The following is a 57,671-nucleotide window of genomic DNA, read 5'->3' as shown; positions in this document are numbered from 1 at the left end:
AGCACAAATCACTATCGATCATTTTCCTTACCATACAGGAAAGTCACCCTTCATTTTAAACTAATAAATACAATAAATTACATTTAGCCGCTTAAGCAGAAATAACAAAAACGCCTAGTTTTCGAACTAGGCGTTTAAGATTAACATCTATTAAGGTACAAGTGTTCGCCGAATAGCTCAGCGTCGCCAACTTGGGATTTGTGATTCGTATTCGCTGATCTGCGTCCCGTGGGATAAGGTCAATCCAATGGCATCTAATCCATTCAGCAATTTATGTCGCGCCGACTCGGCCAGTGTAAAGCTAAACTCAGCGCCAGAAGGCGATGTCACCTTACAAGTGGTTAAGTCGACGGTGATTTGTGCGCCTTCTTCGCTCGCCACCTCATCCATTAACTGACGCACTTCACTCGCGCTAAGCTTCACCGGCAGTAAACCGTTATTGATGGAGTTTCCATAAAAAATATCGGCAAAGCTCGGGGCGATAATGGCGCGCAGGCCAAAATCCGCCAATGCCCACGGGGCGTGTTCACGGCTAGAACCACAGCCAAAGTTTTCCTGCGCCAGCAGAATCGAGGCGCCGCTATAGCGAGGTTTGTTTAGGGTGAACTCAGGGTTTGGCACATCTCCCGCATCATCGAAATAGCGCCAATCGTGAAATAAGTGCACGCCGAATCCATCGCGCGTCACCTTAGATAAAAATTGCTTCGGGATAATTTGATCGGTATCGATATTCGCGCTGTCGATCATCACCGCAAGCCCGGTATGGCAAGTAAAAGGTTGCATTAACTTCTCCTGTTGGGATTACGGTTAGTAAGGTTTGCGGATATCGACAAAATGGCCCGCGATCGCCGCCGCTGCCGCCATCGCCGGACTCACCAAGTGCGTACGACTACCACGTCCTTGGCGACCTTCGAAGTTACGGTTACTGGTCGAAGCGCAGCGATCACCCGCCTCTAATCTGTCATCGTTCATCGCCAAACACATAGAGCAGCCCGGTAAACGCCATTCGAATCCGGCCTCGATAAAGATTTTATCTAAGCCTTCGGCCTCGGCCTGCGCCTTCACTTGGCCAGAGCCAGGTACTACGATTGCCGTAACGCCCGCAGCCACTTTGCGCCCTTGCGCCTGTTTCGCCGCGCTGCGTAAATCTTCAATCCGCGAGTTAGTGCAAGATCCGATAAAGACCTTATTGATCGCCACAGCTGTCATTGGCGAACCAGCAGTTAAGCCGATATAGTCCAGTGCTTTTTCCATGCTAGCGCGAATTGTTGGATTCACCTCATCGGCAGGATTAGGCACTGGCGCATCGATAGCAACGACTTGTCCAGGGTTAGTACCCCACGTGAGCTGCGGCGCGATATCGACAGCATCCAACACCACGGTGGCATCAAACTCAGCGCCAACATCGGTTTTCAGTGTTTTCCATTCAGCGACGGCTTGCGCCCAATCTTCGCCCTTGGGTGCAAATTCACGCCCTTCTAAGTAATCGAAGGTAGTTTGATCCGGCGCAACCATGCCCGCCTTAGCGCCCATTTCAATCGCCATATTGCAGACTGTCATACGCCCTTCCATCGATAAGGCTTCAATGGCATCACCACAAAACTCAACCACATAGCCAGTGCCGCCATCCATACCTATCTTACCGATAATCGCCAGTACGATATCTTTGGCGGTCACGCCATCGGTGACCTGACCACGGACTTCGATTTTCATGGTCTTGGCTTTTAATTGGCGCAGAGTCTGGGTCGCCAACACATGCTCCACCTCGGAAGTGCCGATACCGAAGGCCAAGGCGCCAAAGGCGCCGTGGGTCGCGGTGTGAGAATCACCACAGACGATCACAGTGCCGGGTAAGGTAATCCCAAGCTCAGGCCCCATAACATGTACAATCCCTTGATTCGGATGGTGAATATCATATAAGCATACGCCGAAGTCTTTACAGTTTTGCGCCAAGGTCTCGACCTGAGTGCGCGCCATCGGACTTAAAGCATCTAGACTAGCGCTGCGGGTCGAGGTGTTGTGATCCATGGTCGCGAAAGTTTTCTCCGGGGCACGTAATTTACGCCCCGCCACTTTTAAGCCACTAAAGGCTTGAGGCGATGTCACTTCGTGAACCAAATGTCTGTCGACATAAATGATCGGTGCTTCACCCTCGGGAATTGCTACAACGTGGGCATCCCACACCTTTTGATACAGGGTTTTCGGAGCGCTTGATATTGAAGGATTAGTCATTACACACCTGCCTTAACTGCATCGGCGATAAAGTTGCCCATTTCGACCGTCGATTTAGCCTTATGGCGTTGGTCGCTACTTAATAGCTCACCGGTTAAATAGCCAGAATTCAGCGCCTTAGTCACAGCACGTTCAATCGCACTTGCCGCCTCTTCTTGCTTTAAGCTGTGGCGCAGCATCAGTGCTGCCGATAGAATTTGTGCAATCGGGTTAGCAATACCTTTACCTGCAATATCCGGCGCGCTGCCACCAGCGGGTTCAAACAAACCAAAGCCAGTACTATTCATACTCGCCGAAGACAACAAGCCCATAGAACCCGTCAGCATGGCGATTTCATCCGATAGAATGTCACCAAACAAGTTAGAACACAGCATGACGTCAAACTCATCGGGGCGACGCAGCAACTGCATGGTCGCGTTGTCGATATAGATATGTTCCAGCTCAACGTCGGGAAAATCGACCGCCACTTCTTCGACCACTTGACGCCACAATACCGAGCAAGCCAATACGTTTGCCTTATCGACCGAAGTGACTTTTTTACGGCGTCCGCGAGCGGCTTCAAAGGCAATGCGCGCAATACGGCTAATTTCACGGCGGCTGTAACGCATGGTATCGAAGGCTTCTTCGCTCTCACCTTCACCTTGGCGCCCCTTAGGCTTTCCGAAGTAGATCCCACCCGTTAACTCACGCACGCAGAGAACATCGAAACCTCTTGCAGAAATATCGCTGCGCAGCGGTGACATATGTTCTAAACCATCATGCAATTTAGCGGGGCGTAGGTTACAAAACAGTTCGAAGTGACCCCGTAGCGGTAACAATGCACCGCGCTCGGGCTGATCATTGGGCGGCAGTTTTTCCCACTTTGGGCCACCGACAGAGCCGAATAGAATGGCATCGGCCGCTTCACAGCCTTTCAGTGTTGCCTCTGGCAATGGACAGCCATGATTGTCGATGGCGATACCGCCAACATCATATTCAGTGTATTCAATATTAAGACCAAAACGTGCCTCAACCGCCTTTAACACCTTACGCGCCTCGGCCATCACTTCAGGCCCAATGCCATCCCCGGCTAATACTGCAATTTGATAACTCATACGCCCGCTCACTCCTTCAATGTGAAAACTTTATGCTCGATATTACCTTGGCTATACGCCGCCCAGCTCTTTGTTTTTATGCATATTCTGTTTGTAATCTGCAACCTTATCGGCGCGGCATGTCAGGTTCATCACGTGCACTAATGCACGGGCTGATGCCTCAACCACGTCGGTCGCTAACCCGACACCGTGGAAATTTTGCTCATGGTAAACCGCGGTAATATCAACTTGGCCGAGCGCATTTTGTCCTACGCCCTTAGCCCCCAATTTGTAGCTGATGATATCGATACGGCGGTCAGTCGCGCGGGCGATAGCATTATAGGCAGCATCAACAGGGCCATTACCTGTAGCGGCCTCAGTTTTAATCTCACCGCCGACATCAATACGCACCGTCGCCGTGGCCACGCCTTCGGTTGAGTCAGATTGCACCACTAACTGCTGTAATTGATAAAAGTTATCTTCTGCGGCTTGTGTCTCCATGAAGGCTAAGGCTTCTAAGTCATAATCGAAGACTTGGCCCTTTTTATCCGCCAATTTTAAAAACTGTTCGTACAGGGCATCCAAGTTGTAATCCTGCTCGCTGTAGCCCATTTCCTCCATGCGATGCTTAATCACATGACGGCCGGAGCGCGAGGTCATATTCAGATTGTTACGATTCAGGCCGATGCTCTCTGGCGTCATAATTTCATAAGTGTTTTGCGCTTTTAACATGCCATCTTGGTGAATCCCCGACGAATGGGTAAAGGCATTAGCGCCAACAATCGCCTTATTCGACTGGATTGGCATATTGCACAACTGGCTGACTAAATTTGAGGTGCGGTGAATTTCCTTCGCATTGATCCCCGTTTCAAACCCTAGCAGGTTCTTACGGGTTGCTAAGATCATGGCGATCTCTTCTAAAGAGCAGTTACCCGCACGCTCACCAATACCATTCATGGTACATTCGATTTGGCGCGCGCCATGCTGCACAGCAGTAATCGAATTGGCGACCGACAGACCTAAGTCATCGTGGCAGTGAACCGAAATAATGGCTTGGTCGATATTCGGTACGCGATTAAACAAGGTTTGAATAATGCCACCAAACTCGCTTGGCACTGTGTAGCCCACGGTATCTGGGATATTGATAGTGCGCGCCCCCGCATGAATCGCCGCTTCCACCATACGGCACAAATTATCAATCGGCGTACGTCCCGCATCTTCGCATGAAAATTCAACATCATCGGTAAAACGACGGGCATATTTCACTGCACCGACCGCCATTTCCAACACTTGCTCGAATGAACGTTTTAATTTGCTCTCAACATGGATGGTCGAGGTGGAGATAAACGTATGAATGCGGAACTGATCAGCCACCGATAATGCTTGAGCGGCGGCATCAATATCTTTTTCCAAGGCGCGGGATAATGCGCACACGCGGCTATTTTTAATGGTGCGAGCAATGGTTTGCACCGACTCAAAATCACCGGGGGAAGATACGGGAAAACCGACTTCCATCACATCGACACCGAGACGTTCCAACGCCATGGCGATCTGTAACTTTTCTTTGACCGACAAGCTTGCCGCTAACGCCTGCTCGCCATCACGTAACGTGGTATCAAATATAATGACTCTGTTAGACATCGGGTTTCTCCATGGAACGTCACCGTTCATTATTTAACTTTTGCTGTATTCAGATACAAAAAACCCCGCAACATCGGTGCGGGGTTTTTGAGTGTTTTGCCTATCTATCGAGCGAGCAACACTAAGACCTCCGCGTTTGTGGCGCGAGAGAGAGAAGGAGGAGGTCGAGTTTGCTGCTAATTCTATTCATTTAAATTAAATATTTATTCTGTTGATTGAATATTGCTTTGGTTAATATTTAACTCGCTTGGCTAAATGTGTCAACCCCAATTTTTTTCATGTTCCTTAATATATCTGCTGCAAAATGGCAGAAACAGATATGTTTGTCTCAAGGTTGTATTGTTAATCCCTTGCAATACAAGATAAATAAATTAAATGCTGCACCTCAAACTTTTAACAAAAAAATCATTTTTTATGCAAAAATAGCCTGAGACACGTTATAATCCTCGCCCGAAGTTACGGATACTAGAATAAATGCACGGTATGGAGCAAAAAATGGATTTTCGCGTCTTAGCGCTGAGCCTATTATTGTGGCTTGTGCCATTATGGGCTTGCGCTAATGAGCAGTTAGATAAATTGACATGGGAAGTTTATCAGTATCCAACCAAGGCTTTGGCACAAATTACCGCATTAGAAAAACTGCAATCCACTCAATCCACTGATAATAAAAACGATATCGATAGGCTCCGCCTCAGTATATTGAAGTGTCAAAACCTGTTACAACTCGGTGAAAATGAAGCGGCGATTAATCTTGCGCAAATGGGTGAAGCCCATGCTAAACAGCTTAAGTTAGATCAAGCACGCCCCTATTTTTTGAATTGTCAGGCCGATGCCTATCTAAATTACGACAATATTAAAGATGCATTACCCATACTGGACTCCGCAATCACTCTTGCTAGACGCTACCAGCAGCCCCAAGCCCTTATCGATGCACTCCGCTTGAGGGGGCAACTGGATACCAATACGGATAATTTTTCCTCCGCGATTGAAGATTTACGCATCGCTATTGATATCTATCCCGATATCCATACTCAAACGCAAAATTGGGTCTGGCCGCCAGAGGGATATGTCTATGCTGCGATGGGGAATTTACTCTATGCCACCGAAGATTTACCCCAAGCCATGTATTACGCCAAGCTTGCCCTAAAAAGCGCTGATGCCCAAGGAAAAGTCCGGCATATATTACTGCGAAATGCCGCGCGGATTGCACTAGATAATGGTGAGCGTGAATATAGTGATCAACTAGAAAAACAAGCCAAAACTTTACTACCAGAAATAGGCTCCCCACTTGAACTCGCCTACAGCTATGCCATTCTGGCTTCAATTTCCCTTGATAAAGGCAAAATTGATACAGCCGAAGAGTATATCTCCATTGCAATGAACACTTTTAAGCAGCAAAAGCAACAGGTTGCCATGATGCGTTCGACTCGTTTACTCGCTCAAGTACGATTTGCACAACATAGGGATGAAGCAGCGCTAACACTCATGCACTCTGCCATTGAACAAGGCGAAACGCTTAAGCAATATACTGATCTTAAATGGTTTTATGGTATATTGAGTGATTATTACCACACTCAAGATAACTACAAACTCGCCTACGAATTTTTACAAAAGCGCTTCGATGCCGCAGAACTGGCTAACGAATCAATAAACAACATGCGAATTTTGCAGTTTAAAGCCAGATTAAATCAGCAGGGATTACAGCAACTCAGCGCAGATGATCCACAGAGCAATCCCACCTTAATGGATGAGCTGAATGTAGATTGGGCCTTTAGTACCTTGTTTTTAGTGAGCATGACACTCTTAGGTGGCGCCATTTGGTACTTTATTGATAAGCAAAATAAACATGCCCCATCACCTGACACCAAATCCAAGCGCCTTGCACCTATTCAGCAGCTTGAGCTCACCCTGCATAGTGCCAAACAGGGCGCTTATCCACTGACATTATTACTTTTTAATGCTAGCCAAATTCGCCAAGTCGATCTGCCAACCTTGATCGATAAATTACAAGATAAACTCCGTGAGCAAGACATACTATTACGGTATTCGATGGATGAAATTGTGATAGTGCTACCTTACACCTCCGCCCGCGGCGCACAACGAGTCGTCAACCAATTAACGCCCACAATTCAAACATCACAAGGATCAAGCAAGGTCAATATCGGGATTGCAGTGATGCAACAGTTTGATACTTTGGATTCTTTAGTGAAACGTGCCAATATCAATCAACTCAGCAAACTCAAGGTGACCGATACACAAAGCGACTACTCCCCCGCTAAATAAGCCGCGATTTCATCAAGGAACTCACCGCCAAATCGACTGAGTTTACGTTCCCCCACGCCATTAACTGCCAGCATTTCCCCAGGGCTTGTCGGCATCATAGCCGCCATTTCCGCTAAAGTAGCATCGTTAAACACCAGATAAGGCGGCACATCCTGCTCTTCGGCAATGGTGCGGCGCAGTGTTTTAAGGCGGGCAAATAACTTGCGATCATAGTTAAGCGGCACTCTCGACTGTGTCGTTTTACGCTTTATGCTGGTGAGTTGGATACGCGGCTCAGCCAACATCAACGCCACCTCTCCCTTCAATATTGGCCTTGCAGAGGGATTTAAGGTGATGGATGAGCCACGAGTAATATCTTGACTCGCTAAGCCTAAATGGATCAGTTGGCGAATAACACTCAGCCAATACTCATGGCTCTTATCTTTACCAATCCCCCATGTACTGAGCTTATCGTGGCCACGGTCAACAATCGCGGCCCCCTTGGAGCCACGCAACACTTCAATCAAATGATTAATACCAAAGCGTTGCCCGAGACGATAGATGCAAGAAAGCACCTTCTGCGCATCTTCGGTGCCGTTATAACGCTTAGGCGGGTCAAGACAAATATCACAGTTACCACAGGGTTCTAATGCGCTTTCATCGAAGTAATGCAACAGCACTTGGCGCCGACAGGTTTGCGCCTCGGCAAAGGCGGCCATGGTATTGAGTTTATGGAAATCCACCTGCTGCTGCGGCCCTGGCTCCGATTGCTCGATAAGATGGCGCACTCGACCAATATCAGCGGGATCGAACAACATAAAGGCTTCGGCCTCGAGTCCATCACGGCCCGCTCGGCCAGTTTCTTGATAATAAGCTTCGATACTCTTCGGGATATCGTAATGCACCACAAAGCGCACGTTGGATTTGTTAATCCCCATACCAAAGGCGACGGTCGCAACGACAATATCAATTTGATCTTTAAGGAAGCTATCCTGCACTTCGCCGCGCTCTTCTGCCGTCATGCCCGCATGGTAAGCCTTAGCATGAAACCCTTGCAGGGTGAGCCTTTCTGCCACCTCATCCACGCGGCGTCGACTGCTACAGTAGACAATGCCGCTACTGCCATTTTGTTGCAGTAAAAACTGTCGTAATTGATTCGCGGCATTGAGTTTTTCGGCAACCGTATAGCGAATATTGGGCCGATCGAAACTCGATAGTAATTTAAAGGGATTAATCCCTAGGCGCTCGCAAATATTTTGTCGCGTCGCCTGATCCGCGGTGGCGGTGAGCGCCATCATAGGCACATGGGGAAAGAGCTGCTTTAACTGCCCAAGGGCTGCATATTCAGGTCGAAAATCATGCCCCCATTGACTGATGCAGTGCGCCTCGTCAATAGCAAACATCGACAGCGGCAAGGAGCGCATGCGCTCGATAAAATCAGCCGTCAGCAACCGCTCAGGGGACACATACAGCAGTTTTAGCTCGCCTCGATGCAACTGCCTAAGCACCTCGACACTCTGCTCCCGCGGCTGCGATGAGTTTAAATAGGCTGCATTGACCCCCGTCTGCAACAGGCTGTCGACCTGATCTTTCATCAATGAAATCAGCGGTGATACCACGATAGTGATGCCAGGCATCAGCAGTGCTGGCAACTGGTAACACAGACTCTTACCGCCGCCGGTGGGCATGATCACCAGGCAGTCCTCACCACTGCATACACGTTCGATAACCTCGCGCTGACCGTCCCTAAAGTCACGGTAACCAAACACCTGCGCCAGGCGTTGAGACAGCGGATCATCATGTATGTCGAGTAACTGAGTTTCCATGGATCTTCTAGCTAAAAAGTAAGGGCGCCTATTCTAAAGGACAGAATCGCTCCTGTCTTGTGCCATCTTGCCCAAACTGGCCCACGCCAACAATCAGATAATAGGTTTAGCCTACATCCACAGCTCATCACAACACCTAAGACGATTTGCCTGCACAGCGGCTTAAGTTGCATTAGACATAGGCTTAGCGGTAGATTAATTGCTCTAAGTCGAATGCCATTGCACACGCTTCGACCCTATTCTAAGAAGCCCTACAGCCTACAAGGACGAACAGCATGACAACCCCAATTCAAGCCGAAGTACTCAAACGAGTTGCCGAAGTGTTTGACCAGCACGTACCGTTTCATAATTTATTGGGTCTGGATATCAAGCGATACGACATAGATGGCGTTGAAGTGGTGATCAATATGAAGCCAGAGCTCATTGGCAATATTCATCAACAAATTCTCCACGGTGGTGTCACCGCCACAGTGCTTGATGTCGTAGGAGGGCTCACCGCCTTTGCAGGACTGGTCGCTAGCCGTGATGATTGGACGGTTGAAGAGTTACAGCAACGGCTGCAAACCTTAGGCACTATTGATATGCGTGTCGATTACCTGCGCCCCGGGCGTGGACAGATTTTCACTGGCACCGGCAGTGTGATCCGAGCTGGCAATCGCGTCTCGGTCTGCCGAATGGAGTTACACAATGAGCAAGGAACCCATATCGCCTTCGGCACTGGCACTTATATGGTGGGCTAGTCCCTTGTCACCCATCGTTTTTTCAAGATTAATTTACCGCATTCAACATCAATAAACTAAAGGGAAACACCTTGATTATTCAGCTGTTTCCCTCTTATTCATTTCGAGCACTCGTCATCAGAGACATCCTGTAACGAAAAAGGCGACTACACACATCTTGAGTCAATTCCCATAGCCTCCTACAATCGCCGTCCTGTTGTCCTTCGAAGATGTCTCATGCCTGATACCGAATACCGCAAAGGGATCCTACTTGCCGTCAGTGCTTACTGTATGTGGGGATTTGCGCCCTTATATTTCAAACTACTCCACCATGTTTCGGCGACCGAAATTTTACTGCATCGGGTGATCTGGTCATTTGTATTTATGGTGATCATCATGCTGTTTATCGGTGGCTTTGGAAAACTGCGCCAGCTGTTTAAACAGCCAAAACAGCTACTCGTACTCACCATCACCTCCCTATTAATTGCAGGTAACTGGTTGATTTTTATCTGGGCAGTGAATAATGATCATATGCTCGATGCTAGCCTAGGCTATTTTATTAACCCATTACTCAATGTGCTGCTCGGCATGCTGTTTTTAGGGGAAAGATTACGTAAGTTGCAATGGTTTGCTGTCGCGCTGGCGAGTACTGGCGTGCTGATCCAATTAGTCTCATTCGGCTCAATCCCCATTGTCTCCCTCGCCTTAGCGGGCACCTTCGGGGTATATGCGCTGCTACGTAAAAAGGTCAACGTGGATGCTAAATCGGGTCTGCTAGTCGAAACCGCCATTCTGCTACCGGTCGCATTGGTTTATCTGGTTGCGACCTTAGATAGCGCCACGGCGAATATGCTCACCAACGATTGGCACCTTAATTTATTGTTGATGGCAGCCGGGATTGTTACCACGATTCCACTATTGTGTTTTGCTGGTGCAGCGGTACGCATTCCATTGTCTATGCTCGGCTTTTTCCAATATATCGGCCCGAGTATTATGTTTATTCTCGCAGTAACCTTATTCAATGAACCCTTCGATGCAGAGAAGAGTATCACCTTTGGTTTTATCTGGAGCGCCCTGCTGGTGTTCACCTTCGATATGGCCTATAAACGCAAAACGGCGCGATAATATCGCGCTGTAGCCAATGGTTACAAAAGTAGTGGTAAGTGTACTGGACCTGCTACTTTTGTAGTTGGGCTAAAAATTTCTCGCCCTCGGGTACAGATAAGAGCAGATTGTAGCCTCGCGTCGTTGGCACTAACACTAGCTCGGATTTATCCGTCACTGCCACAAATGCCTTGCCCTTCCCCTTCAAATTAAACCAGCCGAGTTGAAACCCTGGCATACCGATACCATTGGTTTTAAAGCTGGGTACCAAATCCGCCTCCAGCTTCAAGTCGATAAGACGCGCCTGCTCGACTAACAGTTCGGAACGCGCTAATTGCACTTTATAGAAGGGAATATCGAGTTTTAGCTCGGTGTCGGTTAGCGCGATTTCAGCATTATGGGATTGATAAAACACCCAAGAAAATCCGCCAATCATTACTAACAAGATGCCTAAGCTCGCCGATTTAGCCACTTTCGGCATAGGTTTAACCCACAACATCCACAGTACGCCAGCTAAACCTAACAACAAGATAATAAAGCTTAAAATTGAAGTTTGAGTCAGAGGTGCGAGGGAGAAAAACTGAGTCACCATGGTGGGCAGTCCTTAAGGAAGAAAAGCTTAATCTGCCAACAAAGACATATTATGTCAACAAAAATGCCAGCGCTAGGCTGGCATCTTATCAAGCGTAAAAAGCTTACAGATCAAGGGCGAGAATTTTAGAGCGGCGCTGATAGTTATACAGCTGCTTTTTCTTCTGCGGCAATGCATCCACATCTTCAATCACAAAGCCATGCTCTAAGAACCAGTGAATGCTACGGGTAGTCAAGGCAAATAAACGGGAATAACCCCGATGACGCGCCTGACCTATGATGTTTTTCAGCAGCAGACTGCCCCTATCCGCATCGCGATAATCTGGATGTACCACCAAGCAGGCAAACTCACCGGCGTTATCCTCCTCGAACGGATACAGAGCCGCGCAGCCAATCACTAAGCCGTCTCGCTCAATCAACATAAACTGCTCGATCTCAATCTCAAGCTGCTCACGGCTTCGGCGCACTAAAATGCCTTGCTCTTCCAGAGGACGGATTAAATTCAATATGCCGCCAATATCGCTAATCGATGCGCGGCGCAGGCGCTCAGCGCTTTCTGTTACGATTTGCGTACCTATGCCTTCACGGGAGAACAACTCCTGCAGCAAGGCGCCGTCATCGAGGTAACTGACCAAATGACAACGTGGCACCCCATTGCGGCACGCATCAATACTCGCCTTGAGGAAGGCCATAGTGCCCACACAGGCAGAACCTTGCTCAGCGAGCTTATTAAGAATGTTTTGCGCGTCATTTGGCATTAATTCGGCAATCACATCGCCATTGCGATCGAGGATGCCATTTTGCGAACTAAAGCCAATCATCTTGTCGGCCTTCAGCTTGATAGCAACCTGAGTGGCAATCTCTTCGGCCGTGAGGTTAAAGCTTTCGCCAGTGACGGATGCAGCAATCGGCCCCATCAACACGATACAGTGGTTATCGAGCTGACGCTTAAGCCCTTGAGTATCGATACGGCGCACTTTGCCGCTTAGACAAAAATCCACACCATTATCGACGCCCAGTGGCTGAGCAATCACAAAGTTACCGCTGACTAAGTTAATTTGCGCACCTTGCATCGGCGTATTGCTTAAACTCATCGATAAACGCGCGGTAATATCAAACTGTAATGCACCCGCGACTTGCTTAATGACTTTGAGTGAGTCTTCATCCGTGATACGTACACCTTCGTGGTAGGCGGGTTCAATCCCATTGGCGGCTAACGCTGCATCGATTTGCGGCCTCGCGCCATACACCAACACCACTTTAATACCCAAACTGTGTAACAACGCCACGTCATTCAAAATGCCGCGAAATTGATTTTGTGCTAAAGCCTCGCCACCCAACATCACCACAAAGGTTTTCCCTCTATGGGCATTAACGTAAGGGGCAGAATGACGAAATCCATCAACCAGTTCAGTGGTACGCACGCGTTGTTTACACCTCATATTTAAGCTGGTAACCCCAAAATGGCTTACCAGGAGTGAATAACGAAAACCCGCGTATAGTATTGCATTTTAATTCACCAATAAAGAATTTATTCTCATTAAAATGCAGTTTTAATACAATAAAGTGCTTATATTTTCAAAAAATTGCACTTTTGATAAATGATCACATTTTTTTAACCAAATATGATTTAGTCGCGCTCGCCAAGTATGGGGCAGATTTATCTCATCTTGATGACGAAAAGCCAAAAAAAAAGCCCCTTAGATAAGGGGCTTTTCTCGAAACACTAAACAAGGATTACTTGATTTTTGCTTCTTTGTAGATAACGTGCTGACGAATAACTGGATCAAATTTTTTGATTTCCATTTTTTCTGGCATGTTACGCTTGTTTTTTTCAGTTGTGTAGAAGTGACCAGTTTTAGCTGTAGAAACTAATTTGATCTTCTCACGATTACCTTTAGCTTTAGCCATGATCTATTACACCTTCTCGCCACGGGCACGAAGTTCAGCAACAACAACTTCAATACCTTTCTTATCGATCAGACGGATACCTTTAGTAGATACACGTAACTGTACGAAACGTTTTTCTTCTTCTAACCAAAAACGGTGGTTTTGTAGGTTAGGTAAAAAACGACGACGGGTCGCGTTTTTTGCGTGCGAACGGTTGTTACCAACCATCGGCTTCTTGCCAGTAACTTGGCATACTCTTGACATGTCAATCTTCTCCAAAAACAATTTTAACGCTCGAGCATTAATGTGCCTCGTATGGCCGTCGCCCGAGGCACAAAGAGGGCGCATTTTATACACGATCACAGAGTGAAGATCAAGTGTTAGATTAATTAATCCAGCCTCGTTCCGCGAAGGAAACTATCTCTCGATCACCAACAACCATATGATCCAACAGGGATACATCTATGGTTGCCAACGCATTTTTTAATCGCTCAGTTATTCGTCTGTCAGCCTGACTGGGCTCGGCAATACCAGACGGATGATTGTGACACACTATGACGGCAGCAGCCTTTTTCTCCAGCACTAAGCTCACCACTTCACGTGGGTACACTGAGGCTGAATCTATTGTTCCGCGGAATAATTCGACGAACTGAATCACTCTATGCTGGCTATCCAGCAGCAAAATTGCGAACACTTCATAGGAGCGGTCAGCTAATTGTCTCATTAAATAATCCCGAGTTAAATCGGGATTTGTCAAAACCTGACCTCTCTGCAGGTTTTCTTGTGCCACACGCCTCGCTAATTCAGCCGCGGCTTGAAGCTGGGCGTATTTTACAGGTCCCACGCCAGGAAGTCGACACACCTGATGCTTTGGTGCGCAAAGTAAGCTTCTTAAGCCACCAAATTCTTGAATAAGTGAACGGGCAAGGTCTACGGCATTCAGCCCAGACAGGCCATTACGCAACAACACCGCCAGTAATTCGGCATCCGAGAGATGACTAGCGCCTTTTAGCAATAACTTATCCCGCGGCCCTTCTCCCTCTGGCCAATCCTTAATCGCCATGTGACCTCCTGTCGTCGCATATTTTTACTTTAGCAAGTATGGACGAGATTTTTTGAACTGGGACAGTCACGCCAATTCATCGCTTTGTGGTATGGTTGGCGACATTATTTCAATCTCGGATGATGTCTGTGAGCCTGATAACGAAAAACGTCCTACTGGGTATTGGTGGCGGCATTGCGGCCTACAAAAGTGCGGATTTAGTGCGCCGCTTAAAAGAACGCGGCTTTGATGTACGTGTGGTCATGAGCCAAAGTGCGATAGAATTTATTACCCCACTCACACTGCAAGCCTTATCAGGGCATCCGGTATCATCGAGCTTACTCGATCCCGCTGCCGAAGCTGCGATGGGGCATATTGAACTGGCGCGCTGGGCCGATTTAGTGATTATCGCCCCCGCTACAGCAAATCTTCTCGCCCGAATCAATGCAGGCATGGCAGATGAATTAATCACAACCACTTGTCTTGCCACTGAAGCGCCAATTGCGCTCTGCCCTGCGATGAATCAGCAGATGTATCGTAATCTCGCCACTCAAGCCAATTTAGCCAGTTTACAAAGCCGTGGTTACACCCTATGGGGACCGGCAAGTGGCAGTCAAGCTTGCGGTGAAGTGGGCCCTGGCCGCATGCTCGAACCGCTCGAAATTGTCGAACTCGCGAGTCGCTTTTTTGCAACAAAAGATGTCTATGCTGAACAGGAGTCACAACCGCTAGCAGGCCAATCGGTACTGATCACTGCAGGCCCAACCCGCGAAGCCATCGATCCTGTACGCTATATCTCTAATCACAGCTCAGGCAAGATGGGCTTTGCCTTAGCGAAGGCCGCGGCCGATATGGGCGCAGTTGTGACCTTGGTCGCAGGACCCGTAAATTTAGCCACGCCTGAAGGGGTGACACGAATCGATGTCGAATCGGCGCAAAACATGCTCGAGGCGGTGATGAACCATGTTGATAAAAAAGATATTTTTATCGGCTGTGCGGCGGTTGCTGACTATCGCGTCAGCGATATTGCCACCAGTAAAATCAAAAAGTCAGCGGAAGAAATGCAACTTGCGCTGGTGAGGAATCCTGATATCTTAGCGACGGTCGCAAGCTTGGCAAACCGTCCTTTTATGGTGGGATTTGCCGCAGAAACCCATGATGTAGAAGCCTACGCCCGCGATAAACTCAAACGTAAAAATTTGAATATGATCGCGGCAAACGATGTATCCGTTGCTGGTCTAGGCTTTAACGCCGATGCCAATGCCCTGCGCGTATTCTGGCCACAGGGTAGTCAAGATTTGCCTGCTACCGATAAACTCACGTTGGCTCGGCAATTACTTTCGTTGATAGTGAAAGAAAAACAACACAAATGAAAACACCGATTGAATTAAAGATCCTCGATTCCCGTATTGGCTCTGAATTCCCGCTGCCTGCCTATGCCACACCAGGCAGCGCAGGCATGGATCTTCGCGCCATGATAGATACCACCATGACGATAGCCCCAGGAGAAACTCAGTTAATCCCAACGGGTATCGCCATCCACGTAGCCGATCCAGGCCTTGCAGCAGTGATTTTACCGCGTTCAGGCCTTGGGCATAAGCACGGTATCGTCCTTGGAAATCTGGTTGGGCTTATCGATTCGGATTATCAGGGGCCCTTAATGGTCTCTTGTTGGAACCGCAGCGATACCCCATTTACCTTAGAAATCGGTGATCGTCTCGCACAACTGGTGTTTGTCCCTGTGGTACAAGCACAATTCAAACTCGTTGATGAGTTCGATAGCTCAGACCGTGGTGAAGGTGGATTTGGCCATTCTGGCACTAAATAACCTGAATCGTTATTGAGCGAAGGATACTGCAATGGCTGTAAGCCCAAAAATTAATCGTCGTGAACACATACTGCAATGCCTAGCACAAATGCTAGAAACCAGCCCAGGACAACGTATTACCACCGCTAAACTCGCCTCAGAAGTCGGCGTATCGGAAGCGGCACTCTATCGCCACTTCCCGAGTAAGGCACGGATGTTCGAAGGGTTAATTGAGTTTATTGAAGAGTCATTACTCTCTCGTATCAACATCATCATGGATGATGAAAAAGACACCATGAAACGCTGTCAACTGGTGCTGCAACTACTGCTGATTTTTGCCGAGCGTAATCCAGGGATCTCGCGCGTCCTCAATGGTGATGCGCTTTTAGGTGAAAATGAGCGTCTGCGTAGCCGCATTAGTACGCTATTTGCAAAAATAGAAACTCAACTTAAGCAAATTTTGCGGGAAAAGACCCTGCGAGAAGGCAAAGGCTTTAATTTAGATGAGGCTATTTTAGCTAATTTGCTGTTAGCCTTCGCAGAGGGGCGAATTGCTCAATTTGTCCGCAGTGAGTTTAAACTAAAACCCACACAACACTTCGATGAACAGTGGCGCTTTATTCAGCATCAGCTGTTGCAAAGCTAATGATTTATCAACATAAAGGACGGTAATCACCGTCCTTTCTTTTATCCCGACTCCTTGTATCAGTAGTGCTTTTGCTTTAATCTTGTTTACACATTGTTAAAACTAAAACCACAATAATATTACAAGGATGTCAGATGAAATCTTTGCCATTTGCTGCATTGGCCGTAATTTGCTTACCCATCATGCCAATCAACACATTCGCGGCTGAAACATCGGCCAAGAATGCATTATCACAATCACAATTATTCAGTCGCGGTGATGAGTACGCTGATGTGAAAATATCACCTACCGGCAAATACTTAAGTGCAATTACCAGTGTTGAGGGTAAAAATGTACTCATAGTATTAGATGCTCAAACCAAAAAACTGCTGAATGCGATTCGCTTCCCAAGCAACGCCCAGGTAGGCACCTATGAATGGGCCAATAGCGAGCGTATTGTACTGGCAAAAGAATACCTTAAGGGCTGGAGCGATGTGCCCCAATACTACGGCGAATTAATGGCGGTCAACGCCGATGGTTCTCGCCCTAAATATCTCTTTGGATATAACAGCGGTGAGCAACAGACAGGTTCAAATATCAAGAAAAACACCGCCATAAATGCCACAGCATTCATTCTGGATCCTCTTCCGGATGATGAACGCTATATGCTGGTCAATGCGCTCCCATGGACTGGTGCCCCTGACTTGAGTGAAACGCCTCAGGATGTCTACCGCGTTGACCTTTTTAGCGGGGTGCGTAAACGCATCACAGGCTCTCCCATAGGCCAAGCTCGCTTTATGACCGACCATGATGGTGAAGTCCGCTTTGTGGCAGGGAAAGACAGCAAAAACATCACTAAAGTGTTTTACCGCAAAGATGGCGAGTGGATAAATACCGATAAACTCAACCTTGGCTTAAGTGATTTTACACCGATCTCCTTCGCTGATAATAAAAATACCATCTATGCTGCGGGTCGAGTAGGCACTGAAACCTTAGGCGTCTATCGCATCAACCTCGAAACAGGCGAGAAGGCCGAGATCATTCAAGATGAGGTCGTTGATCCCAATAACTTCTGGATCAACGGTACCAATAAGCAGCTTTATGCCGTTGAGTTTGAAAATGGCTATCCAAGCTATGCCTTTGTGGATAACAACGACAGCCACGCCAAACTACTTAAGGATTTAATTGCTGCCCTACCTGGGCATCAAGTACGGATTGTCAGCGAAACCCGTAATGGTGAGCAATTGGTGGTGATTGCATTTAATGACCGCAATCCCGGTGATTACTATGTGTTTGATACGAAAAAGCTCAAGCTAGAGTATCTATCCGCCGCCCGTAAATGGCTCGACCCAGAGCAAATGGCGGAGGTCAAACCTATTAGCTTCACTAACCGCGATGGCCAGAAAATACATGGCTATTTAACCTTACCCTTCGGCAAAGAAGCCAAAAATTTACCCTTGGTCGTTAATCCCCATGGCGGTCCCCATGGCATTCGTGACTGGTGGGGATTTGATCCACAAAATCAATTACTTGCCCAAAACGGCATGGCGGTGTTGCAGGTTAACTTCCGCGGCTCAGGTGGTTATGGTGAGGCCTTCCAGCAAGCTGGCTATCGAAAATGGGGCTCCGATATTCAGCACGACATAATAGACGCAACTCAATACGCCATTGACCAAGGCTTTGCCGATAAGGAACGGGTATGTATCGCTGGCGGTAGCTTTGGCGGCTATAGCGCACTACAAAGCGCGGTATTGGCGCCCGATATGTTTAAATGCGCGGTAGGGGTTGCCGGTGTGTATGATCTGGAGTTGATGTTTAATGAAGGTGACATCGCCAGAACACGTTCAGGAACAAGCTATCTTAAGGACGTACTTGGCCAAGATAAAGCCACCCTAAAAGCCATGTCTCCCTCTGAAAACGTTGCTAAATTAAAAGCGAACCTCTTACTCGTTCACGGTGGTGAAGATGAGCGAGCGCCAATTGAACAGTTGGAATCACTCGAAAAAGCCCTCAAAGCCCATAATTATCCCTACCAAAAACTGGTGATGGATAGCGAAGGTCATGGTTTTTATAACGATACTCATAGAGCCAAGTATTACGATCAGATGCTGAGCTTCTTAAAAACTAACCTGAAACTTTAGTACTCACTAAAATAACTAGGGCGTGTTGACGTTTCGAGATTAAATTTTGTTCGTTCTGGCAAGCACGTGCTCGCGAAACGAGGAATGATGTGTAGTTTACTCAAATGACGAGCGGCTCTTATGACAGAAAGTAAGAGCAAGGGCTTGCCAGACGAACCCTTCGGGCAGCATTTGGCTGGCTTTTCTGCCGCGTTATCGTCCGTTTATGTAGAATAACTACACTGCTCGGACTTTGCCTTGCATAAAAGCCAGCCACATTGCTGCAAAAATAACCCTGAAACGTCAACACGCCCTTCTATCTTCATCAAGATAATGATGTTTTAGCGCCCCAAGGAGCCGATAATCGATAAGGACTATCGGCTTTTTCATCTTCAGCGTAAGCGTTTTTTGGTATGAATTATCCGCAATTCGCGCTATTCTGCCCCACCTTGTTCTTGTCCAAGTGACAACGAATCGATTTATACCCTAGCGCGCCTGATTGCTGATATTCAGCGACCAGTGCTAGGTTTTCAGTGATAGCCGCTACTGAAGTAGTGGAGGATAAAAATGTCATTAAGTGAAGCAGCAGTAAAAGTACAGGCCGCCCTACAAGAGCGCGGACTTGAAACCCCCATGCTCCCCAGTGTGTTTACTCCTGAAGAGCGTAAGGACAAGATTGAACACCATATGAAGGAAATTCTGACGCTTATGTCACTGGATCTTTCTGATGACAGTCTTGCCGATACCCCACGCCGCATCGCCAAAATGTATGTCGACGAAATCTTCTCCGGTCTAGATTATGCGAACTTCCCAAAGATCACTGTAATTGATAACAAAATGGGCTTTGATGAAATGGTGCGCGTACAGGATATTAGCCTGACCAGTACCTGTGAACATCATCTTGTCACTATTGATGGCACGGCAACCATTGCGTATCTTCCACGTAAAAAAATTATTGGTTTATCAAAGATTAACCGCATTGTACGTTTCTTTGCCCAACGTCCTCAGGTACAAGAGCGTTTGACTCAGCAAGTGTTAGTCGCGCTGCAGACCTTGCTCGAAACTAAAGATGTTGCGGTTAAAATGGATGCGGTGCATTACTGCGTAAAATCCCGCGGCGTGATGGACTCCACTAGCTCCACCACCACTACGGCCTTAGGTGGTATTTTTAAATCCAACCCCGCGACCCGCGCCGAGTTTTTACACCAGTCGAAGTAAGACCTTACTTTGTGCGAGGCATAAAAAACGCTGCGACAGGATCGCAGCGTTTCTGTTTTAGCGGTTTATAACACGCTTAAGCCTTATTAGGCCTCGATGCCATACTGCTCACGGTACTGGCTTACCGCTGCTAGTTGCGCTTCCATACCTGGTTTTTCAGATAAATAGCGGATCAGATCCGCAAGCTTGATAATCGCCACAATACCACAGCCAAAATCACGCTCGACCTCTTGGATGGCTGACAATTCGCCCTTGCCCTTTTCTTGCCTATCCAGCGCGATTAATACGCCTGCCAGCTGCGCTTGATGAGCTTCGATGATTTCCATCGACTCACGGATCGCCGTCCCCGCAGTGATTACATCGTCCACCAGCATTACCCGACCTTTAAGCTCGCTACCGACTAAGCTACCGCCCTCACCGTGATCTTTTTTCTCTTTACGGTTAAAGCAGTAGGGAATATCGATATCGTGATGTTCGCACAAAGCCACCGCTGTCGTGGTCGCAATCGGAATACCTTTGTAAGCTGGGCCAAACAACAGATCGTACTCTATGCCAGAATCCACTAACGCCGCCGCATAAAAACGCCCTAAACGGGCTAAATCACGGCCAGTATTGAATAGGCCTGCATTAAAGAAGTAAGGACTGATACGGCCCGATTTAAGGGTAAACTCGCCGAATCGCAACACCTGACGCTCTAGGGCAAATTCAATAAACTCACGTTGATAGGCTTTCACAATCTCTCCTTACGACTTTAACGTTCTATTTTTATTGGGTTATAGCAATATTGATTTAATAAAAAGCCCCATAACGGGGCTTTTTATCAATAACAATTAATTTAATGCGGCTTTCTGCACATCGACGATTTCGCGAATACTGTTCTTCGCTAAACCAAGTAGCTCAATCAACTCTTCGTGAGTAAACGGCTCACCTTCGGCAGTGCCTTGAATTTCGATAATCTTACCGGTTTCTGTCATTACCACGTTCATATCGGTTTCGGCTGCGCTGTCTTCAACATACTCTAGGTCGCTTATCGCTTCACCGTTGTAGATACCCACGCTGACCGCAGCGATTAAGAACTTAAGCGGGTTAGATTTAATAATGCCTTTACCACGAGCCCAGTTAAGCGCATCCACTAAGGCGACACAAGCACCAGTGATTGACGCGGTGCGAGTACCACCATCAGCTTGGATCACATCACAATCGATGACAATGGTGTTTTCACCCAGCGCTTTCATATCCACACAGGCACGCAACGCACGGCCGATAAGACGTTGAATTTCTTGCGTGCGGCCAGATTGCTTGCCACGAGCGGCTTCACGGTCCATACGACTATGGGTTGAGCGTGGCAACATGCCGTATTCCGCCGTTACCCAGCCTTGGCCCTGACCTTTAAGGAAACGCGGTACACCCTCAGTAAAACTGGCGGTACAAAGCACTTTAGTTTCGCCAAATTCGACTAACACAGAACCTTCGGCATGGGCCGTAAATTGGCGAGTGATAGTAATGGGGCGTGTTTGTGCTGGCGTTCTGTTACTTGGACGCATGCGAAATTCCTGTATTCTGAGTCATTGACCGATTTTGGCTGCATATTATAGGGTTTTGTGCCTATAGATGCCATGCTTAGGGTGATTCTCTAGCAAACTCGTCACACAAACACCTAATCCTCCTCGCGAGTAGTGGTATGCCTTTAATCCTAAAGCCATTGACTCTATAATCGCCTCTCATTATGACGATTAAACCACTAGGACAACCCATGATCCAAAGCATGACAGCCTACGCTCGCATTGAGCACAAAGCACAATGGGGCACTGCCTCTTGGGAAATTCGCTCAGTCAACCAGCGTTATCTCGAAACTTACCTACGTCTGCCAGAACAATTCCGCAGCTTCGAGCCCGTTTTGCGCGACCGCCTGCGTAAACGCTTAAGCCGCGGTAAAGTCGAGGTCAATTTACGCTACGAATTAGCCGATAACAGCAATAACGAACTTAAATTAAACCAAGGGTTAGCCAAACAGCTACTCGACGCCGCCAGTTGGCTCAAACAAGAAGCAGGACAAGGCGAAGTCAACCTCACCGATATTTTGCGCTGGCCAGGAGTACTTTCTAGTGCTGAGCAGGATATGGACGCGGTTGGTGCCGATTTAATGACCGCCTTCGACTTAGCTATCGACCAATTCATTGAAGCCCGTGGCCGTGAAGGCGCAGCCATCAAAGACATGCTCTTAAGCCGTTTAGACGGCGTCAGCGAGCAAATCGCCGTTGTGCGCGAGCATATGCCTAAAGTCATGGAATATCAGCGGGATAAACTCACCAATCGCCTCGCCGAAATCAAAGGTGAACTCGATCCCGCCCGCATCGAGCAGGAGATGATCTTATTAGCGCAAAAACAAGATGTGGCAGAGGAAATGGACAGGCTCGAAGCCCATGTTAACGAAGCCCGCCGCATCCTCAAAAAAGGTGGCAGCGAAGGTCGCCGTTTAGATTTTATGATGCAAGAATTTAACCGCGAATCGAACACCCTCGCCTCTAAGTCCATCAGCACTGAAATCACCGCCGCCGCAGTCGAGCTCAAAGTGCTCATCGAACAAATGCGCGAGCAGATCCAAAACATAGAGTAACCTTCACCAGTGGTCAAAGACGGACTTAAAACCATTGTAAATCATTAAATTATGAAAAAATGACACTCATAACATCCATTGCAAACCTACTAAGTTTGGGTAGTTATGGGTAGTAGATTGGGGAGTATTTTCTCGCTATAGTTAGTTAAGCGAGACTGTACTCCCCAATTTTTTGAGGTCGAGAAATGGGCAATTTGCATGACAAAACCGTTAAAAAACTGATTAAGGAAAAATCATCCGTCCGACACTCCGATGGCGATGGACTGTATTTGATGACTCCCAAACGCGGGGATGCCTACTGGATGCTGCGCTACACCACACCAGCAACTAAGCTTCGGCGCGAGTACACTATCGGTAAAGTTGATGACTGGTCACTGGCCGATGCTCGTGATGAGGCCGCCAAGCTGAGGTTAGCGATCAAACGTGAAGGAGTTGATCCCGTCCAAGAACGCAAGAAAGTTAATCAGAATCCCTTTAAAACACTGAATGATTTGTATGCTGACTATCATCAGCTCCGCCAGCGACAAATTGCTACCCACGAAAAAGAAAAGAGCCTTTACGAACGAGAGGTGGCTTGGCGTATCGGTAAAGTCGAGCTAGATAAAATAAGACCACTCGACATCAGTGAAATCCTACGGGATATCGCTAATGGTTATGGTGATAAACCACCAAGACCAACCATATCTAACGACGTAATGCGTATGCTCAAGCGCATTTTTGATCATGGCATCAAGCTCGATGTTACTCAGTTCAACCCTGCAAGCCCTTTTCGACCCAAAGATGCAGGTGGGGAGGAACAAGCTGCAAACGACCCTATGACCGAAACCGAAGTCGTTGAGTTCTTTACCAAGCTCAGAGCGATCCCTGCGCAATTCAGTCGAGAGAACTATTTGGCTTGTGCTTTGTTGATTGCGACTTGTACTCGGAAAATGGAGTTATTGGCCGCACCATGGCATGAGTTTGATTTGCCAAATCGAGTGTGGCATCTGCCGAAAAAACGCACCAAGAAACGTCGCGCAATCGACATTCCTCTCAGTGATGCAGCCCTGTTGTGGTTGGAAGAGCTGAAGATCCGCAGTTGTGGTAGCGAATGGGTATTCCCAGCCAGACGAATAAGCAAAAAGGCACGTACCCCACATGTCTGCGAGAATACCTTAAACCATGCACTGAAGAAGTTGTTTGAACAGAACTTTTTCTCGTTTGAAAAGCGCCGGGTGCATGACCTAAGAGGCACTGCCAGAACCCGAATGGGTAAGATGAATATTCCTGACAATATAGCTCAACGATGCCTTAACCAAATTCCAGGTAACCGAACTGATGGTATCTATAACAAAGATGCTTATTTTGAGGAGCGCAAAGTGGCTCACAACATGCTTGGTGAGTGGCTGGCTCCAATTGTTAATGGCGATGGGGAAAATAAGATTGTCAATTTTGACACGGTTTTTAAATCACAATTTTCACGGCAATAATTGACGTGAAATTACAAACTTACAAACCCAAAATTCAAATTAGTTTGAAAAGTCTGAAAATCACGCCGATAATCAACGTGTATTTTCTTTTTTATAAACCAAAATGGGATCAGTTATGCTGAACACTGAAGCCAGACAGCAACTACAGAAACTGCTGCCGTTGGATATGATCGCCACCAAATCATGGCTGGAGACGCAAGGACTCAACCTGCATTTTCTGGACAATGCAGTCCGGAGCCAAACGCTGATCCCTGTCGCAGCCGGTGTTTACACTAGGCAAGAAGCGAAGCTATCCTGGAAAGGAATCGTTGCTTCGTTGCAACGCATGGCCGATGTCCCTGTCCATGTTGGAGGTCTGACAGCATTAGAGCTGGAAGGACTTGGCCATTACCTGTCCAAAGGAAACAAACCCAAGATTCACCTCTATTCTACTGAGATGCTGCCTAGATGGCTGGCTAGAATCGATGCGCCAGCACAATTTAAGTGGCATGGCACTCGTCGCCTATGGCCAGAGACGCTAATGCAAGACAACCAGTACCTGAGGCAAGATAGCTGGCAAGCATCTCTTCCTTCATTACATTATTCCTGTCCAGAGAAAGCCATTTTGGAGCTTTTAGCTATAGTGCCCAATACCATCAGCTTTGAACACGCTGACCAACTTATGCAAGGATTACACAACCTATCGCCTCGTAAGCTGAATTCCTTGCTGAAAGCCTGTAGCAGTATCAAAGCAAAGCGACTCTTTCTCTGGCTGGCAGGAAGACATCAACACGCTTGGCTTAAATACCTCACACCAGAACAGTATGCACTGGGCACTGGTAAACGACTGATCGCTAAAGGCGGCAAACTAGAGCCAACCTGGCAAATAACAGTGCCTAAGGATATGTGAAAACATGAATAGACAAAGCCACTACTACCGACAAGTGCAGCTACTGCTCAGGATTATTCCTTTTGTTGCGCAGCACGACTGTTTCGCTCTCAAAGGTGGAACCGCTATCAATTTGTTCGTTCGTGACTTTCCTCGACTTTCGGTTGATATCGACTTAGTTTTTCTGCCCATGATGGAACGGAATGAAGCCCTGCAGACCATCAAGAGCAACCTAGATACCCTGGCCTCCACGATAACGGCTAACATCGACAATACTCGTGTTGTCCGCTCCTTCCTGGATAAATCAGATGCTCTGCGTTTATTGGTGGAGCGAGATAACGTTCAAATCAAAATTGAACTCTCCCCTGTACTACGCGGTACGGTTTACGACCCCCAAGTCATGCCAGTAAGTGGGGCTGTTGAAGATGAGTTTGGTTTTGCAGAGATGCCAGTGGTGAATTTTGCCGATTTATACGCGGGGAAAATCTGTGCAGCACTGGATCGTCAACACCCGAGGGATCTTTTCGACGTCAAGCAACTACTTGATAACGAAGGACTCACCGATGAGCTTCGCAAAGCCTTATTGGTTTATATTATTAGCCACCCACGTCCTATTGCCGAACTACTTAGACCAAACTTCAAGGACATTTCAGGTGTTTATGAAGGAGAGTTTCGGAATATGGCCGATCAAGACATTCCCCAAGCGGAACTCGAAGCAACTCGCGAGCAGCTGGTGAGGCTCATAAACTCGTCTTTGACGCCTCAAGAGAGATCATTTTTACTATCTTTCAAAAATCGTTCCCCCGACTGGTCTCTTTTGGAGCTTTCAGGAATCGACCATTTACCTGCTGTTCGTTGGAAAATGCAAAACCTGGCCAAAATGAACCCAGAGAAACATTCAGAAGCTTACCATCGGCTTCAACAAATATTGACGATATAAAAGCCCCACCCTACACAGGACAGGGCTCTAACTTTACTCAAGCGGCTTTTCTCTGCTCAATCCACCACAGCAGATCTGAAAGCCGCCAAGCCACACAATGGGCGCTCAGCCTGACCCGTTGGGGGGCTAAGCCTTGCCGTTCCATCATCCACCACTTAGTGCGACTGACGCCAGTGATCATCTTACGGTCAGGCTCTCTGACCAGTCGCTCACACTGACCTGATTGACTGAGCACTTGAGTACGAACTTCTTCACTAGGCAAAACGAAGGTTTGTTCACTCATTACATTTTCCTCCGAAGGCTAACTGGGAAAAGTGGGAAACTGGGATATAAGCTGTGCTAGTCATCAATTTCTAACTCCTGTATCCCTGCAAAAATTCGGTCTGGCAAGAGTGCAAAAAAACGTCTCGATCTGCCATTTACCATAAGCTTTAACGTTGCACGTTCGGGCTCATTGGTAGTGAGCCATCCTCGTTGGAGTAAAGGCATTACCTCGCGCATATACTGCCCAGGCATTTCCAACTGGCGCAAAAACTGGCTTTTATCAATGAGCCATTGCCGCTCGCCATTAACATCTCTGGAATATCCGAGCAACGAAGCAGTATTCTGCTGCCCCATAGGAGATAGAGCCTTTTCCCATTTTGGCAGCAAGACTTTTAAGCGGGCCAAGACCTGATGTTCCTCTGTGTTCATGACGTGGCCACGAGCTGCTAACCACTGACCCAAGACTTGCTTCACAGAATCAATAGACTCTTCCTCATCCCAAGGCACCAAATAATTGCGCGAAGCTAAAGCAAGCGCAGTAGCGACCAGAGCAAAGCGTTGCAATACCCGAATCACTTGGGAAGACATACTACTGGTACGCCATTGATCAACCAGCCGCTGAATCTCTGATTTGGTATAATGAGCAAGCTCATAGGTTGATGTCAGAAGATTCATCCATTCGGGAAATAAGCTTCCGTAGTATCGGCTGGTCTGAGACTTCACATGATCGACAAACAATTGCGGGCGTTGAAAGCGATGCAATACATCAAAAGCTCCGAACTGACCAAATACCGGGATTTCAACTAAACGAATCTGTTGCCCAGCCTTAGGCCGTTTGCCAAGCGATTCAAATACCTCTGACAACCATACTTCACCAGTACTCAACGCCAACGTTCGCCAGTGGGATGGTTTTGCTAATCCCCCACTCTCTGTAGCCCGCAATTTACTGGTACCGGCGACAATATGATAAGTTGCAATATCAACATCCTCAGGACGCGCTAAGCCAATTTCATCAAGTCCCAGCATCATATCGTGTTGTTCAGCGGCAACAGCAGCCAAGCCATTGGCCGTCGAAATCCAACTGCGGACGAAAGATCTATCACTATAGACAGATGCTGCCAGTTCAAGCAGCGATGTCTTGCCAGTCGACGAAGGCCCTACCAAATGAAAAATACCATTCTCTACTGCGGCGGGATGCAGTAGCGGTGCAGACAGTGCCACGCCCACCACAAAAATCATCAGCGGATTTCCAACACACAAAGCCCCAACCTGAGACTGCCAATGTGATAAAGTACCGGCGCGTTTAAGCATCGACTCATTGAGCTGACCCGCGTAATAGTATGGTTCTGAGTTTGTACCAACGCACCAATCCTGAGTGACATAAACACTGTCATGCCATCCTGTTGAATCGACACAAATTCCCGCAGGGGCTTTTAGAATCTCTTGCAGCAAATAGCGCTGCAAACGCGACCAGCTTTGTGGATAGGGCTCTAACCAATAGCCAGAATCAATCAGGGCGTCCCTAATCAAGCGAGACTGGTCACCATGTAATACCCGGTTGAATACTATGTCCTGTAGCAAAACGCCATCCATGTTGCGCCACTGGATTAACGCACCAAACCCATGCTTCTTGGATTGCTTTCGAGTTCTGGCGATTACTTTTATCCACCCACCTACAACTTGGCGTTCTTCTTTTTCCAGACATTCAAGGTGAGTCTCTGTAAGATGAAATCCCATTCTTACCTCCCGCCAATTAGAGCTCAGCCATCCAGCGACGAACATCACTCGCTCTAAATCTGACGGCCTTACCTTCTGGATTGGGCTTGATGGGCTGCGGAAACTTGCCTGCTTTGACATAACGGCGCAAAGTGGGCTGGGACAGTTTGGTTAGTGAACACACTTCTTCATACGTGAGTAGATTGTTCAGTAATGCGATATTCATATGCTGGTATCTCCCATAACATCTTGATTTGTCATGAGCGATCATACCGTTCACCGAGTACAATCCTCGCCGCTAGAATTGTCCATTTTGGGCACATTGAGCGATATTTATCGGTGCTGCAAATACAGGAATGAGAACAAAGAATTAAAACTATCGACTCACAAACCAGAATATAACAAATTGAATTTTAATGACTAAACCTAAACCGTTACATGTCACGTTGTTCAGTCGTGACATGTAACGCCAGAATTTTTATTCTAAACACTCACAGAACTGTTCAGAACATTTATGGAGAGCGCTATGGCTAAAACACTGAAACAAATGCTGGAAGAACAGCCTGAGCATATTGTTGCGGCGGCGGGAGAAAAGGCATCATTGATACTGGCAGAGCTGGATAAGGGAAAACAGCCCGAAGAAACAGGGAAAATGGATGGAAGTGATGAAAGTTAATCGTCACTAAAGGTCCGGAAGTCATAATCATAGCTTCCCAAAAGGCATTGTCTCTGTTGCCGACGCTTCGCTGGCGTTTCCCGAGCAATGCTATGCCGCTGCTTGAACATCAACACGATAATCACTGAAGCGCTCAATCCTAACGCTGCTGGCCATTGAAAACACAGCAGAACAAACCATGCGAACGCCATAAGCCTTGGAAAGCGCACGCACCAACCAAGCACATGCCCGAACCACACGACTAAGGGCAAACAAAGCAGAAACCAAGCAAAACTAGTATTGCCATACGCTGCTAATCCGATGACAAAAACCAGCATAAAGAGAATATTACTCAGGTGTTTCATCATCAGACCCTCTCTAAAACTTTCACATGTGAAAGTCAGCACGTTTAAATGAGTGTTACTACAGACTAACACCACATTGAAAAATGCAAGTTCCAGCCACTAATCGCCACCCTTGGAGTTCATCTTGTTGGCTCTGTAACTGTATAAACTCCAGACGAACACCAGCGTGAAAAACACCCAGAGCCCAAACATACCCCATTCAAAAGCTGTCATCCTTTTTCCTCTCACAGTTAGTTCTCAATAAATCATGGTCCCGACACAGAGAAAAAACAATAACCAAATGAAAAATAATAACTTTGTTCCGTTAGAACATTTTACGAAAACACAAAGGACAACATTCCACACTGGAAAGTATCTGATTATTCCCGCCCAATACCTAGCCAATAACTTTCCACATAACTATCTATCTGGAATGTTGATCATCAAATTCCACATAAGTGGAATATCACGGCTAAATCATCGGCTGGAATAAATCGGCAGGGTTTCCTATCTATCTGGAATCTTAGTGCCAACATTCCCCTTTGGATTACTGTCACTGATATTCCAAAGTAGAGTGACTTTATTCTTGCTATGGAATGATCTTGAAAAGCTTCCTATCTATCTGGAATTTCAGGGAAGAAATGATGACTCCAGCACTCATAGCTCATAAACCTAAAATCCGTTCACAAGGCTGAGCCTCATATGGGTCATCAAAAAGCCACCGAAAAGCCATCTCTCAGTGATAGGTGTTAACGAACGCAGGGCCATGGCCCCCGCCTTCCATCAAAAAGCGATCTGTTGGTAGCTTTTGAGTGCTATATCGAACTGACGCACAGCTTGGGAAACTGCTGACCAATTGCTGGATAACGACATGGCCATCTGATAGTGCAAATCTTGTCGATTTGAATCGACTGCGTCGATGGTGACAGCTGACCTCTAGCAGTTTAGGTCTAATCCAACTCAATATCCTGTTACTGCAGATATGGTTCTAAGGCTTCACAAATTGCTGTTTGGACAACAATATTTAACTTCAGCTCGCAAAACACTATGCAAGTAGTGGTACTATCCAGTCCAGTTTCTAAGACCAGATAGTTAGTCCAAGTGTACGCTCATGAGTCACTGCCATCTCGCCCGCATGATGGGTGAACACAAGATGCGTATTGCAGACGTTGCCAGAGAAACAGGACTTAGCCGCGCCACAATTATTATCCTCTACAGAGAAACAGCTCAAACGGTGGATTTATAGTTACGATAGAAAAACTCTGTCTCTTGTTCGATTGTGGCATTGATGATCTACTGAAACTTCAAGCGTCAACTTCACCAGCATAGAATGAAAATCCAAGAAAGGAATTCCCGAATGCCGATAACTGAGTACCATGCAAAATATTTTGCTCACGAACTGAGTAAGCGAGGTTCACCCACTTCTATAGAGAAGCTGGCAGGAACGTTGATGGATGCAAGGGTCGATCTCAACCCCCATCAAGTAGAGGCAGCGCTATTTGCTTTCAAATCACCGTTGTCCAATGGTGCGATTTTGGCTGATGAGGTAGGTCTAGGGAAGACCATTGAAGCTGGTCTTGTTCTGTCGCAAAAGTGGGCAGAAGGCAAGAAACGCATGTTAATTATCGTACCCGCTAGCTTACGCAAGCAATGGAGCCAAGAACTTGCAGAGAAGTTCTTTCTTCCATCACAAATTTTGGAAGCAAAATCATTCAATGCAGCCATCAAAGCTGGCAACTTAAACCCGTTCGAAGCAAACGAAATTCTAATTTGTTCTTACCCTTTTGCAGCCAGACATGCAGAAAAGCTCATGTTGGTGCGCTGGGACTTGGTAGTTCTCGATGAAGCCCACCGCCTGCGCAATGTCTACAAGACACAGAATAAGACTGCGCGGGCCTTGCGCACAGCATTGACCAATGTGCCCAAAGTATTATTGACAGCCACCCCGTTACAAAACAGCCTGATGGAGCTTTATGGCCTTGTTAGCTTCATCGATGAATATGCTTTTGGTGATGAAAAATCCTTCCGCAGCCAATATTCTCGGATGACTTCTCCGGAACAATTCGGTGAGCTGAAAGGTCGATTACAGCCATTTTGTCACCGCACTTTGCGTCGTCAAGTGATGGAATACGTCAAGTACACAAACCGGCAACCCATCACGCAAGAATTCTGGCCCAGTGACGACGAGCAAGCCCTGTATGATATGGTCTCAGATTATTTACAGCGTCCTTCCCTTTTTGCACTGCCAAACGCTCAGCGAAAACTGATGACGCTAGTGCTTCGCAAGCTGCTCGCATCTTCGACCTTTGCAATTGCAGGGGCACTGGATTCGTTAGCGAATAAGTTACAACGCCAATTGAAAGACAATGAGCAATTGATCAATCGACTCGAAGGGCTGGAAGCAGACTTTGAAACGCTAGAAGAATATGAAGACGAGCTAGAGATAGAAGAGGAACAACAGCCTCTGTCTGCCGACGACATTGCTGCGATTGAAGAAGAAATCGCAGATCTGGCCGCATTTCGTGAGCTAGCCGTTTCTATATCCGAGAACGCAAAAGGAATGGCATTAATTGACGGCCTAAAGGCTGGGTTTGATAAAGCAACCGACCTCGGTGCCGAGCAAAAAGCCATTATTTTTACAGAGTCTCGCCGCACACAAGATTACTTAGTTCGATTGCTCAGCGAAAACGGATACGCCGATAAGCTGGTGTTGTTTAACGGTTCTAATACCGATGAGCAATCAAAGGCGATCTATAAGGCGTGGATAGAACGGAATCAAGGTTCAGACAAGATAACAGGTTCTCGAACAGCCGATATGAGAGCCGCATTGGTTGAGCACTTTCGCAATACCGCGCAAATCATGATTGCCACTGAAGCCGCAGCAGAAGGTATTAACTTACAGTTCTGCTCATTGTTAGTGAACTACGATATGCCGTGGAATCCCCAGCGAATTGAACAGCGAATTGGCCGTTGTCACCGCTATGGACAAAAACATGATGTGGTGGTGATTAATTTCCTCAACAAAGCCAATGCAGCCGATCAACGTGTTTATGAACTACTCGATGAGAAATTTAATTTGTTTAGCGGTGTCTTTGGCGCTAGCGACGATGTATTGGGGGCCATTGAGTCCGGGATAGATTTCGAACAGCGCATTGTTGAAATTTATCAAACCTGTCGCGAGCCAGAGCAGATCGCCTTCCAATTCGAAGAGTTGCGCAAAGAACTGGATGAGCAGATCAACCAAGCGATGGATGATACAAGACAAAAACTGCTGGAAAACTTTGATGCTGAGGTACATGACAAGCTCAAAGTTAACCTTCAGGAGAGTAAGGCTTATCTCGATAAATACAGCCAATGGCTATGGGAAATAACTCGCTTTGTACTTGCCGAACATGCAGATTTCAGTCTGGCAGAGCAAAGTAAAAATTATCGATTTGAATTAACCCAACTTCCAAATGGCGCGAATCCAGCGATTCCCCTTGGAATTTATGAGATTGGCAAAGATATTGAAGAGGCCCACGTCTATCGATTAGGTCACCCTCTTGCCAAGCAGGTAGTTCAACAACTCACTGAAGTAAATGCCCCAGCGGCGTCTTTGCAATTCGACCTAACAAATCATCCACAGCAAGTAAACGCCTTACAAGCAATGGTTGGACAGACTGGCATACTGTCTTTACACAAGCTGGCTATTACTGGCGCAGATACCGAAGAGCATTTGGTCTTCGTCGGCGTCACCGATGAAGGTGAAATGCTTAATGCAGATCAAATGCGCCGGTTGTTTAGTCTCAATGCAATTAATTTGGGGCCAGCAGAAATTGCCGATACGTCTGAACAATACGAAGCGCAAAAACAACAGATTCTAGGGGATGTTGAAGGTCGTTATGCTGCTTATTTCGAACAAGAGATGGAAAAACTCGACCACTGGGCTGACGATAAGCGCAAGGGTTTGAAATTCAACCTAAAAGACTTGGACACACAGATAAAAGATTTGAAGCGGCAGATCAGGGGTTCAAAAAATTTACCAGAAAAGCTGGCGTTTCAGCGCAAAGCGCAAAAGCTGGAAAAACAGCGGGACGAAGCGTGGCGAGAGTACGATGAACAAGCTCGTGAGGTTGAACAGAAAAAAGATAGCCTGCTCGACATTATCGAGCAGAAGCTGCAAATGAACACAACTGAACAACATGTGTTCAGTATAAGATGGAGCTTGATCTAATATGAAAGCCACCGAAGCGAAACTATTAGAGTTTCTTAAAAAATCGCCTCAATTTGTTATTCCAATCTACCAGCGAACATACTCGTGGAAAGAAAAAGAGTGCCAACAATTGTGGGATGACATCATTCGCAGCGGCAACAATGACGACATTAATGCTCATTTTATGGGATCTGTTGTCTATGTTGAAAAAGGTCTGTATTCCGTCTCATCACAAACACCGCTTTTGGTGATTGACGGTCAGCAACGCTTAACAACAATAACCCTTTTAATTGCTGCATTAACCGAAGTCATTGGTGATCAAGAACCATTGGAAGATTTCAGCCAAGCAAAATTAAAAGGCTATTACTTAACTAACCCACTTGAAAGCGGCGAGAAATTTTACAAGCTGGTATTGTCACAAACCGACGATCTGTCGTTAAAAGCCATCATCAAAGGGCTGGAGCAGCCGAACGAGAGATCAATACGAGTAGTTGAAAATTTTGAGTTTTTTAAATTAAAACTGCAAAAGATGGGCGATTTAAAACCGGTATGCAGCGGCTTAGCCAAACTGATGGTGGTCGATATTTCATTAAATCGCGAACAAGATAACCCTCAGCTCATTTTTGAGAGCATGAACTCAACGGGCAAAGAACTGAGCCAAGCAGATCTGATCCGTAACTACATACTGATGGGCCTAGAGCCAGAGCGTCAGACACACCTGTATGAACAATACTGGCGACCAATGGAGTTAGCGTTTGGGCAACAGGCATATAGTGACTACTTTGACAGCTTTATGCGTCATTTCCTTACGGTTAAAACACGTGAGATCCCCAAAATTGGCGATGTGTATGACGTGTTTAAGGAATATTCAAGACGACCAGTAGTTGCAAGCAAAGGTGTAGATGAACTAGTTAAAGGAATCAGAAACTATGCGGTGTATTTCTGCGCTTTCGCCTTAGGCAAAGAGAAGGACGAACAGTTAAAGCTGGCATTTAAAGACTTACGAGAACTGAAAGTTGATGTGGCTTATCCACTTTTGCTTGAGTTGTATTCAGACTACTCGTCTGAACTCTTAAGCCGCAGCGAATTTTTGTCTGCTGTGCGTATAATCGAAAGCTATGTTTTCAGACGCGCCATTTGCGAGATCCCAACCAACTCCATGAACAAAACCTTTGCTCGGATGGGGATGGGCCTTAAAAAGGATCGCTACCTCGAAAGCATACAAGCTTCCTTCCTGTTATTACCATCCTACCGCCGTTTTCCAAACGATGAGGAGTTCCATAGGAAAATTCAAACCAAAGATATCTACAACTTCCGCAACAAAAGCTACTGGTTACGGCGGATGGAAAACTTTGGCCGTAAAGAACGCGTTTTGGTCGATGATTACACCATTGAGCACATCATGCCGCAAGCAGACAATAACCCAGAAAAATTGCCACAGGTGTGGCGAGCAGAGCTAGGCGATGACTGGCAACGCATTTGGGAGACTTACCGTCATACCCTCGGAAACTTAACCTTAACGGGGTATAATTCGGAATACAGCAACAGTGCGTTTATCGCCAAGTGTGAACATGAATTTGGATTCAAATTCAGCCCTCTCAAGATGAACGAGGGGATTGCGGTCGAGCCTATATGGAACGAAGATGCAATCACAAAACGCGCTAACAGACTGGCCGACAAGGCAACTAAGGTATGGGTAGATGTCGCATTACCCAATGATATTATCGACGCCTACAGACCAACAAATGACCAAACAAGTGAATACAGTTTGGCAGATCATCCACATTTGATGACGGGTAAAATGGCTGAAATTTATCAGGTTTTCCGTAAAGCGGTGTTGGATCTGGACCCATGCGTAACAGAAGAAGTGAAAAAACTCTATGTCGCCTTTAAAGCCGAGACCAATTTTGTCGATGTGGTGCCACAGGCGAAACGCCTACGTTTATCATTGAATATGCCGTTTGCCGAGATAGATGACCCCCGTGGCCTCTGTAAAGATGTAACCAATCTAGGGCGTTGGGGTAACGGTGATGTTGAGGTAGGCCTCGATAATCTAGACGATCTATCTCATGTCATGGCTTTGGTTACTCAAGCATTCGAACGCCAAATGGGATCAGACACTATCTGACGCCAGTCTAAGCTACAAATTTTTGAATTTATAAGAGATATAACAAGATGACAGAAAAACCTGAAGTAATGAGTGGCGAAAGCTTAGATATTGCCGCTCAGCGTCGTGATGAACTAAAACAACTCTTCCCCGGTGTGTTTACCGAAACGAAGGATGCTGACGGCAATGTCGTGTCATCCATTGACTTTGAACGCCTTAAGGCCGAATTAGGGACCTTCTCTGATATCTACGAGGGAAGACGCGAGCGTTATGGTATGGAATGGCCAGGTAAACGCGACTGTATGAAAGTGATTCAGGAGCCAAGCCGGGCAACCTTAAAACCATGTCCGGACGAGTCTGTAGACTGGGATACCACCAAGAACCTGTTTATCGAAGGTGACAACCTTGAAGTACTAAAGCTTTTGCAAAAGAGCTATTACGGCAAGGTGAAAATGATCTATATCGACCCGCCGTATAACACAGGTAAAGAATTTATTTATCCAGATAATTATCAAGAAACACTTGATACTTACTTATCATACGCTGGATTATTAGACGATGACGGGAAAAAATTTAGTACGAATACTACCGCAGAAGGCCGCTATCATACGAAGTGGCTGAATATGATGTACCCCCGTTTATTTTTGGCTCGCAACTTACTGAGTGAAGATGGAATTATCTTTATATCTATAGATGATAATGAGTTTGATAATCTTCTAAAGCTTTGTTTTGAAATTTTTGGGGAAGAAAATAAGCTTGCAGTCTTCGCTTGGAAAACCGACGGAAATTTTGACAATCAAGCTAAAGTTAAAGGCTGTCATGAATATATTCTTGCTTTCGCCAGAGAAGTTAAAAAATTCCCACATCCACCTGTCGTTGATCCTAATACTAATGAGGGTAGCAAGCTTTTCAATAGTGAAATTAGGAACACGGTTGTAAAGAATGGACCTAAAAACCCTGTGTCTTCCGTAACTCTGCCCATAGGATTTCCATCATCATTTTCTAAAGGAGTGATTAAAGCTAGAAATGATGTTTGGCCGCACTACAAAACTGAAGCTTTATTTGAGAATGGATCTTTAATTTCGCCAGTAGAGGTATCTAGTGGTTGGAGTTCAAAGAACTTATTGCTCGATTTCATAAATAATAATTTTTCCCCGGTTTTTGACAGCAAAGGACAGGTAACTCGATTTGAGGTTATTGCATCAGGGGCAATTGAGTGCATAAAAGAGCGTTCAAGTACCCAAAGCCATGTAATTTCTACGCTCGCAGGATTCGGCGGCTCACAAAAAGCGAGTTCTGAAATTGAAGAACTCGGCGTCATTTTCGATGATTACCCCAAGCCTACTAGTCTGATTGAATATTTGATTAGTATGAATGATTGTGACGAATTCACAGTTCTTGATTTTTTTGCAGGGTCAGGGACTACTGCCCATGCAGTAGCAAACGTAAATGCAAAATTTGCTAATAAAAACGTATCTTGTATCAGTGTTCAACTGCCAGAACCTTGCAAAGAAGAAACCAAAGCTCATTCATTGGGATACACAAGCATATCTAAGATAGCTATTGCGCGGATTAGTAAAGCTCTTGAGAAGAATAGAGCTATTTGCAATTCGCACTCTAAAGACTTCGGTCTGAAAGTCTTCAAATTAGATCGTTCTTGCTTTAAAGCTTGGTCAAATGAAGTCGAAGATGTAAACCAATTACAACAAAATTTGCTGAATGCTATCGAAAACGTGCACGACGATATTCAGAATCTGGATATGCTCTTTGAGATTTTACTTAAAGCGGGATTTGAGCCAACTGAATCTATTGTTATTAAAGAGTTTAATGGCAATATCGTATATTCAATAGCGAATGATGCCTTGCTAATCTGTCTTGAAGAAAAGATTACAGACGAACTAATTGAACAAATCATCGCTTTAGAACCGATGCAATTTATCTGCCTAGATAAAGGCTTCCAAGGTAATGACCAGTTAAAAGCTAACACTGCTCAAGCGTTTAAAGCTCGCTCACAAAACAGCGAGGCCGAGATGGTCTTTAAAGTTGTTTAAGGAGCGATGATGTCATTATTAAAACTTAAATTTAACGCCTCGCTTGACTATCAAAAACATGCTGTTAAGGCAGTTGTTGATCTTTTTGAAGAGCAGCCTATGGCGCAAGACGCATTTAGCGTTTCTGTACGTCAAAGCGCTGGCGGCAGCCAGTTATCACTGAACGGCGATGCATTTACTGGAATTTCTGCCGTTTCAAATAAGCTTATATTGTCTCAAGCACAGCTATTGCGAAACCTGCGCAAGGTGCAAGAAACTAACAATATTGTGCTTGCTGATAAGTTAGAGCAGACAGATTTTGACCTTGAACAGGAAGATGAGAAGGGTACTTACAAGTTAAAAAAACATGTGCCGCATTTTTCGGTAGAGATGGAAACCGGCACGGGTAAAACCTACGTTTACCTGCGCACTTTATTTGAACTCAATAAGATCTATGGTTTTACTAAGTTTATTATCGTAGTGCCGAGTGTGCCGATCCGCGAAGGTGTACTGAAAAGCATTCAGATTATGCGAGACCACTTTCGTGAGCTTTACGACCATGTTCCATTCGACCATTTTGTTTATGATCCATCCAAACTAGGACAGGTGCGCCAGTTCGGTTCCAGCAACAAAATTCAGATAATGGTGATTAATATTCAGGCTTTTGAGAAAGAGCAAAATATTATCAACCGTGAGCAAGATAAGCTGAGTGGCAACAAACCCATCGACTTTATTCGTGCAGCTAATCCGATAGTCGTTATCGACGAACCTCAGTCGGTTGAAGGCGATACTAGAAAAGACCAAACCAAGCGTTCTGAAGCGCTACATAACCTGAATCCACTTTGTACCTTGCGTTATTCTGCAACGCACAAGAACCCTTATAACTTACTGTATAGCTTGGGGCCGATAGAAGCCTATGATCTTAAGTTGGTGAAACGGATTGAAGTCGCCAGCATGGTTGAAGAGCAAAGCTTCAACAATACATTCGTCGCTTTAAAAGAAGTGGATAACAAAAACGGCATTAAAGCTAAGCTACAAATTAATGTGCAAGATAAAACCGGACCAAAGAAAAAGCTGGTTACCGTTAAGCAAGGTGCTGACTTATATACCTCGTCGAAAGAGCGGCAGGAATACCAACATGGCTGGATTGTCGCCAATATCAGTTGTGAACCGGGTATCGAGCATGTTGAGTTCGCCAATGGTCAAGTGTTGCGGTTAGGTGAGCAACTCGGTGGCTTAGACGGCGAGTTGATGCGAGCGCAGATTTATGAAACCGTAGAGCAGCATCTGAAGAAAGAACTCGCCGTTAAAGGCAAAGGGATCAAAGTCCTTTCACTGTTTTTTATCGATAAAGTCTCAAACTACCGCGAATACAATGACGACGGCACCACCAGTTTAGGTAAGCTGGGGCTTTGGTTTGAAGAAGCATACAACGAACTAACACAAAAACCCTTGTATCGTGGACTGTTAAGTTTTCCTGTGGCAGAGGTTCACAACGGCTATTTTTCGCAAGACAAAAAAGGCATAGCTAAGGACACCACAGGCAAAACTAAAGACGATGAAGATACCTATTCATTGATCATGCGCGATAAGGAACGCTTGCTGTCTCTTGACGAGCCTCTGCGTTTTATCTTCTCCCACACCGCATTGCGAGAAGGTTGGGATAACCCCAATGTGTTCCAAATTTGTACCTTAAACGAAACCAAAAGCGCTGATAGAAAACGTCAGGAAATTGGCCGAGGCTTACGTTTGCCTGTAAACCAAAACGGGGAACGTGTTCATGATGCTTCGGTGAACAGACTAACCGTGATTGCCAACGAGTCATACGATGACTTCGCCAAGCAACTGCAGACTGAGTATGAGGAAGACTACGGCATAGGTTTTGGTAAATTGGGGATCAACGCCTTTGCTAAGTTGGCTAATCCTGACGCTCGTCAATATGTGAATATTGGACAAGAAGCTTCAGAAGTGATTTTTAGCTCGCTACAAAAAAGTGGCTACCTGGATGCAGAAGGTAAAGTGACGGATAAATTTGATCCTAAGAATCCTCACTTCATTCTCGACCTCCCACCAGAATGGGTGCACATGCGACCACAGGTCACGGATGAGATAAATAAATACGTGTTTAAGAATAGAATTGTTAATGCGCGGGACAAACGAACACTAACTCTTCGTAAAAACGTTACGCTAGACCCGACATTCAGAGAACTCTGGGAACGCATCAGCCAGCGAACTCGATTCCGCGTGACCTTTGATACCGATGAGCTGGTTAAAGCGGCAGCTAAAGCCATTGCGGAGATGCCGCCAATTCACCGCTCACGGATAACAACTGAAGTCTATCGATTAGATACCAACAAGGCCGGGATCGAAGGGGAGCAAATTTCTGGCGGCGTGCGAGAAATAAGCCAGTCACCGGATTTGCCCGATCTATTGGCTTATCTGCAAAACAGTACTGAGCTGACTCGCCACACTTTAGTAGAGATACTCAAAAGCAGTGGCAGGTTAAAGGACTTTCTTGAGAATCCGCAAGTGTTTATTAACCAAGTTACCCAGTGTATTCAGGATGTTTTGCATCATGTGACAGTGCAAGGTATCGAGTATGAAAAGGTCGGTGGTAGTGTTTATGAAATGCACAACATCGAACAAGAGGCCGAACGCGGGATAACCCGCTACTTGAATAATCTGTACGAAGTGCAAAACCATGATAAGACACTATTTGATTTCGTTGAGTACGATTCAGAAGTTGAACGTGAGTTTGCCAAAGCTTGTGATAATGACGAGCGGATCAAGTTTTACTGCAAACTACCCGCCAGCTTTAAGATAGATACCCCCGTTGGCCCCTATAACCCTGACTGGGCGTTAGTGACAGAAGGTGAAGAAAAACTGTATCTGGTACGAGAAACCAAAAGTACACGTAACCGCAAAGAACTACGTGAGTCCGAGCAAGATAAAATTGCCTGCGGCGAAAAGCATTTTGCTGCAATCGGCGTGAATTACGATGTGGTCACGAATTTAGCAGAAGCATTGCATGGCTAATTAACTTTACAATGAAGGTGGGTTATTTTGTTTCCCACTTTCCCAGCTTTCCCACCTTAATGGGTATGAGGAGGGAAAGCTCAATGTTCTTTCTGCACAAACCAATTAAACAGCTCTCTTATGGGTAGTAAATTGGGTAGCAAATATAGAAAAATCACCTTATTAAAACTTAAATAATTGTTTTTATTTAACAAATTTTTTAAGTTTACAAGCAGATCCAGAACGTCGAATAATCTCCTCATTCCTTCAACAATTTGCTTTTAATGCCCTACTCTTAGGGCGTTGAAAGCACCTTTGTAGTTTCATTTATCATCAGATACTTAATATTGGATGAGCCTTAGATGATACGCAAAGAATGGTAAATTCAATACGCTACAAAGTTCCAAAAAATACTAATTAGATAAAACGTCGACTTATCTTTATCAGCCTCTACACCCTACTCCTTTAGGAATAATTCAGACAATTTAATGTGACAGCCGCAGCAAATCCTGACTAAATTAGTCAGGATTTATTGCATCACAACAAAGCTGCAAATAATATGCATGTAAATTATTTGTGCTTTGGAGTGTTGCAATGTCATCAACTAGCTTTTCGTCAGCGTCTCACGTTGAACAACCATCCACCCCTTTATCACCATGGCTTGAGCGTAAAGTAGGCGAGCTGGTCGCGGAGGATTTTCGCCGCGCCCATGTGTTTAGCCAATTTGGTATCGATTTCTGCTGTGGCGGTGGTCGAGCACTGATCAGTGCCTGTAAGCGAGCGCAAGCCGACCCAAATAAAGTCATCGCCGCATTAGAGTACATGACACATTCAGGTGCTAAAGAAGATGAACTTAATCAACTACCACTTGAGCAACTAATTGATTATATTGAGCGTACTCACCACCAATATGTCCGTGCTAAAGCACCGTTATTGCTGGAATACTCAGAAAAGATGGTACGCGCTCATGGCGAGCATTATGCCGAAATTGTTCCATTTGCAGGTTGGGTTCGTGCGTTGATAGAAGATTTAATGCCGCATTTGATGAAGGAAGAAAATATCCTCTTTCCTGCGATTCGGGCGATGAGTCAAGGCGAGCAAGTGCAGGGTTGTTTTGGTCATATAGGTAACCCTATCAATGCAATGCAACACGAGCACGAAGAAGCAGGATTGATTTTACAAAAGCTACATGAGTTAACCAACGACTTTACGCCTCCCGAATATGCGTGTACTACTTGGCGGGTTTGTTATGCAACGCTCGCAGAATTTGAGGCGGACCTGCATAGGCACATTCATTTAGAAAACAACATTCTCTTCCCTAAGGCGCTGCAACTCGCCTAATAAACAAGATTGATTAACCACCAAGGTCAGCATAACTGCTGGCCTTTGTGATTTTGGCGTGTTACAAAAAGTGGTGTGCCTTGCAAGGATAAGCCGCCATGACATACCCAACATTCGCACTCGATGATATTGCTTCTCTACACGAATCAGCCCAAGTAGAATTTAAACTCGCAAGAGGCCGTGATGGTCAAGGTCAATTACCTGAAGATATTTGGGCAACCTATAGCTCCTTCGCCAACACCTTAGGCGGAGAGATTATTCTTGGGGTACGCGAAGATCGTGGCCATTTCACCATTGAAGGCATCCCTAATCCGCTACCCGTATTACAGGAGTTTTGGGAAATCCTCGATGACCCTAGCCGGATAAGCTGTAATATTTTAGCGATATCTGATGTGCAGCTGATTGAAATTATGAATAAAAAGCTGATAAGGATTCGCGTGCCACTCGCGCCAGAGCACCTAAAGCCAGTATTTATAGGCACCGATGCTTATACAGGGACTTATTTTCGGGTTGGAGATGCCGACATGCATGCCAGCCGGAGACAGGTTACACAAATGCTACGCCGCGCCCATCACTGCAATAAGCTGATAAAGGCGCGGTAGTGCTTTTTCTAAAAACCAGCGAGTAAATAGCCACCCATGGCGGCAATTGCCACGCCAGATACGCGCATTAAGCTGCGTTGCCCAGTGACGCGCTGCATGCCTAGCCCTAGCATAACGCCACCTAAATGGATAACCGCAGTACCAAATAAGAAACCAAAGGCGTAAAGAACTGGGCTGGCAAGTTCAGGCATTTCCATGCCGTGGGCATGACCGTGGAAAATCGCAAACACGCCGACAAATGCCATCGCAAATAAGAGCGGTAATTGGCGGTCAAAGGCAATCGCTAACCCAAGCAACAGTACTGACAAAGCAATGCCAATTTCAACAAAGGGCACCGGAATGGCATAAAGCCCCAGTATTCCACCAACCAACATAAAACACACAAAGGCTAAGGGCACAGTCCAAATCGCGCGACCACCGAGCTGCGTACTGAGCATGCCCACACTTAACATGGCAAGGAGATGGTCAAACCCTAAAACGGGATGATTAAAGCCCGCCATAAAACCACCACCTGAGTGGATTTCGTGTGCCGAGGCAGGGGCTATAAACGATAGACTCAAGAGGAGCAACAGACTTAAACGCACCATAGCAGTTCCTTGTTAGTGAAGACGTAACAACTGAGTTAAACAAATGCTAATACTCTACGGCAAAACGATATGCCAATCCTTGATCCCTATCACTTTAAATAGGCTGCTATTCTTTTTAAGGCAATAACATTTCCTGTAATGAATCGAGAGTGGCAATTTCCATATGGGGTAAGAGTGCAGCAATCGGTAACGATGCCACACGGCCAAAACTGGGATTTAACCAGACAGACTGACATCCCGCTAAACGCGCACCGCGAACATCGGCATTCATACTATCGCCAACGTGCAGCAGTTGATCTAAGCCGATATCTAACCTTTCACAGGCCTGTGAAAACATATCTTTAGCAGGCTTCATCCTTACACCACTACCAGGATGCAGCACAAATTCAAACACATTACTTAAGCCGATACGCTGTGCGTCCACATTACCATTAGTGATGCCAATCAGCCTAAAATGGACCGATAAACGCGTGAGCAGCGCCAAGACGTCGTCTGAAACCTGAAAATGGCTTCGATGAAAATAAAAACAAGCTAAACCTTCCTGCGCGCCCCGTTTTGCCTCAGGCTCACTATAACCGAGCAGTAAAAGGCCTTTATGCAGAGTTGCAATTCGCGCCGCCGAGGTGTCATGAGCAAGGGCCGGATTTTGCTGTAGTAGTTGTAACTTGAGCATTCGCCATTGCTGCGGTTGCCAGGCCTGTGTCAGTGGAAAAGCCTGATGCAAAAACTGTATTAACTCAGCTTCGGCATTGAGAATGTGGGGTTCGTTATCGTATAGGGTATCGTCGAGATCGAAGCTAATCGCACGAATATTCTGGGGTCTAAGATAACAACGCATTATTTATCCTGTTGTTTTTTCGCTCTAGGATGGGCGTTATCATACACCTTAGCTAAGTGTTGGAAATCTAAACTGGTATAAATTTGCGTGGTAGACAGGTTTTCGTGACCTAATAATTCCTGCACCGCCCGTAAATCGGCACTGGATTCCAGCATGTGCGTCGCAAAGGAATGGCGTAACTTGTGAGGATGAACCCGCATAGAAAGCGCCTGCTCCTGCCCCCATTTGCTCATGCGCGCCTGAATGCTGCGATGGGATAAACGCTTACCCTTTTCGGTGACAAACAATGCGTTATCTTCACAGGGAATTTGCCTGCGGCACTCAATCCACGCGCCTAAGGCATTAATAGCATAACGCCCAACGGGGACGATACGCTCCTTGTTGCCCTTACCTAATACCCGCACTTCACGCTGATCATATTGCACACTGGATAAATCGAGCGCTGCGAGTTCTGCTAAACGTAACCCGCTGGAATAGCATAGCTCCATAATGGCTTTATCACGCAGTGTTAGCGGATCATTGCCTTCAATCTCAAGCAAATGAGTGAGGGAATCGACATCGATATTTTTCGGTAAAGGCTTAGCTTGCTTGGGCGCACTCAGCCCCTTGGCAGGATTGAGTTCTATCACGCCTGCGCGCAGTAAAAACCCTCCCCACTGTTTTACTGCCGATAACCATAATGACAGCGAGCGCGGACTCAGTCCCTTGCGGTGTAACTTAGCAAGCACTTGTTGCCAATGCTCACGCCCGACATTGAGCAGGTCAACACCTTCGGGCAGTAACTCGCTTCCCCGCTGCAACTCGTACATATAATTGCGAACCGTATGCGCCGATAACTGACGTTCAGACTGCATATAGGTTTCAAATTGCTGTAAATAGGAGTGACAACGCGCGGGCATATCATTAGCTGGCGAGTTCATATTGGACTCCTCATCGGGGCTTAAAGTTTGGCGAGCATATGTGCCAGCAATCGCCGAAGTTGCTCGAGCAGCATATTGTCCATATCGGGATGAAAATGGGTGGCATCGTGGCTGGCAACTGCAAAAATGACAGGAATATCATCAGCTAGTTTAACTAATGCCACCGAGCCGACCTCACTGCCAAATAAGCGTTTCGCCTCTTGTTGTGTCAGACGACCAAAATAGTAATTATTGCGTAAACGCTGCGCCCAAATCGCCTTCATCTCAATATCGGCCTCTAACACACTGATAAGACGCACATGGGTAAAATTAAACTGCGCCTTTAAATTATCAGCCAGCACTTCTTTAAGGGATTCTAAGTTAACGCAATTGAGTAGCTTAAAAGACAGTTCAGTATTAAATCGGAATATCTTTTCATTACGTGCAGCCATGGCCAGTAAACTGGTGATTTCTTCTTCGAGTTGCCCAACCCGCAGGCGCAACAACTCTTGACGTCGTTCGACTAAGGAAATCGCACCGCGCTCCAAATGGGGCAAACGCATCGCCAATAACAGCTCGGGATACCGATTAAAAAAGTCAGGATTATCGAGTAGATATTCGCGAATAATCAACTCATCAAAGGGAAGATTGGTCTGCGGCATCAAAGGCTCGGTCATAACTGAATTTGTCCATCATAAACGTGCTGCGCAGGGCCTGTCATCCACAGCGGTTTGCCTTCACCTTCCCAATTGATGGTTAAGCTGCCGCCCGGTAAATCCACTTGTACTTGTTGATCGAGTTTACCTTGAATTTGTCCGACTACTACGGCAGCACAAGCACCTGTGCCGCAGGCTAAAGTCTCAGCCGCACCACGTTCGTAAACTCTAAGCTTGATATGACCCGAGTTCACCACCTGCATAAAACCAACGTTTACTCCGCGCGGGAATCGCTCATGCTTGGTGAGTAACGCACCGATTTCGGCGACATTCGCGCTGGTAACATCTTCCACATCGAGCACGCAATGGGGATTGCCCATGGAGGCCGCACCACACAAAAAGGTTTGTTGCGGCGTTTGCAGCAGATAGGTTTTTTCGGCCTTTTTGGCTTTAAAGGGGATTTGGCTAGGTTCGAGCACGGGCACGCCCATATTCACAGTGACAGTACCATCGCGCTCAAGGCGCAGTGTCATCTTACCCGCAGAGGTACTTACACGAATTTTATTCTTATTCGTCAGCCCCTTATTACGGACAAACCGCGCAAAGCAACGGGCGCCATTGCCGCAGTTTTCGACCTCACCACCGTCGGCATTAAAGATGCGATAATGAAAGTCGAGGTCGGGATCATAGGGTGGCTCAACCAGCAAGAGTTGGTCGAAACCGATGCCAAAGTTACGGTCAGCTAAACGGCGGATCTGCTCAGGCGAAAAGAACACGTTCTGCGTGACACCATCGACCACCATAAAATCGTTGCCAAGTCCGTGCATCTTAGTGAATTGGATCAAGATACTTATCCTTTAAGCCTAGGCGCCGCCATAACTAGCCAAGCGCCTGAATCAATATAATTTTCTAGTTTACGGCAGGAGCTGCTCACCTTGCCAGAGCTGCGCTAATTTTTCTCGCTCACGCACCAAATAAGCCTTATTGCCATCCACCATGACCTCGGCCGCACGCGGACGGGTGTTATAGTTTGAGGCCATGGCAAAACCGTAGGCACCGCTTGAGCGCACAACCAGTAAATCCCCCGCCGCAATCGCGAGTTGTCTGTCCTTCCCTAAAAAGTCACCGGTTTCGCACACTGGCCCTACAATATCAAATACTTGCGTATCTTCATCCCGTGGATTCACCGGAATGATATTTTGCCATGCACTATAGAGTGCGGGCCGAATTAAGTCGTTCATGGCACCATCAACAATCGCAAAACGTTTGTCACTGTTTTCTTTGAGGTACAGCACCTCAGTCACAAAAATCCCCGCATTGGCAGCAATCGCACGGCCCGGTTCGAAAATCAGTTTGAGCTTGCGATGACCTAAACGCTTGAGCAGTGCAGCGGCGTACACATCAGGATGCGGTGGCGTTTCATCATCATAGGTCACCCCTAAACCGCCACCCACATCAAAGTGCTCAATCACTATCCCTTGCTCGGCTAGGCGGTCAATGAGCGATAGCATTCTGTCCATTGCATCGAGAAACGGCTGAATTTCAGTGAGCTGTGAGCCGATATGGCAATCAACCCCTTTTACCTGCAAATGCGGCAGCGCATGGGCGCGAGCAAATACAACTTCGGCCTCATCCATGGCGATACCGAATTTATTTTCTTTAAGACCCGTCGAAATATAAGGATGCGTACCGGCATCGACATCGGGATTCACCCGCAGTGACACTGGAGCAACTTTACCTAAGCGGCCGGCAACATCGTTAAGTTGTTCAAGCTCAGCACTCGATTCAACGTTAAAGCAGTAGATACCAAGATTTAATGCCTGCTCCATTTCGGCAACGGTTTTACCCACGCCAGAAAACACCACTTTGGCAGGGTCACCACCGGCTTCAATCACCCGCGCTAACTCGCCGCCCGAGACAATATCAAAACCACTACCTAAACGAGCCAATACGTTCAGTACGGCTAAGTTCGAGTTGGCTTTCACCGCGTAACACACTAAATGTGGATGGTCGGCCACCGCATTATTAAAGGCATGCCAGTGACGTTCGAGCGTCGCACGGGAATAGATATACAGTGGCGTGCCATACTGCTGGGCTAAATCATTGACCCGACAGCCTTCTGCGTACAGGGTATTATCTTGGTAGAGAAAGTGATCCAATGTCCGATTCCTTACTGCGCTTTGTAGTAATTATGCTGATTATTATTGTGTTTTTTCAGTTTCAGCTTGAGGCTCCGCGGCTTGTACAGGCGTAGCATCACGCTTAGCTGGCTTATTTTTTTTAGACTGAGTCGCCTCTACTGGAGAGGATTTATACAGGGGGCCCTTTTGACCACAGGCTGTAATGAATAGGCTACCAATCAATAACAATAAAAACAGTCTCATTTTTCTCAACATCTGTGCATCTAGTGACTAATCATCTTATAATCGCACCCATCTTGACGAAAGCAAAGGACAGAAATGCATGGCCATGACAGATACAGAATTTCACCAGCTCGCCGATGACATGTTCCAAGCGATAGAGACCGCTATCGAAACCGCAATTGATGAACAAGATGCCGATGTGGATATTGATGCCAGTGGTAACGTGTTACAGCTAGAATTTGTCGATGGTTCGAAAATCGTAATCAACAAACAGGAACCTTTGCATGAAATTTGGGTAGCAACGCGTTTCGGTGGCTATCACTTTGGCTATGTAGAGGGAAAATGGCTTGATGGTCGTAATGGCGGCGAGTTTATGCCCTTTGTGCAGGACTCGATTCTACGCCAAAGCGGTATCGAACTCAGCCTCTCCTAAGCCGCGGCTTTATTCCTAAGCGGGAGGTCGCTCCCGCTTAAAACTCCACATTGGCGTTATTGATATCCACCCCAAAGGGCATCACGGTTAGCTCACCCGCCACCCGTACTAAATGGAAAAACTGCGGAATATTAAACCGTGCTTTTGATGCATAAAATTCATCAAAAACATAGTGATGACTCACTTTGTTGACCAATTCGCTCATATCTGAACCAGACTGCACATAATGACTCAGCTGATTTTCCTCATCGAGAATAAACACATCTAAGCTATCGGTGCGTTGCCGCAGAAAGTACTGGATCGCTCCCTTGGCGGCAAAGTTTTGAATGATTTTCGGCATGCTCGAAAAAGGGTCATCCCCCAACTCTGGCCGAGGCAATTGTACTAAATGACTACGAGCAAGTTGCTGATAAAAAGATTTGGCATCACTCAAGTCCTGATAGGCCATCCCCAAAGGATTAAAAAAGATCCCGTAACGGGTATGACTAATCTGCAGCGGCTGCACTAAGGTGCTCGATTGTTGCACCTGTTGACAGAGTCGCACCGTTTGTTTAAGCAAGTTTTTCACCGCTAACTTAAGTTGTGGCCTGAGCTTTTGCGAACAGCTAATCACATCCATATCCACGGGATGAGTCGCTCGCCTTAGCCCTGGTGTGACAAATGCGAGTGCCTGCAATACTGCGGTTTCGCCCTCAAAACGATGACACTGCCACTCCCCCCAACTATTAAGGCAAATAGCATCGAGGGCGCCGAGCATATTTTCCTGCTTACGACCCAATGAAAACACGTTGGCATTCATGACATCGACCATCATCTCTTGCCCTTGCCAATGGATCGTAGGATCACAGTCGAGGTTTAAGATAAAAATGAGTTTTCTAAAATGCCAAGGCTGACATAGGTCAAGCTTTGAGACCCGCCAATCATGATCGATAAAATTAAGTAATCGTTTTGAAGCGTCGGTCAACCTTCGGGATTTAATCTTACTCTGGCCAAACTCATACCATTTGGTTTCTGGCGTCGATACCCCATTTAAGCAAGCCCAAATCATCAGCGCTGACGGGCTTTTCCCTTTGCAAATAGCAGATTCACCTAACAGATTCTGCGGCTTTGGCCCCTGGCGGTAGAGGTAATATTGATTTTCCTTGTTACTGGACACCATGGTTACTTCAGATTCAGCAACCGAGTGGCTCCAGAGCAAATTCAGCTTAGCGATTTGGTCTTCATCTTGGCTAAAGTAAGTATGTAGTTTGCGAGTGAGCATCCCCAACTCTTCAATCCTGAGTCCTTCGTTTAACTCATGGGTGGAGGCGAAACGCAGCAAGGTTTGATAACTCGCCAGCAGCAATTCATTAAGTTGCTCATTAAACCAATTGAGCTGGCCACTATGCCAATGCTCACAATCATCTAAGGTAGTAATTAAACTGTTGGGCCACTGCCACTCTTGCACCAACTTTTGCATTTTGGCATAGCGCCAATCTTTACCTTGGTCAGACACACTTAAGAACACGCCACATTTTAGATAAAAACAGCGGCGCACAATTTCCAGCCGACGACTATCATTCTGCTTTAATAAATAGGCTTCAATCGCCTCATAAATTGCGTAATAAGCATCGTTAGCAGTAGAAAAATCCCCTGCTAAGGTCTTTTGCCAAAGCCGGTCACACAGTAACTGAGAATGGGGATATTCACTGGCATAAGCCTCAAGCAAAAGTACTTTAATCAACGCTTTATGCGGCTTATTTAAGCCTTTATAAAGCTGCCAAAGCGAGGCACCAAAATACTCGCTTGCCGGTAACTCGTGCACATTACCAAGATATAGCAATTCAGGATTGAGCTTAGCATCAGGCCACCATGCAATAGTTTTACCCGCCAAGCGAATTTGGCTGCGATAAAACTCCTCAAGCAACAGCCAATGCTGCGTACTGCCACTGTGCTCATGAGCCATAGAAGACTGGCAACCGGTACGCTGTGAGATATCACCACAAAATTGCAGTGGATGAACCAAGTAAAAATTCACCTCAAACTGATACTCTGCAAACCAAGCGGTTAGTCGTTCCGTTTTTAATTTAACCAAGGCTAAGTCGTCATCACACAAATCCTCATGATGGACTAGCCACACATCCACATCACTTTTTGCATTCTGACCAAAGCTAGCTGTACTGCCCATGGCATATATCCCTTCGAAGGCATAACAATCCATGTCATTAGGTATAAAAGGCAGCTTAAACACATCACAAGCCTGGGCTTCTATTAAGCCCGCCTTGTAACCATAAATACCGCAAGGCGTATTAGGATCAACGTATCCCGGATACTGAACGCTATTCTGTTGAAGTAAAAAGGGGATCAAACGGAACAAATGCTTTTGCAACGGAGACAACAAGGCTAAGGCCCGTGCAATACGAACCTGATTAAGTCTTTCTGCAATATCAGGAAACTGGCCTTGCTGATCCATCCTAGAACACGACACTTAAGCACAATTGAGAAGTGTGCTCATGTTAACACTTTTGCAAAGCTGAGCAACTAAATGAGATATCCATCACACTTTTATACGATTTAGAACACCGCCGACTTCAAAGAATCGATACGGCTTCCTTACATTCGCGAATAGCCAATGTTAGCATTGGCGCAACTAAGATCTCGGATGGAAACTAGGCATGTCTGAAAACCGCATACGTATCGCTACCCGCAAGAGTCCGCTGGCCATGTGGCAAGCTGAATTTGTTAAAGCAGAATTAGAACGCGTTCACCCAGGAATTGTGGTGGAGCTATTGCCAATGAGCACTAAGGGCGATGTTATCTTAGACACGCCATTAGCGAAAGTTGGTGGTAAAGGCTTGTTTGTGAAAGAACTCGAAGTCGCCATGCTCGAAGACCAAGCCGATATCGCCGTACACTCCATGAAAGACGTGCCAGTAGATTTCCCCGAGGGCTTAGGGCTGGAAGTGATTTGTGAACGCGAAGATCCACGCGATGCCTTTGTGTCTAACCTTTATAAGTCAATCAGTGAGCTGCCACTCGGTGCCACGGTAGGCACCTCAAGCCTACGCCGTCAGTGCCAACTGCGCGCCTCACGCCCAGACCTGATTATCAAAGATCTGCGTGGCAACGTCGGTACTCGCCTCGCGAAACTCGATAACGGCGAATACGATGCGATTATCCTGGCTGCGGCGGGTTTAATTCGCCTGAAATTATCAGAGCGTATTGCCAGCTTTATTTCTGCGGAAGAATCCTTACCCGCAAACGGTCAAGGTGCTGTCGGTATTGAATGCCGTACCAATGATGAGCGCGTTAAAGCATTATTGGCACCATTAGAACACTTAGAAACGCGCTACCGAGTCATCGCCGAGCGCGCCATGAATACTCGCCTCGAAGGTGGTTGCCAAGTTCCTATTGGCGCCTTTGCCGAAATCGATGGTGATGAGATGACACTGCGCGGCCTCGTTGGTAATCCAGATGGTAGCGAAATCATCGAAGGCGTGATCACAGGTCCAAAGACCGAAGCGACGCAACTCGGTATTGCCCTTGCTGAAGAACTACTGAGCAAAGGCGCTAAAAGCATCCTCGACGCTGTTTACGCCAAAGCCTAAGACGATGAAAGTCTTACTGACGCGCCCCGAGGGGCGCAATCAGTCAATGGTCGATGCCTTGAATGAAAGAGGCATCGAACACTGCGTGACGCCACTGCTCTGCGTTGAGGCCACGCCTCCTCTGCCGCCTGACTCTTCGCATCCCCTAGCCCATGTCGATATGGTTATCTGTATCAGCGCCAATGCAGTCAGCTTTGCTGATGCTGCGTTTAAAGTCGATACAGCCCAAGTTAAAGACTGGCCAAGCGTACCTTATTTCGCCGTGGGTCATGCTACGTGGGAAGCGCTACAAGAGAAGGGAATTGAAGCTCTCGAAGCACCGGATGATTGTCAGCAAACAGAAGGCTTGCTGACATTGCCTGCACTGCAACATATCCAAGGCAAACATATCACTATCATTCGTGGTGTCGGTGGTCGTGAAGCCCTCGCTGAGCAACTGAGTGCCAGAGGCGCGAAGCTGCGCTATTGGGAAGTCTATCAACGCGCTTGCCCACCACTCGATGGCGTAGCGGTTAGCCAACACTGGCGAGACTTAGGGATAGATACTATTGTCGTGACGAGTGGTGAAGTACTAGATAATCTGATTAATCTAGTGCCAAAAGAGTTATTTGCATGGCTGCGCTCATGTCATATCATAGTCCCCAGTAACCGAGTAGAAGCTCAAGCTCATGCCTTTGGTATAACCCAAGTCACCAATGCCAATGCCGCCAACAGCAAAGCCGTGCTAAACGCCCTTAAACTCTAAGTGCTATTTAGCCCGATTTTACTCGAATTTCGGCAGTAGCATGATTTTAAGGACTGTTAAATGGATAACAACAAGCACGACGCCCAAAGCCCAGAGTCACAGGCTATCCCAGTTCTCGCCACATCGGTCAATACCGATGACGCTGCACCACACAACCAAGCTTCTGAGTCACAGGCGAGCAAGCCTGAAGAACAAGAAGTCAAACCTGCCGACACTAAGTCGCAAGCCAGTAAACCCGAATCGACCCAAACTGCGAGCCAAGTGGTGCAAGTGAATCGTAGCTCATGGGCTATTCGTTTTGGTGTACTACTGGCCTTAGGCTTGACCGTTTGCACCATAGGTGGTGGCTATTTGCTGTATCAACAAATGCAGCAACAGCTTCAACTGCAAGAGACGAAAAATCTAGCCCTGCAAGATCAGTTGCAACAGGCTTTACTCGTCCCAAATCAGCGTCTTGCACAACTTGAGCAACAACAACTCTCAGATGCAAAAACCTTCCAAGAGTTATCTAAGCTTGCCACAGATCAAAACCAGTTACAGGACAGACTAGAGAAACTGGCCCAGCGCAGCCCAACCCACTGGATGGCCTCAGAAGCCGAATATCTAGTAAACATGGCTGGACGTAAGCTTTGGCTCGAAAAAGATCCACGTACGGCAACCGATTTATTAAAATCCGCAGATGAAACTATTGCCGCGATGAACAACCCCGCATTACTGCCAATCCGTAAGGCATTGGCAAAGGATATTGCGGCGACCACCAATATTAAGAGTTTGGATATTGAAGGTGGTGTATTAGCACTCGATGCCTTAATCGACCAACTTGACAAATTGCCGCTAAATCGTGCCGATGCTGAAGCAAGCACGGCTGAAGATACGACCATTTCCGGCGATCTTAACGATTGGCAAAGTAATCTGAGTAAAACCTGGAAGGCGTTGACTCAAGATTTTATTACTATTCGTCATCGCACCGCCGATGCGCCAGCCCTACTTGCTCCAGAGCAACAATGGTATTTGGTTGAGAATATCCGCCATAAACTGCTGCAATCACAACTGGCACTCTATCGCTATGATAGAGCCGCTTATCATCAATCACTGATGATGGCGCGCCAGTGGATCCAAACCTATTTTGATGTTCAAGCGCATCAAACTAGCGAGGCCATTGCCGAAATCGACAAGTTGGCAACACTCGATCTTGACCCTATTACGCTAAAATCCTTTGCCGCTAAACCGCTGTTATTACAGTTAACCAGCTATGGTGAACTCACCTCTTCAGAGGAACCGCAGCTATGATTAAGGCATTAATATTTCTTGGTATTATACTTTTAGGCCTGTGTATCAGCCCCTGGATTGTTGGCAATACTGGCTATGTGTATATTGCCGCGGGTGATTACCAGCTTGAGACCAGTTTAGTTTTTGGCATCGTCATGTTAATCGTGTTTTATGCGCTATTCCAAGTGCTGGAATGGTTAGTGATCACTGTGATTAATCTGCTGCTACGTAGCCGTTTTATCCCGCAGCATTGGCGTCGCCGCTCCGCCAAAAAACACACCCTCATCGGCGCACTTGCCATTGCCGAAGAAGATTGGCCTGCAGCAGAACGCGCCATGATTAAAGGAGCCGACAACGGTGAACTGCCAGCATTAAATTTGTTAGCCGCTGCACGTGCAGCTCAACATCAAAATAAAACTGCCGAGCGAGATCAATATCTTGCCCGCGCAGAAGCGCAGCCTATGACGGCCAATGCGGTAGCAACCACTCGTACCCGTTATTTACTCAAACAAGGTGAATTAGCCTTAGCCAGAGCCGAGCTAGATAAGTTAGCCCCAACTAGCAAGAGTAAAGCCCCTGTGCTGAAACTCGCCCTCGAGTTATATCGCGCCCAGGAAGATTGGGAAGCGCTTAAGCTATTGCTCCCAATACTGAAGAAACGCCAGATCTTAGAGGATGCAAAGTTAAATACGCTGAATGTTGAAACCCATTGCGCCCTATTAAAAGCGGCGAGTCTAAAAGGGGAAGAAGCCCTAGAACAATGCTGGCAATGGCTTTCACGCGATGAACGTAACCAGTCTGAGTTTTTAGCGATTTATGCCATGGGCTTGTGCCGCTTCAATCGTAAAGACCAAGCGCTTAAATTACTCTCGAAAAAGCTACGTAGCTCGCCAGAGTCTGCACTGTTAGAAGTGATCCCACAGCTCGTCACCGCCCATGACGAAGAGATCCGCAAACAATTGCTCAAGCATGAAATCACCCATGAGAACAATGCTGATTACCAACGGTGTTTAGCGCTACTCTACCAACAAACCCGAGATATGAAAGAAGCCAAAATCCGCTGGCAGAATGTTTGTCGTCTTGCTCCGAGTAAAGACTCTTGGCTGGCGTTAGCACGTATTCAAGAGCAACTTGGCGAACAAGGTCATGCTAACCAAAGCTATCGTCAGGCAGTAAACCTATAACTTCTATCAACCGCAATCCATTAGGCGGATTGCGGTCCCTCCTCATTCAACCTTGAACATACTTGCCGCACATCATTTATAAAATATTAAACCCGATCTTAAGAATAGTTTGTTATTAATATGTTTGTTTTGATAGTTAAGAGACACTAAATGCAGTTTCTTTTGCGTTTTAAGATACTACATCTAGTTCTGTCACTTGTAAGTGCCATTTTTTCGCACTCCACCCCTTAAAATCCAGTTATAGCAAGCCATTCCGGCGCGTCAAAAAATTGACTTACACACGCGACCAAGCTAAAATTTAGCCACTTGTATCACAATTCAGCGTATTTGTTGAATTTGTGCATCTTCGGATTAACACACTTTGGCTGTTGGGAGCTAATTATGGGATCGATCATTACAACAAAGAAAGGTTTGCTGAAACTTGTTAAAGGGCAAATCGAAGTCGAGGTTAATGGTTCAAATCAACCCGCTAAGGATGGCGAACAACTCCCAAAGGGTGCAGTTCTCCATATCGGCGAAAACGCGACTTATGAAATCACTTTCGATGATGGCACCAAGCTGTCTAATGAAATAGAAGTCAATCCAGCATCTGCTGCGGTTGTTGCCCCAGTGACAGGTGAAGCCACACCTGATGAAATTCAAGCATTACAAGATCTTATTGCTTCAGGTGAAGACCCAACTAAAAATTTACCTGAAACCGCAGCAGGGAATGCACCAGCCAGTGATGGTAACTCTGGCTATGTTAGCCTTGCGCGTGATGGTTCAGAAGCTCTCGCCACATCAGGTTATAGCACTTCTGGACAAACACTAGCCGCATTTGCACCCGACACTCCCGAACAGTCAATTGCCACAGACTCCCCATCCTTGCTCGCTAACGACAGCATTACCGTAGATGAAGATTCCGTTGCCACCGGTAACGTCCTTAGCAATGACAGTGATATTGATAGCACCTTGTCTGTTGTCAGCTTCACCGTAAACGGCAATACCGTGACTGCGGGCACCACTGTTGCCTTAGAAGGCGGCAGTTTAATCATCAATGCCGACGGCTCTTACACCTTCACGCCCAACGCCAACTGGAATGGCACAGTACCGGTGATTACTTACACCACCAACACTGGTGCAACCGCCACCTTAACCATTAATTTCACCCCAGTGGATGATCCATCAGTCTTGGTTAACGATACCAATACCGTTGCTGAAGACGCTGTGGCATCTGGCAACGTCCTTAGCAATGACAGTGATATCGACAGTACCTTGTCTGTTGTCAGCTTCACCGTAAACGGCAATACCGTGACTGCGGGCACCACTGTTGCCTTAGAAGGCGGCAGTTTAATCATCAACGCCGACGGCTCTTACACCTTCACGCCCAACGCCAACTGGAATGGCCAAGTACCGGTCATCACCTATACCACCAACACTGGCTCAACGGCGACCTTAACCATTAATGTCACCCCAGTGGATGACCCATCAGCCTTGGTTAACGATACCAATACCGTTGCTGAAGATTCCGTTGCCACTGGTAACGTCCTTAGCAATGACAGTGATATTGATAGTACCTTGTCTGTTGTCAGCTTCACCGTAAACGGCAATACCGTGACTGCGGGCACCACCGTTACGTTAGAAGGCGGCAGTTTAATCATCAACGCCGACGGCTCTTACACCTTCACACCCAACGCCAACTGGAATGGCACAGTACCGGTGATTACTTACACCACCAACACTGGTGCAACGGCCACCTTAACCATTAATATCACCCCAGTGGATGACCCATCAGTCTTGGTTAACGATATCAATACCGTTGCTGAAGATTCCGTTGCCACTGGTAACGTCCTTAGCAATGACAGTGATATTGACAGTACCTTGTCTGTTGTCAGCTTCACTGTAAACGGCAATACCGTGACTGCGGGCACCACCGTTGCCTTAGAAGGCGGTAGCTTAGTCATCAATGCCGACGGCTCCTACACATTTACGCCTAACGAATTCTGGAATGGCCAAGTACCTGTCATTACTTACACCACCAATACTGGCTCAACCGCAACATTAACGATTAATATCACTCCGGTTGCAAATGGCGGTCCTAGTGTCACTATCACTACAGACACTAACAATGACGGTTTTATCAGTAATGAAGAACTTGGTGAAGCAAGCGAAGTAAACGTCACGATTGGCTTGGAAGGTACTGGCGCGAATGCGGGAGATACGCTCACAGTTAATGGTGTTGATTACATCCTAACGCAGGAAGACATTGATAATGGATTTGTTAATCTAACGCTTCCAGCCCCTGCTGAAGGTGAAACGATCACTGTCGTTGCGACCATAACCGATGCTGCAGGCAACACTTCACCAGAAGGCAGAGATTCCGCAGTTCTGGACACTACTGGGCCGGTGATCACTGTGAGTGCTCCCGATGATACGCAAGATACAACGCCCACTATCACGGGTACAACCGATGCACCTCCTGGTAGTACTATTACTATTTTGGTTACCGACAGCACCGGGGCACAACAAACTCTTACAACTACGGTTAACTCAGATGGAACTTATGCAGTTGATGTGACTAACCCCATCGCTGAAGGTGGTTATACTGCAGAGGCTTCAGTCACAGATCCAGCGGGTAATACAGGAAAGGCCAGCGATAACGGCAATGTTGACACCAAGATTGACCAAGACGGTGACGGTAACACCGTGGCCATCACCGCCATCACCCAAGACACTGGCAGCTCCAGCAGTGACTTTATCACCAACGACAACACTCTGATTTTCAAAGGTACCGTCGATTTAGGTGACAACAGCACCTTAG

General features: G+C 46.6%; 49 protein-coding genes and 1 pseudogene. 26 read left to right on the top strand and 24 right to left on the bottom strand.

The window, feature by feature from the left end; translation table 11 throughout:
- Positions 1-177: 177 nt before the first annotated feature.
- Genes leuD through leuA form a run of 4 tightly spaced genes read right to left on the bottom strand, consistent with a single transcriptional unit; the run spans position 178 to position 4,946 of the window.
- On the bottom strand, positions 178-783 hold the full coding sequence (gene leuD / locus MMG82_RS10200; protein WP_047534496.1) for a 3-isopropylmalate dehydratase small subunit: 606 nt from the start codon (positions 781-783) through the stop codon (positions 178-180).
- A 24-nt stretch (positions 784-807) separates the two neighbouring features.
- Complete coding sequence (gene leuC / locus MMG82_RS10195; protein WP_047534492.1) at positions 808-2,232, bottom strand: 3-isopropylmalate dehydratase large subunit; 1,425 nt, start codon at positions 2,230-2,232, stop codon at positions 808-810.
- Positions 2,232-3,326, bottom strand: coding sequence for a 3-isopropylmalate dehydrogenase (leuB, locus tag MMG82_RS10190; RefSeq protein ID WP_047534490.1), 1,095 nt, complete (start codon positions 3,324-3,326; stop codon positions 2,232-2,234). Before leuB ends, leuC begins: the two co-directional genes overlap by 1 nt.
- Positions 3,327-3,377: 51 nt before the next feature.
- The gene (gene leuA / locus MMG82_RS10185) at positions 3,378-4,946 is read right to left on the bottom strand and encodes a 2-isopropylmalate synthase (RefSeq protein WP_047534488.1); all 1,569 of its coding nucleotides are present in this window, start codon (positions 4,944-4,946) and stop codon (positions 3,378-3,380) included.
- Between the two features lie 495 nt (positions 4,947-5,441).
- Between leuA and MMG82_RS10180 the strand changes: the two genes are divergently transcribed.
- Positions 5,442-7,229: a diguanylate cyclase gene (locus tag MMG82_RS10180; RefSeq protein ID WP_047534486.1), complete on the top strand. Its 1,788-nt coding sequence runs from the start codon at positions 5,442-5,444 to the stop codon at positions 7,227-7,229.
- Here MMG82_RS10180 and recQ read toward each other — a convergent pair.
- Positions 7,211-9,034 (bottom strand): DNA helicase RecQ, encoded by a 1,824-nt coding sequence (gene recQ / locus MMG82_RS10175; RefSeq protein ID WP_109277830.1) that lies wholly within the window; start codon positions 9,032-9,034, stop codon positions 7,211-7,213. The genes MMG82_RS10180 and recQ overlap by 19 nt on opposite strands.
- Positions 9,035-9,309: 275 nt before the next feature.
- Here recQ and MMG82_RS10170 point away from each other — a divergent pair, with 275 nt between their 5' ends.
- Both MMG82_RS10170 and rarD read left to right on the top strand, forming a co-directional pair.
- Complete coding sequence (locus tag MMG82_RS10170) at positions 9,310-9,774, top strand: thioesterase family protein (RefSeq protein WP_037422889.1); 465 nt, start codon at positions 9,310-9,312, stop codon at positions 9,772-9,774.
- 216 nt (positions 9,775-9,990) lie between these two features.
- Positions 9,991-10,878, top strand: coding sequence for an EamA family transporter RarD (gene rarD, locus MMG82_RS10165; RefSeq protein ID WP_037422891.1), 888 nt, complete (start codon positions 9,991-9,993; stop codon positions 10,876-10,878).
- Between the two features lie 52 nt (positions 10,879-10,930).
- On the opposite strand, the gene MMG82_RS10160 is transcribed toward rarD, so the two are convergent.
- The 5 genes from MMG82_RS10160 to radC form a co-directional block, all read right to left on the bottom strand.
- Complete coding sequence (locus MMG82_RS10160; RefSeq protein ID WP_047534474.1) at positions 10,931-11,449, bottom strand: PH domain-containing protein; 519 nt, start codon at positions 11,447-11,449, stop codon at positions 10,931-10,933.
- Positions 11,450-11,552: 103 nt separating this feature from the next.
- Positions 11,553-12,872 (bottom strand): amino-acid N-acetyltransferase, encoded by a 1,320-nt coding sequence (gene argA, locus MMG82_RS10155; RefSeq protein WP_037422897.1) that lies wholly within the window; start codon positions 12,870-12,872, stop codon positions 11,553-11,555.
- A gap of 313 nt (positions 12,873-13,185) precedes the next feature.
- Positions 13,186-13,359, bottom strand: coding sequence for a 50S ribosomal protein L33 (rpmG, locus tag MMG82_RS10150; protein ID WP_006079871.1), 174 nt, complete (start codon positions 13,357-13,359; stop codon positions 13,186-13,188).
- Positions 13,360-13,365: 6 nt separating this feature from the next.
- Positions 13,366-13,602 carry a 50S ribosomal protein L28 gene (gene rpmB / locus MMG82_RS10145; RefSeq protein ID WP_006079870.1) on the bottom strand — a complete coding sequence of 79 codons (237 nt, stop codon included), beginning with the start codon at positions 13,600-13,602 and terminating at the stop codon, positions 13,366-13,368.
- A 121-nt stretch (positions 13,603-13,723) separates the two neighbouring features.
- Positions 13,724-14,401 carry a DNA repair protein RadC gene (gene radC / locus MMG82_RS10140; protein WP_011073923.1) on the bottom strand — a complete coding sequence of 226 codons (678 nt, stop codon included), beginning with the start codon at positions 14,399-14,401 and terminating at the stop codon, positions 13,724-13,726.
- A 119-nt stretch (positions 14,402-14,520) separates the two neighbouring features.
- On the opposite strand from radC, the gene coaBC reads away from it, so the two are divergent.
- The 5 genes from coaBC (at position 14,521) to folE (ending at position 20,150) form a co-directional block, all read left to right on the top strand.
- Complete coding sequence (coaBC, locus tag MMG82_RS10135) at positions 14,521-15,753, top strand: bifunctional phosphopantothenoylcysteine decarboxylase/phosphopantothenate--cysteine ligase CoaBC (protein WP_047534445.1); 1,233 nt, start codon at positions 14,521-14,523, stop codon at positions 15,751-15,753.
- Positions 15,750-16,208 carry a dUTP diphosphatase gene (gene dut / locus MMG82_RS10130; protein WP_011624324.1) on the top strand — a complete coding sequence of 153 codons (459 nt, stop codon included), beginning with the start codon at positions 15,750-15,752 and terminating at the stop codon, positions 16,206-16,208. The genes coaBC and dut overlap by 4 nt, the downstream gene beginning before the upstream one ends.
- 31 nt (positions 16,209-16,239) lie before the next feature.
- Positions 16,240-16,833 (top strand): nucleoid occlusion factor SlmA, encoded by a 594-nt coding sequence (gene slmA / locus MMG82_RS10125; protein WP_011073926.1) that lies wholly within the window; start codon positions 16,240-16,242, stop codon positions 16,831-16,833.
- A 134-nt stretch (positions 16,834-16,967) separates the two neighbouring features.
- Positions 16,968-18,953 (top strand): S9 family peptidase, encoded by a 1,986-nt coding sequence (locus MMG82_RS10120; RefSeq protein ID WP_241406815.1) that lies wholly within the window; start codon positions 16,968-16,970, stop codon positions 18,951-18,953.
- Between the two features lie 546 nt (positions 18,954-19,499).
- A complete protein-coding gene (folE, locus tag MMG82_RS10115) occupies positions 19,500-20,150 on the top strand; it encodes a GTP cyclohydrolase I FolE (protein ID WP_037422910.1) in 651 nt (216 codons plus the stop codon).
- Positions 20,151-20,236: 86 nt separating this feature from the next.
- On the opposite strand, the gene pyrE is transcribed toward folE, so the two are convergent.
- Together pyrE and rph are read right to left on the bottom strand one after the other, a co-directional pair.
- A complete protein-coding gene (gene pyrE, locus MMG82_RS10110) occupies positions 20,237-20,884 on the bottom strand; it encodes an orotate phosphoribosyltransferase (RefSeq protein ID WP_037422911.1) in 648 nt (215 codons plus the stop codon).
- A gap of 96 nt (positions 20,885-20,980) precedes the next feature.
- Complete coding sequence (gene rph / locus MMG82_RS10105) at positions 20,981-21,694, bottom strand: ribonuclease PH (protein ID WP_011073930.1); 714 nt, start codon at positions 21,692-21,694, stop codon at positions 20,981-20,983.
- Positions 21,695-21,903: 209 nt separating this feature from the next.
- Here rph and MMG82_RS10100 point away from each other — a divergent pair, with 209 nt between their 5' ends.
- The 4 genes from MMG82_RS10100 (at position 21,904) to MMG82_RS10085 (ending at position 26,044) form a co-directional block, all read left to right on the top strand.
- Positions 21,904-22,767, top strand: a complete 864-nt coding sequence (locus MMG82_RS10100; protein ID WP_099457350.1) for a YicC/YloC family endoribonuclease — start codon at positions 21,904-21,906, stop codon at positions 22,765-22,767.
- 185 nt (positions 22,768-22,952) lie between these two features.
- Complete coding sequence (locus MMG82_RS10095) at positions 22,953-24,236, top strand: site-specific integrase (RefSeq protein ID WP_053037470.1); 1,284 nt, start codon at positions 22,953-22,955, stop codon at positions 24,234-24,236.
- 115 nt (positions 24,237-24,351) lie between these two features.
- Positions 24,352-25,125 (top strand): type IV toxin-antitoxin system AbiEi family antitoxin, encoded by a 774-nt coding sequence (locus MMG82_RS10090; RefSeq protein WP_046127239.1) that lies wholly within the window; start codon positions 24,352-24,354, stop codon positions 25,123-25,125.
- Positions 25,126-25,129: 4 nt separating this feature from the next.
- Positions 25,130-26,044 (top strand): nucleotidyl transferase AbiEii/AbiGii toxin family protein, encoded by a 915-nt coding sequence (locus tag MMG82_RS10085; protein ID WP_053037469.1) that lies wholly within the window; start codon positions 25,130-25,132, stop codon positions 26,042-26,044.
- Positions 26,045-26,081: 37 nt separating this feature from the next.
- Here MMG82_RS10085 and MMG82_RS10080 read toward each other — a convergent pair whose 3' ends face one another.
- The 3 genes from MMG82_RS10080 to MMG82_RS10070 are packed head-to-tail and all read right to left on the bottom strand — an operon-like array spanning position 26,082 to position 28,250.
- Positions 26,082-26,327: an AlpA family phage regulatory protein gene (locus MMG82_RS10080; protein ID WP_241406814.1), complete on the bottom strand. Its 246-nt coding sequence runs from the start codon at positions 26,325-26,327 to the stop codon at positions 26,082-26,084.
- Between the two features lie 56 nt (positions 26,328-26,383).
- Positions 26,384-28,045 (bottom strand): DUF927 domain-containing protein, encoded by a 1,662-nt coding sequence (locus MMG82_RS10075; protein ID WP_053037468.1) that lies wholly within the window; start codon positions 28,043-28,045, stop codon positions 26,384-26,386.
- A 16-nt stretch (positions 28,046-28,061) separates the two neighbouring features.
- A complete protein-coding gene (locus tag MMG82_RS10070) occupies positions 28,062-28,250 on the bottom strand; it encodes a helix-turn-helix domain-containing protein (RefSeq protein WP_041416689.1) in 189 nt (62 codons plus the stop codon).
- Between the two features lie 300 nt (positions 28,251-28,550).
- Here MMG82_RS10070 and MMG82_RS10065 point away from each other — a divergent pair, with 300 nt between their 5' ends.
- The gene (locus tag MMG82_RS10065; protein ID WP_164478965.1) at positions 28,551-28,700 is read left to right on the top strand and encodes a hypothetical protein; all 150 of its coding nucleotides are present in this window, start codon (positions 28,551-28,553) and stop codon (positions 28,698-28,700) included.
- Here the strand turns inward: MMG82_RS10065 and MMG82_RS10060 are convergent.
- Positions 28,697-29,047 (bottom strand): hypothetical protein, encoded by a 351-nt coding sequence (locus MMG82_RS10060; protein WP_241406813.1) that lies wholly within the window; start codon positions 29,045-29,047, stop codon positions 28,697-28,699. The two genes, MMG82_RS10065 and MMG82_RS10060, sit on opposite strands and share 4 nt — an antisense overlap.
- A gap of 1,087 nt (positions 29,048-30,134) precedes the next feature.
- Between MMG82_RS10060 and MMG82_RS10055 the strand changes: the two are divergent.
- The 7 genes and pseudogenes from MMG82_RS10055 to MMG82_RS10025 all read left to right on the top strand — a co-directional run bounded on the left by MMG82_RS10055 (position 30,135) and on the right by MMG82_RS10025 (position 42,310).
- A pseudogene (locus MMG82_RS10055) lies at positions 30,135-30,352 on the top strand (helix-turn-helix transcriptional regulator).
- Positions 30,353-30,380: 28 nt separating this feature from the next.
- Positions 30,381-33,236, top strand: coding sequence for an SNF2-related protein (locus MMG82_RS10050; RefSeq protein WP_241406812.1), 2,856 nt, complete (start codon positions 30,381-30,383; stop codon positions 33,234-33,236).
- 1 nt (position 33,237) lies between these two features.
- Positions 33,238-35,343, top strand: a complete 2,106-nt coding sequence (locus tag MMG82_RS10045) for a DUF262 and DUF1524 domain-containing protein (RefSeq protein ID WP_241406811.1) — start codon at positions 33,238-33,240, stop codon at positions 35,341-35,343.
- A gap of 47 nt (positions 35,344-35,390) precedes the next feature.
- Complete coding sequence (locus MMG82_RS10040) at positions 35,391-37,373, top strand: site-specific DNA-methyltransferase (protein WP_241406810.1); 1,983 nt, start codon at positions 35,391-35,393, stop codon at positions 37,371-37,373.
- Positions 37,374-37,382: 9 nt separating this feature from the next.
- On the top strand, positions 37,383-40,388 hold the full coding sequence (locus MMG82_RS10035; RefSeq protein ID WP_241406809.1) for a DEAD/DEAH box helicase family protein: 3,006 nt from the start codon (positions 37,383-37,385) through the stop codon (positions 40,386-40,388).
- A gap of 573 nt (positions 40,389-40,961) precedes the next feature.
- Positions 40,962-41,708 carry an iron-sulfur cluster repair di-iron protein gene (ric, locus tag MMG82_RS10030; RefSeq protein ID WP_241406808.1) on the top strand — a complete coding sequence of 249 codons (747 nt, stop codon included), beginning with the start codon at positions 40,962-40,964 and terminating at the stop codon, positions 41,706-41,708.
- A 98-nt stretch (positions 41,709-41,806) separates the two neighbouring features.
- A complete protein-coding gene (locus tag MMG82_RS10025) occupies positions 41,807-42,310 on the top strand; it encodes an ATP-binding protein (RefSeq protein WP_047537623.1) in 504 nt (167 codons plus the stop codon).
- Positions 42,311-42,318: 8 nt separating this feature from the next.
- Here the strand turns inward: MMG82_RS10025 and MMG82_RS10020 are convergent, their stop codons facing one another.
- The 7 genes from MMG82_RS10020 to MMG82_RS09990 all read right to left on the bottom strand — a co-directional run bounded on the left by MMG82_RS10020 (position 42,319) and on the right by MMG82_RS09990 (position 47,674).
- On the bottom strand, positions 42,319-42,897 hold the full coding sequence (locus MMG82_RS10020) for a HupE/UreJ family protein (RefSeq protein ID WP_023266363.1): 579 nt from the start codon (positions 42,895-42,897) through the stop codon (positions 42,319-42,321).
- A 115-nt stretch (positions 42,898-43,012) separates the two neighbouring features.
- A complete protein-coding gene (locus MMG82_RS10015) occupies positions 43,013-43,735 on the bottom strand; it encodes an HAD-IA family hydrolase (protein ID WP_241406807.1) in 723 nt (240 codons plus the stop codon).
- The gene (gene xerC, locus MMG82_RS10010) at positions 43,735-44,634 is read right to left on the bottom strand and encodes a tyrosine recombinase XerC (protein WP_167352756.1); all 900 of its coding nucleotides are present in this window, start codon (positions 44,632-44,634) and stop codon (positions 43,735-43,737) included. Before xerC ends, MMG82_RS10015 begins: the two co-directional genes overlap by 1 nt.
- A 41-nt stretch (positions 44,635-44,675) precedes the next feature.
- On the bottom strand, positions 44,676-45,311 hold the full coding sequence (locus tag MMG82_RS10005; protein WP_047537610.1) for a DUF484 family protein: 636 nt from the start codon (positions 45,309-45,311) through the stop codon (positions 44,676-44,678).
- A complete protein-coding gene (gene dapF / locus MMG82_RS10000; protein WP_037430212.1) occupies positions 45,308-46,135 on the bottom strand; it encodes a diaminopimelate epimerase in 828 nt (275 codons plus the stop codon). Before dapF ends, MMG82_RS10005 begins: the two co-directional genes overlap by 4 nt.
- A gap of 69 nt (positions 46,136-46,204) precedes the next feature.
- A complete protein-coding gene (lysA, locus tag MMG82_RS09995; RefSeq protein ID WP_047537605.1) occupies positions 46,205-47,449 on the bottom strand; it encodes a diaminopimelate decarboxylase in 1,245 nt (414 codons plus the stop codon).
- A gap of 42 nt (positions 47,450-47,491) precedes the next feature.
- Positions 47,492-47,674: a lipoprotein gene (locus MMG82_RS09990; protein WP_051714241.1), complete on the bottom strand. Its 183-nt coding sequence runs from the start codon at positions 47,672-47,674 to the stop codon at positions 47,492-47,494.
- A 79-nt stretch (positions 47,675-47,753) separates the two neighbouring features.
- On the opposite strand from MMG82_RS09990, the gene cyaY reads away from it, so the two are divergent.
- Complete coding sequence (gene cyaY, locus MMG82_RS09985) at positions 47,754-48,086, top strand: iron donor protein CyaY (protein ID WP_037422994.1); 333 nt, start codon at positions 47,754-47,756, stop codon at positions 48,084-48,086.
- A 37-nt stretch (positions 48,087-48,123) separates the two neighbouring features.
- Here cyaY and MMG82_RS09980 read toward each other — a convergent pair whose 3' ends face one another.
- Entirely contained in the window at positions 48,124-50,538 is a 2,415-nt protein-coding gene (locus tag MMG82_RS09980; RefSeq protein ID WP_047537602.1) for a class I adenylate cyclase, read from the bottom strand.
- Positions 50,539-50,740: 202 nt separating this feature from the next.
- On the opposite strand from MMG82_RS09980, the gene hemC reads away from it, so the two are divergent.
- From hemC to MMG82_RS09955, 5 genes are all read left to right on the top strand, one after another.
- On the top strand, positions 50,741-51,673 hold the full coding sequence (hemC, locus tag MMG82_RS09975; RefSeq protein ID WP_037423000.1) for a hydroxymethylbilane synthase: 933 nt from the start codon (positions 50,741-50,743) through the stop codon (positions 51,671-51,673).
- Between the two features lie 4 nt (positions 51,674-51,677).
- Positions 51,678-52,418 carry a uroporphyrinogen-III synthase gene (locus tag MMG82_RS09970; RefSeq protein ID WP_047537599.1) on the top strand — a complete coding sequence of 247 codons (741 nt, stop codon included), beginning with the start codon at positions 51,678-51,680 and terminating at the stop codon, positions 52,416-52,418.
- Between the two features lie 60 nt (positions 52,419-52,478).
- Positions 52,479-53,708 (top strand): uroporphyrinogen-III C-methyltransferase, encoded by a 1,230-nt coding sequence (locus MMG82_RS09965; protein ID WP_047537596.1) that lies wholly within the window; start codon positions 52,479-52,481, stop codon positions 53,706-53,708.
- Complete coding sequence (locus tag MMG82_RS09960; RefSeq protein WP_047537592.1) at positions 53,705-54,871, top strand: heme biosynthesis HemY N-terminal domain-containing protein; 1,167 nt, start codon at positions 53,705-53,707, stop codon at positions 54,869-54,871. Before MMG82_RS09965 ends, MMG82_RS09960 begins: the two co-directional genes overlap by 4 nt.
- 381 nt (positions 54,872-55,252) lie before the next feature.
- The coding region (locus tag MMG82_RS09955; RefSeq protein ID WP_241406806.1) for a retention module-containing protein at positions 55,253-57,671 on the top strand (2,419 nt) is incomplete at its 3' end.

It is taken from the genome of Shewanella sp. MM_2022_3, assembly GCF_022557375.1.
GTDB lineage: Bacteria > Pseudomonadota > Gammaproteobacteria > Enterobacterales > Shewanellaceae > Shewanella > Shewanella xiamenensis.
Note: the sequence above shows the minus strand (reverse complement) of the source record. Positions and strands in the feature narration are given on the sequence as shown.

Bases quoted from the DNA above. Each gene is read 5' to 3' on its own strand.
- leuD (WP_047534496.1), bottom strand. From the start codon at position 783: ATGCAACCTTTTACTTGCCATACCGGGCTTGCGGTGATGATCGACAGC.
- leuC (WP_047534492.1), bottom strand. From the start codon at position 2,232: ATGACTAATCCTTCAATATCAAGCGCTCCGAAAACCCTGTATCAAAAG.
- leuB (WP_047534490.1), bottom strand. From the start codon at position 3,326: ATGAGTTATCAAATTGCAGTATTAGCCGGGGATGGCATTGGGCCTGAA.
- leuA (WP_047534488.1), bottom strand. From the start codon at position 4,946: ATGTCTAACAGAGTCATTATATTTGATACCACGTTACGTGATGGCGAG.
- MMG82_RS10180 (WP_047534486.1), top strand. From the start codon at position 5,442: ATGGATTTTCGCGTCTTAGCGCTGAGCCTATTATTGTGGCTTGTGCCA.
- recQ (WP_109277830.1), bottom strand. From the start codon at position 9,034: ATGGAAACTCAGTTACTCGACATACATGATGATCCGCTGTCTCAACGC.
- MMG82_RS10170 (WP_037422889.1), top strand. From the start codon at position 9,310: ATGACAACCCCAATTCAAGCCGAAGTACTCAAACGAGTTGCCGAAGTG.
- rarD (WP_037422891.1), top strand. From the start codon at position 9,991: ATGCCTGATACCGAATACCGCAAAGGGATCCTACTTGCCGTCAGTGCT.
- MMG82_RS10160 (WP_047534474.1), bottom strand. From the start codon at position 11,449: ATGGTGACTCAGTTTTTCTCCCTCGCACCTCTGACTCAAACTTCAATT.
- rpmG (WP_006079871.1), bottom strand. From the start codon at position 13,359: ATGGCTAAAGCTAAAGGTAATCGTGAGAAGATCAAATTAGTTTCTACA.
- rpmB (WP_006079870.1), bottom strand. From the start codon at position 13,602: ATGTCAAGAGTATGCCAAGTTACTGGCAAGAAGCCGATGGTTGGTAAC.
- radC (WP_011073923.1), bottom strand. From the start codon at position 14,401: ATGGCGATTAAGGATTGGCCAGAGGGAGAAGGGCCGCGGGATAAGTTA.
- coaBC (WP_047534445.1), top strand. From the start codon at position 14,521: ATGATGTCTGTGAGCCTGATAACGAAAAACGTCCTACTGGGTATTGGT.
- dut (WP_011624324.1), top strand. From the start codon at position 15,750: ATGAAAACACCGATTGAATTAAAGATCCTCGATTCCCGTATTGGCTCT.
- slmA (WP_011073926.1), top strand. From the start codon at position 16,240: ATGGCTGTAAGCCCAAAAATTAATCGTCGTGAACACATACTGCAATGC.
- MMG82_RS10120 (WP_241406815.1), top strand. From the start codon at position 16,968: ATGAAATCTTTGCCATTTGCTGCATTGGCCGTAATTTGCTTACCCATC.
- folE (WP_037422910.1), top strand. From the start codon at position 19,500: ATGTCATTAAGTGAAGCAGCAGTAAAAGTACAGGCCGCCCTACAAGAG.
- rph (WP_011073930.1), bottom strand. From the start codon at position 21,694: ATGCGTCCAAGTAACAGAACGCCAGCACAAACACGCCCCATTACTATC.
- MMG82_RS10100 (WP_099457350.1), top strand. From the start codon at position 21,904: ATGATCCAAAGCATGACAGCCTACGCTCGCATTGAGCACAAAGCACAA.
- MMG82_RS10095 (WP_053037470.1), top strand. From the start codon at position 22,953: ATGGGCAATTTGCATGACAAAACCGTTAAAAAACTGATTAAGGAAAAA.
- MMG82_RS10090 (WP_046127239.1), top strand. From the start codon at position 24,352: ATGCTGAACACTGAAGCCAGACAGCAACTACAGAAACTGCTGCCGTTG.
- MMG82_RS10085 (WP_053037469.1), top strand. From the start codon at position 25,130: ATGAATAGACAAAGCCACTACTACCGACAAGTGCAGCTACTGCTCAGG.
- MMG82_RS10080 (WP_241406814.1), bottom strand. From the start codon at position 26,327: ATGAGTGAACAAACCTTCGTTTTGCCTAGTGAAGAAGTTCGTACTCAA.
- MMG82_RS10075 (WP_053037468.1), bottom strand. From the start codon at position 28,045: ATGGGATTTCATCTTACAGAGACTCACCTTGAATGTCTGGAAAAAGAA.
- MMG82_RS10070 (WP_041416689.1), bottom strand. From the start codon at position 28,250: ATGAATATCGCATTACTGAACAATCTACTCACGTATGAAGAAGTGTGT.
- MMG82_RS10065 (WP_164478965.1), top strand. From the start codon at position 28,551: ATGGCTAAAACACTGAAACAAATGCTGGAAGAACAGCCTGAGCATATT.
- MMG82_RS10060 (WP_241406813.1), bottom strand. From the start codon at position 29,047: ATGATGAAACACCTGAGTAATATTCTCTTTATGCTGGTTTTTGTCATC.
- MMG82_RS10050 (WP_241406812.1), top strand. From the start codon at position 30,381: ATGCCGATAACTGAGTACCATGCAAAATATTTTGCTCACGAACTGAGT.
- MMG82_RS10045 (WP_241406811.1), top strand. From the start codon at position 33,238: ATGAAAGCCACCGAAGCGAAACTATTAGAGTTTCTTAAAAAATCGCCT.
- MMG82_RS10040 (WP_241406810.1), top strand. From the start codon at position 35,391: ATGACAGAAAAACCTGAAGTAATGAGTGGCGAAAGCTTAGATATTGCC.
- MMG82_RS10035 (WP_241406809.1), top strand. From the start codon at position 37,383: ATGTCATTATTAAAACTTAAATTTAACGCCTCGCTTGACTATCAAAAA.
- ric (WP_241406808.1), top strand. From the start codon at position 40,962: ATGTCATCAACTAGCTTTTCGTCAGCGTCTCACGTTGAACAACCATCC.
- MMG82_RS10025 (WP_047537623.1), top strand. From the start codon at position 41,807: ATGACATACCCAACATTCGCACTCGATGATATTGCTTCTCTACACGAA.
- MMG82_RS10020 (WP_023266363.1), bottom strand. From the start codon at position 42,897: ATGGTGCGTTTAAGTCTGTTGCTCCTCTTGAGTCTATCGTTTATAGCC.
- MMG82_RS10015 (WP_241406807.1), bottom strand. From the start codon at position 43,735: ATGCGTTGTTATCTTAGACCCCAGAATATTCGTGCGATTAGCTTCGAT.
- xerC (WP_167352756.1), bottom strand. From the start codon at position 44,634: ATGCCCGCGCGTTGTCACTCCTATTTACAGCAATTTGAAACCTATATG.
- MMG82_RS10005 (WP_047537610.1), bottom strand. From the start codon at position 45,311: ATGACCGAGCCTTTGATGCCGCAGACCAATCTTCCCTTTGATGAGTTG.
- MMG82_RS09990 (WP_051714241.1), bottom strand. From the start codon at position 47,674: ATGAGACTGTTTTTATTGTTATTGATTGGTAGCCTATTCATTACAGCC.
- cyaY (WP_037422994.1), top strand. From the start codon at position 47,754: ATGGCCATGACAGATACAGAATTTCACCAGCTCGCCGATGACATGTTC.
- MMG82_RS09980 (WP_047537602.1), bottom strand. From the start codon at position 50,538: ATGGATCAGCAAGGCCAGTTTCCTGATATTGCAGAAAGACTTAATCAG.
- hemC (WP_037423000.1), top strand. From the start codon at position 50,741: ATGTCTGAAAACCGCATACGTATCGCTACCCGCAAGAGTCCGCTGGCC.
- MMG82_RS09970 (WP_047537599.1), top strand. From the start codon at position 51,678: ATGAAAGTCTTACTGACGCGCCCCGAGGGGCGCAATCAGTCAATGGTC.
- MMG82_RS09965 (WP_047537596.1), top strand. From the start codon at position 52,479: ATGGATAACAACAAGCACGACGCCCAAAGCCCAGAGTCACAGGCTATC.
- MMG82_RS09960 (WP_047537592.1), top strand. From the start codon at position 53,705: ATGATTAAGGCATTAATATTTCTTGGTATTATACTTTTAGGCCTGTGT.